This window comes from Shewanella sp. NKUCC05_KAH, from assembly GCF_019345585.1.
GTDB lineage: Bacteria > Pseudomonadota > Gammaproteobacteria > Enterobacterales > Shewanellaceae > Shewanella > Shewanella oncorhynchi.
This window is the reverse complement of the sequence record NZ_JAHKQZ010000001.1, coordinates 1-57,671: the sequence shown is the minus strand read 5'-3', so window position 1 is coordinate 57,671 and position 57,671 is coordinate 1. Positions and strand designations below refer to the sequence as shown.

Here is a 57,671-nt window from a genome sequence, read left to right as displayed (position 1 = left end):
TGACCTGCAACCACTGCTTTGGCTTGATCAATCGTGCAATAAAGGAACTGGACGCCGATGCAGTCGTAACAGCAGATCTCTCCAGCCGTAGTATCAATGTACAAAGCAGCCAATCGCAAGACGAAATACTCGACGCTCTGGAGGAAATTGGATATCCGGCCAAACCTGAGTCAACCTGTTGCAGTGTAGATAGAAGCAGCAAGTCGCAAAATACCGCCAATTGACAGTGCACCTTAGTGGAGGCTTGAGCTGTGTGCAGTGAAAGTTGCATGTACGGTTCTTAGGAGAGCAGCACCTAAGTAACAGAGGTGCTGTTTATCCGACCAAAACGAGTTATAAATGGAAATAATTTAAGGACAGAGTAATTGAATTTGTTTCCAAAAATGTAATATCACCGCCAATATAATGGTCAGACTCTGTATACCACTGCACCTGCTCCGGTCTAATTTTATTTCAGCACTTAATTTTGAGACAGTATGGTCAATAAATTAATAGGTCTATTTATATGAGTCTGAATAAATCACATAAGAGTTATCTGCAGGTTGAAGCTGTCTAAATGGTGCTAGAGCAAGGTTATAGCGTTGTTGATGCGGCAATGTCCCTAGGCGTTAGTACTAGTCTGCTTTACAACTGGAAGGAAAAATATCAAGCCCTGCAACAAGGTATCACCTTAGCAGAGTCTGAACGTAATGATCTGAAGTTATTGTGTAGATAAAACAAATGATTACGCATCATCAAACAGCAATCTAACCTATTCCCTATAGCACTGTTATACCGAGTAATGGTGTGAGTAAGTCAGGCGATTACTATGGACATAAACGCCCAGCAAGCGTGATAAGTCTTGAAACACTGAAGCAATATCGCCTTGTTCGACAACTATTAAAGCAAAGTCGTGGCGGCATAGGAAATCGTGAAATGGTGAAATGGTGAAGAAATTGCGTAAAGAAGGCTACTAGGTTGGTCGCTATCTCGTTCGTAAAATAATGTACCACCTTCGACTCAAAGCAACCTAGCGACGAGATTACAAGGTGACGACATAGCGAAAACACGCTGATGCTGTGGCTAATAACTTGTTAAATATTAACTTTAACCCAAAATTCGCTAATTAGATTTGGGCAGGTGACATGCCCTATTTAAAGACAGGTGAGGGCTGGGTGACCGATGCTAACTGTATACCAGCAAGTAATTCGGTAGCTTGCTATCGAGCTATGATATCCGAGTCAGTATGGGGGATGTAGGTGCGTGTTGGGATAATGCCTTCGTTTAGCGTTTCTTTGGTAGCTTTACACTATTGGATTTTTAACATTGCTCAACCAACAAGGGAGTTTTTTAAGCTAGATGTGACTGTTTAAATGAAATATTAGAGCTTGGAGTGACGTCATTCTGCTAATGGTGATCTGTCACCTGTAGAGTTCAAAAATTCTCAATTAAAATTGTCTAATATGGGTTGAACAGTACAGTGATCGCTCACAGACAGAAGTAAATCTAATGCAATTAAGCCAATGGCACTCATGCGCTAGCCCTGATCAAACACCTGAGTGATCACCACGAATTTAATCATAGTATCAGCTCTTCTTCATTTTGATTACTGCTCAGTCTGACACTTAAGACCAGAACATCATTTCCTTATTTCAGCCTGTATCTGCTTAGTTCTAAGCTCTAAGTTTGCGAGCTTACATTCCTCATACCCAAGTAGTCGAACGGTAAAACTCGCCAGTGTTTAATGCTGTTTGTTTGGAACTGCATTCAGGCCATTTCTGCTGTCAGCCCTAACATGAATGCAACCCGTCGGCTAAAGCTGCCAGCAGTAACAACACTTCCAATCGCTCTCATTTGTAAGTGCAGTGGTCGTAGCAGTCAAGGCCCCCTTACTAATCAAAAAAACACTTGACCTTCTAAGCGTAGTAAGCCGGATAAATACAGTAGGAGCTACCTCGGCTCAGCAAAACTAACTGTCGACTGCTATCGAGAAAGGAAAAAATGATGAAGGTCAAACGCATAACCATAACCACTGTGGCGCTAAGCGTTGCACTCGCTATCGCAGGATGCAAGGAGGCTATTCCCTCTGTCAGTCCCGCAAAGCCACCAAGCGTTCCGGTGGCCGAAGTGATCGTTCGTCCGGTGACGCCATTTGTCGAACTCACAGGTTCGCTGACCGCGGTCAAGCGGGTTGAGCTGCGCCCGAGGGTTGCTGGCTATATTCAGAACGTAAGCCTGCCCGAGGGACGCTTCGTCGAAAAGGGCAGCGAGCTCTTTCTCATTGATCCTCGGGTGTTCCAAGCCGCGCTGAACGCCGCGACGGCGCACCTGCGCCAGGCTGAAGCGGCATCGATACTTGCCCAAACGGAATATGCACGAGCCGAACAGCTATTTGCCCAAAAGATCGTTGCTCGTGATCGCTTCGACATCGCAACCGCCTCTATGAATGCAAGCAAAGCACAGGTCGATGCCGCAAAGGCAGCGGTGGATGCCGCACAATTGGATCTGAGTTTCGCACGTGTCACGGCGCCGATCAGTGGACGTGTCGGCCAAGCCCTCGTTACAGAAGGCAACTACGTCTTCAGCGGCGAGACGCCACTCACGACTATTGTTTCTATCGATCCCATCCACGTCTATTTCGATGTAGACGAACGCACTTATTTGCGATCGCTCGCCGCAGGCCGAGACCACACTACCACGCATGGTCCACAGGCGGAAAAGGTCATGGTGGCACTGCTCACCGACAAGACGTATTCGAGGCCAGGCCGTGTCGACTTCCTCTCCAACACCAGCGATCGTGGGACGGGAACAGTGCGTATCCGCGCCGTTGTCAAAAACCCAGATGGGCATTTGACACCCGGTCTTTTTGCCAAGGTCAAACTAGAAACCGGGGCGCCGCAAGCGAGGGTTCTGGTTTCCGATCATTCGATTGGTACCGATCAAGGTAGCCACTATGTGCTCGTTGTCGGCAAAGACGACAAGACGGAATACCGGCCCGTCGAGCTGGGTCCTGTGGTCGAGGGTTTGCGCGTGATCGAACAAGGTCTACAGCCCGGCGAGCACATCGTCGTCAAGGGGCTGGTAGGCCCTGGCATGCAGGTCACGCCACAGTCCGCTGCGATTGACGGTACACCTATTGCGGTGTCACAAACCTCGGGAGCCGTACAATGACATTCCCACGTTTCTTCATCGATCGCCCGATTTTTGCCATCGTCCTTTCAGTTTTGATGGTGCTCGCTGGCATCGTTGCTTTCTTCCAATTGCCGCTCAGCGAGTATCCGACCGTGACGCCGCCGACGGTTCAGGTGACCGCTTCCTACCCGGGCGCCAATCCCAAGGTGATTGCTGAAACGGTAGCCGCGCCACTCGAGCAGGCGATCACCGGGGTCGAGGGCATGCTATACATGTCGTCGCAATCAGCCACTGACGGCCGAATGATCCTGACCGTCACGTTTGCGCAAGGGACGAATGCCGATATGGCACAGATCCAGGTACAAAACCGCGTCTCGCGCGCTCTGCCGCGTTTGCCGGAGGAGGTGCAGCGCCAAGGCGTCGTCACGCAGAAGACTTCGCCGGACATCCTGATGGTGGTTCACCTGTTATCGCCAGACAAACGCTACGACCCTCTCTATATTTCGAACTACGCTTACCTCCAGGTGCGCGATGATCTGTCCCGTATCCCGGGAATCAGCGACGTTCTGGTTTGGGGAGCTGGTGAATATAGTATGCGGCTCTGGCTCGATCCGAGCCTGATCGCCGCACGAAGGCTGACAGCGGGGGATGTGATTGCCGCTGTGCGCGAGCAGAACGTACAGGTAGCAGCTGGCTCCGTCGGTCAGGCTCCCAATTCCAGTGCCGCGTTCCAAGTGACAGTGAACACGCTCGGGCGGTTAACTGATGAGGAGCAGTTCGGCGACATCATCATTCGTACAGGCGGCGACGGCCAGGTGACGCGCTTGCGCGATGTCGCCCGCATTGAGATGGGGGCCGATACCTACGCATTGCGCAGTCTGCTTGACGGTGAACCTGCCGTCGCGCTGCAAATCATCCAGAGTCCGGGCGCTAACGCACTCGACGTTGCGCAGGCGGTGCGTACAACCATGCAGCGGCTTGAAGGCAACTTTCCGGAAGGACTCAGCTCGCGCATCGCGTATGACCCGACGGTGTTTGTCCGTGCCTCGCTGGAGTCGGTGGTAACCACCTTGTTGGAGGCGATTCTTCTTGTCGTTATCGTGGTGGTGCTGTTCCTGCGCAACTGGCGTGCTTCGCTCATACCCCTTATAGCGGTGCCGGTGTCGCTGATCGGCACCTTTGCCGTCATGCATCTGATGGGCTTCTCACTGAACACGTTGTCGTTGTTTGGCCTGGTGCTTTCAATCGGGATCGTCGTCGATGACGCGATCGTAGTGGTCGAGAATGTCGAACGTCACATCGAAAATGGTGAGGAACCCATTCAGGCCGCACGGCTTGCCATGGACGAAGTCACCGGTCCTATTATCGCGATCACCTCGGTGCTAGCCGCCGTTTTCATTCCGACCGCTTTTCTAAGCGGCTTGCAGGGTGAGTTCTATCGACAGTTTGCGCTCACGATTGCGATTTCAACCATTCTGTCAGCAGTTAATTCACTCACGCTCAGCCCTGCGCTCGCAGGACTCTTGTTGCGCCCGCGCCAGGCGGCAATAGTGCGAGTTCCGCGCAGTTTGCGTGGCCGCGCCGATCAGTTGTTTCGGACACTAGGCCAGCCGTTCCAGCATGCACCTGACGCTTATGGCAACACGGTGCGCAAGGTCGTGCGGATTAGCGGCGTGGCGCTTCTGGTTTACGCCGGACTCCTTGTATTGACCTTCTTCGGATTCAAGGCCGTCCCGCCCGGCTTCGTGCCCATGCAGGACAAATATTATCTTGTCGCAATCGCCCAACTGCCAAACGCCTCGTCACTGGACCGCACCGACGCAGTCGTCAAACAGATGTCGAAGATCGCGCTGACCGAATCAGGTGTCGAAAGCGTCGTTGCGTTTCCCGGCCTTTCTATCAATGGTTTCGTCAACGTGCCAAATGCCGCGGTCATATTCATCATGCTAGACCCGTTTAAAGATCGCACGACACCTGATCTCAGCGCGATGGCGATTGCGGGGCGCTTGCAAGCCCAATTTGCCAGCATCCCCGATGGTTTCCTCGGCGTGTTCCCGCCACCACCGGTACCTGGCCTTGGTGCGACGGGCGGATTTAAGATGCAGGTCGAGGACCGCAGCGGTGCTGGGCTCGCAGCTCTGGTGCAGCAGACCCAGATCCTGATGACAAAAGCTACCGAGTCGGGCGAGGTGGCTGGGCTCATGACCAGTCTTGACATCAATGCGCCGCAGTTAGATGTCACCATCGATCGCACTCAGGTCATGAGTCAGGGGGTTCGTCTGGCGGATGTGTTCGAGTCGCTTCAGGTCTATCTCGGCTCTCTATATATCAACGACTTCAACCGCTTCGGTCGAACCTATAAGGTGACGGCCCAAGCCGATGCAGACCACCGCATGCAAGCCGAATCTATCGGCCGCCTGCAGGTGCGCAACGCGGCCGGAGATATGCTGCCGTTGTCCTCCTTTGTCACTGTGACGCCAAGTGCCGGCCCAGACCGCGTGATGCACTACAACGGTTACCCTACGGCCGACATCTCGGGCGGTGCGATGGCTGGCGTCAGCTCGGGGCAGGCTGTTGCGGTCATGGAACGATTAGCCAAGGAGGTTTTGCCTGAAGGCATGAGCTTCGAATGGACTGATCTTACCTACCAGCAAAAACTGGCTGGCGATTCTGCGCTGTTCATTTTCCCATTGTGCGTGCTGCTCGCTTATCTCATCCTCGCCGCGCAATACAACAGCTGGCTGCTGCCTCTGGCGGTTCTGCTGATCGTGCCGATGTGTCTTTTGAGCGCGATTACCGGTGTCTGGCTGGCTGGGGGCGACAACAACGTCTTTGTTCAGATTGGGCTTATCGTGCTCGTCGGTTTGGCGGCCAAAAACGCAATTTTGATCGTCGAGTTTGCACGCAGCCTCGAAGCTGCAGGAACAAGTGCGCTGGAGGCGGTCGTTGAGGCTTGTCGATTGCGGTTGCGGCCTATTGTGATGACCTCATTGGCATTTATTGCTGGCGTCGTACCGTTGATATTGGCAAGCGGTGCTGGGGCCGAAATGCGTCAGGCTATGGGGATTGCGGTCTTCGCAGGTATGCTCGGCGTGACATTGTTCGGATTATTCCTGACGCCGGTTTTTTATGTAGTGATACGTGGCTTGGAGGCTCGCTTCGAGCGGCACAGTTCAAGTGCTAAGCCGCACATTGAGGAGAGCATGTCATGAGAAATCCATACCAAGCAGTTCTGTTACCCCTGAGTGCGCTAATCTTGACTGGATGCGCGGCGGTGGGCCCAAACTACTCACTACCTTCATCGCAGTTTCCGGCCAGTTTCAGTGAGCCTCCCGCCGGTTTTGGAACAGGGGCCGTTGAGGTGAAGTGGTGGGGCACCTTCGACGATCCAACTCTGAACATCATGATCCAGCGGGCGCTCGCGGCGAACCATGACATAGGTATCGCTGTCGTTCGGCTCGAAGAGGCAAAGGCCATGTTAGGTGAGAGCCGTCAGGGCTTCCGGCCGAGCGGTGGCGCTGAGCTTGGTTATGAGAACCGTCGCCGGAGTGAGGTCGAGACGCCCCATAGTCAGTCGCGTCAGATAGAAATCTATCGCGGCGCGGTCGACGCTTCCTGGGAAATCGATCTTTTTGGCCGTGTGCGGCGATCGGTGGAGGCCGCTCAGGCGCAAGCAGGCTCCCGCGAGGCTCTGCTGCGTGGTGTGCAGGCGGGGATCGCTGCTGCGGTGGCTGCCACTTGGTTCGAGCTACGCGGTATCGAGGCCGAACTAGCTGTAGCCGCCGACATCAGCCAAAGCCAGCGCGAAAGCCTGAGCCTGATCGAACGTCTCGTGCACGCCGGTTCTGCCAGCGAATTCGACCAGCTCCGTGCCGAGGCCTTGTTGCACCATGTCGAGGTGGCCGTGCCCGAATTGGAGCGCCGCCGTGCGGCTTCCAGCAATGCACTGGCCATCCTTCTTGGCGAAACGCCCCAGACGTTTAGACCACCCGCTGTAACGCCTGCGCGTGAAACGCTTGCTGTTCGAACAATCGCCGTGGGCGATCCCGCAGCACTCCTTTCTCGGCGTGCTGATATTGCGGCGGCTGAACGGACTCTTGCTGCGGCGACCGCTCGGATTGGGTTCGAGACGGCTGGTCTCTACCCCGAGATCCAAGTGCATGGTTCAATCGGGCTCGTTGCTGGAAGTCTCGATGAAGTAAATGGCTCCGGAGTGCTGTCCAGCTTCCTCGGCCCGGTCATTCGCTGGTCTCTTTTCGATACTGGGCGCGTGCGTGCCCGCATCGCCGCCAGCGAGGCACGTACCCAAGAGGCGTTGATCGTCTACGACCAGACCGTGTTGCGCGCACTGCAGGAAACCGAGGATGCCTTCAAAGCCTATGGCGCCGCGGGTAGCACGCTTGAGCTGCGTCTGCTTGAGTCAGCCGCAAATCGCGAGGCGGCTCGTCTTGCCCGTGTGCGGTTCTCAGCAGGTGAAGGCATCTACCTTGATGTGCTCGAAGCCGAACGGTCCGACTTTGCAAGCCGGCGTGCGCTGGCAATCGCTCGCACCCACCAACAGCTTGCCGTTGTCAGCATCTACAAGGCGCTGGGTGGCGGCTGGGAGATCTGCGCGCAGGCGGATCAGGACTGCAGTGGCGCCGACGGCATTTCGAACGGACGCGTCGTGAAATAAATCACACATAGGACTTGACCTTCCCATGGTTGGAAGCATTAAGCTTTTTTTAACTCAACATTTAAGGAGTAGTTCAATGGCTTCTGTTTCCTTGCCACAAAACGCCAATCAATCCGTGTCCGCAGGCACTCGTCTGAGCCTGCCTGTCGAAGGCATGACGTGTGCATCATGTGTCGGCCGTGTCGAGCGAGCGTTGAAAGCGGTCCCCGGGGTGCAGACGGCCGTGGTCAATCTCGCTACCGAACGCGCCGACATTACTTTCCCCGGCGTAGCCAATCCGCAGGCGGCTGTTCACGCCATTCAGAGCGCTGGCTACACCATTCGCGAAGAGACCATCGAGTTGGCGATTGAGGACATGACCTGCGCATCATGTGTGGGCCGGGTAGAGAAAGCGCTCGTAAAAATTCCGGGCGTGCTCGAAGCCACTGTAAATCTGGCGACCGAGCGCGCGAGGGTGCGCCATTTTGCAGGGGTCGTCTCCACGGCAGATCTTGAAGCCGCTGTCGAACAGGCGGGCTACAAGTCCCGTCGCTTGTCCGCCGAAACGGCGAATGCTAGCGATCAGGACACTGAGCGTCGTGAGAGCGAGGCGCGGGCACTGCGACGTTCTTTCATCACTGCAGCCATCCTCACCTTGCCCGTATTCATCCTTGAGATGGGCTCTCACCTTATTCCCGCCATGCATCATTGGGTGATGGGGGTTCTGGGGCAACAGACCAACTGGTATGTGCAGTTCGTGCTCGCCACCCTGGTCCTGTTCGGTCCTGGTCTGCGCTTCTTCCTAAAAGGGGTACCGGCGTTGCTGCGCGGTGCTCCTGACATGAACTCACTGGTCTCGGTCGGCACCGCGGCGGCTTATGGCTATTCGATCGTCGCAACCTTTGCCCCTGAAGCGCTGCCGCAAGGCACTGCCAACGTCTATTTTGAAGCTGCTGCGGTCATCGTTACCTTGATCCTGCTCGGACGCATGCTGGAGGCGCGCGCCAAGGGGCGAACCTCACAAGCGATCAAGCGGCTCGTCGGACTTCAGGCTAAGACCGCGCGCGTCCAGCGCAACGGCGAAACGTTTGAAATACCGCTCGATCAGGTGATGACTAGTGACATAGTGCTCGTTCGTCCGGGCGAGAAGATTCCGGTCGACGGCGAAGTCGTCGAAGGTGCCTCTTATGTTGACGAGAGCATGATCACCGGCGAGCCGGTGCCCGTATCTAAAGGGGTGGGAGCCGAAGTTGTCGGCGGCACTATCAACAAGACGGGCGCTTTCAGTTTTTGCGTCACCAAGGTCGGCGCGAATACGGTGCTCGCGCAGATCATTCGTCTGGTCGAGCAAGCGCAGGGGTCAAAGCTGCCGATCCAGGCGCTGGTCGACAAAGTGACCATGTGGTTCGTCCCAGCGGTGATGGCAGCTGCCACGCTGACCTTCCTCGTCTGGCTAATCTTCGGCCCGTCCCCAGCGCTGACCTTTGCGCTAGTTAATGCGGTCGCGGTTCTTATTATCGCTTGTCCGTGCGCTATGGGACTGGCCACGCCGACCTCAATCATGGTTGGCACCGGCCGTGCGGCCGAGCTCGGCGTACTCTTTCGTAAGGGCGAAGCTTTGCAGGCGTTGCGCGATGTGAGCGTTATCGCGCTCGACAAAACCGGCACGCTGACCAAAGGACGCCCCGAGCTGACCGATCTCGTGCCTGCCGAGGGATTTGAATACAACGAAGTTCTTGCTCTTGTTGCGGCCGTCGAGACCCGCTCCGAGCACCCGATTGCCGAATCGATCGTCACAGCCGCAAAGCAGTTGAACCTCACCCTTGCACCTATTGAGAGCTTCGACGCAACACCGGGCTTCGGCGTGTCGGCCAAGGTCGCAGGTCGTACCGTCGCCGTCGGTGCGGATCGGTTTATGACGCAGCTCGGTCTGGATGTGTCGAGCTTGCAGTCCACCGCCCTGCGTCTTGGTGAGCAAGGCAAGAGCCCACTTTATGCCGCGATCGACGGCCGCTTGGCAGCGGTGATTGCAGTCGCAGATCCAATTAAAGAAACAACGCCTGAAGCAATCAAGGCGCTGCACGCGCTCGGACTGAAAGTAGCGATGATCACTGGCGACAATGCGGCGACCGCTGCGGCGATTGCCGAGCAGCTTGGCATCGATGAAGTCTTAGCCGAGGTTCTCCCCGATGGTAAAGTCGAGGCGCTGAAGAAGTTCCGGAACAATGGCGCGCGAGTAGCCTTCGTGGGAGACGGTATCAACGACGCGCCAGCACTCGCCGAAGCTGATGTTGGGCTCGCTATCGGCACGGGAACCGATGTAGCGATAGAAGCTGCTGACGTGGTGCTAATGTCGGGCGACTTGCGTGGCGTGACGAATGCGATCGCGCTTAGTCAGGCCACGATCCGTAACATTAAGCAGAACCTTTTCTGGGCCTTCGCCTACAACGCCGTGTTGATCCCGGTTGCGGCGGGTGCGCTCTACCCGTTGAATGGCACCTTGCTTTCGCCAATTTTCGCAGCGGCCGCAATGGCACTTTCCAGTATATTTGTGCTCGGCAACGCGCTCCGACTCAAGCGTTTCAGGGCTCCGATGATGGTTTAAACCCACACCAAGTCATTGGCTTTTGGGGTGGTAGCGCAAAAGTCACGCTTGGTAGACGAATATTGTTGAAGGAGTAACACAACATGTTTTCACCAAATACGCCCTTGGATCACCTCAAGGACGATTATAGCGACGCCCGAGAACATCTCTTTGCCACTGCAAGAGTCGTCACACCTGAGGTGTGGCGGGACTATATGCATTTGATCACCACATTAGCTCTGAGCAATCTTCAGATGGAATATAGACAACATGAATGCGATCTGAATACCTGTATGCCGACGTGTTCTTTACGCCCAGAGAAATATCTGTGCGTAGGTAAACCTCAGTTTTTGAGCGTATTTGATTAATTTACTAGAAGGAGAGAATGATGAATATTGGTCAAGCAGCCAAGTTGTCCGGCATCTCGGCGAAGATGATTCGCTACTACGAACAGATTGGCTTGATACCCAAAGCGAATCGTTCTGATGCTGGCTACCGAAATTACAGCTCGGCAGACGCGCAAAGCTTTCGCTTCATCCGTCGCGCACGCGACCTTGGCTTTTCTGTCGAACAAATCTCGGAGCTCCTGCTCTTGTGGTGCAATCGAGATCGCGCGAGCGCCGACGTTAAGGCGTTGGCGCTCTCCCATGCCGACGGACTGAAGGCGAAGATCGTTGAACTACAAGCTATGGTGCAAACGCTCGAGCAGCTAGCCGAAAATTGCCATGGCGATGGCCGCCCGGATTGCCCGATCCTTGCGGATTTGGCTGAGCCAACCGCCGCGAAAGAACGTTCGCAAGTTCCACATAGAACACCTCGATTTGGGAGTGACACACCCGCCTCGTCACGCCATCGTCCGCCACGGTGACTAACTCGTGAGCTTCTTCGATGGCGGCGTTTTCCAAGTTAGTTGCCACTATTGACTTACGCATCGAAGAAGCCCAAAAAGCACAATCATCAAGTTCTGTACAAGAACCAATACTAATCAAAATCAGCTCCAGAGGATGACCTATATGATGAATGTTCAATAAAATTACGCTAAGCACGATACTCATTTTTTGTTTTTCAGCCCAGGTATAAAGCCACCGCCAGCAATATAATTTGCATTAATTATGTGGCCTAATTGATATTCGCTTTTTAATCATAAAAAATATGAATAATCCGAACATCGCAGCCTTAGTAAATCGGAGAAAAGTGCACGCAAACGTAGGCACTATTTAGGCTTACTCCATTTCAGCGAAGGTCATTCTCGTACCGCTCTCGCAAGTATGCTGGTCAGTAGAATCAGTGTGAATCGATGGATATCAGTGTTATGGGAAACAGGTTAGATTGCTGTTTGATGAAACTAAATTTTACTTCATTTCTCTCGCAAAGAAGGCGCTGGCCTCGGTGTGCCCCTTGGGTATTTTTATAATTTATTTATCCATGCATAATCATTTGTTTTATCTGCGAAATTTATTAAACTCATTTCATTCAGACTATTCAAGGTAAGGCCTTGCTGCAAGGCTTCGTGTTTTTCCTTCCAGTTGTAAAGCAGACTAGTGCTAACTCCAAGAGGCTTTTTCGCATCGGCAACGCTATAACCTTGCTCCAGCACCATCAAGACGGCTTCATCCTTAAATGCCTGCGGATAACTCTTATGTGATTTGTTCAGACTCATATTGACCTCTTAATTTATTGACCATACTGTCTCAAAGTTAAGTGTCCAATGGGATTAGACCAGAACACGCTATCAGGGGCAGTGTTATGGACATCAATCCCATTTAAAAGTCATCGTATTAATAACTAACCGTAACTGTTCAACATTAAGCTACTCAGAAGTTATGGAGGTTAAGCCGCTTAAGCAGGCGTTATCCATAGAAATTTTAATTCTAAATTCACTAATTCGAGCTAAAAGTCTAACTTGAAAATGTCCAGAAATGAGCTGGGTGGGGTCGAGTTGAGATTGTCCGATTAAGTCTAGCTATTTAATCAACACTGTCAGTTCATATATGAGCTAGTACACATAATGATTTTTGTCCAAAAGTAGGTTAGGGCGCTTCACTCGATATCTATAAAAACTCCTGAAAATGACATATTTATGTCCATGGCGGCTCAAAATCGGCAACATCTTAGTATTTCATTGTGATTTTTTGGACAAGTATAAGCGCGTTGCTAGGTGTTTCTGGCTAGTTTGCGAGTCCAATATACCAAAGCATTCACGTAGCGACGATTAAATTGTTTAAGATACCGTCAGGTGAAACTGGTGATGTGTTCGAGCGACTCCGATGTTGATAAATCACGTCATCAACATTACAACAAATTAATAGGTAAGATTAAGCAGTGGAAATATAGCTACGAACCAATTTCAATTAAGCTTGGTAAACCGATGAATTATTGTAAGTAATCATTCTAATGGAGCGACATGATTTGATTGGGACATTGTTTCATAAAATTCATTTCTAACACGTCATCTATACTTCAAAAGAGTTCGCATAGCTGCGTGTGAGGTGCACTTTGTCAAAAAGCAGCAAACACAAAATTTAATGCGCTCTGGATGAACAGCTTTGCACCATAATAGAGCAAAGCTGTTGGCGGAGTGAATTATAGCCTTGATATATAATAACAAAATTCAGACTCACGAAATGACACAAAACTCATTTGGAATGACAAGCCACAAAAAAAGAGCTGCGATGGGAACCGTATAGAGAGCATTTAACATAATATACATTGTGCGCAGCTTTGTATCTAATCACTCTATGCCTTTCAAATGGTCGATTGGTTTGTTGAATGCACTTTCATGACGTTCAATTTGGCTTGTGTGCAAATATTGCGATGTAGTGTCGATACTTTCGTGGCCAGCGTCGGCTTGTACATGGGATAACGGTCTGCGGTTGATATTGATATCGTGCGTAATACCAGTGTGACGAATATTGTGGGCAGTAAGTTTGCGCATCTGCGCCGCATCTTGTGTAAAGCCATCGATTTCTATACGTTCTGCAGCCAGATTAATTATTTTTTGAATTTCGTCGCGAACATGACGAATGCCTAGATTGGCATTGAGGATACCAACATCTCGGCCGCGTCCAGCAGCTTTATGCCGTACAAACAAAGGATGATTTTCGTTTGGTCCTGGATAATCCGTTAATCCTAAAAACTGACGATATTTGACTAACGCATCGAGCAAAGCTTTTGAAATCGCAACACTGCGTCTTTTACCACCTTTACTCAACGGAATATGAAAACTCCAGATGCCCGTTTGCTGGTTACGTTTAAACTGGTTCATCACTGGCGAATAACCCGCACGTGCAGACACATCTGAAATGCGTAAATAACAGCAATAAATCAATGTAATGAGGAATAAACTTCTTTGATGTAACTCAGGAAATTCTTCTGCTAGTCCAGTAACGGTCGCCATAATATATGACCACTGTAATTCAGTGAATGCGAGACTATTTTCATCTTCATGACTTTGACACTGATATTGCCTGTTTGCTGCAAATCGACTGTGATTAAGCCAGATTTGGGCAGGATTCCGCTCACAATATTCTTCACTTGTCAGATACGAATAAAACGAAGACAAAATGGCCATTTTCGTTTTTAACGCATTATCGCTTAACACATAAGGCTGGATTTGCCCGAGTTGTTTTTTGCCGACAAATGGTCGCCATTGCGAGTTTGGAACCCGTTCATCATGCAGTTTATCGTATTTAAACTGTGGCACATTAAAATAACCGATCAGTGCTATCGGCGGTGCTTGGCAATAATCAACGTAACGACTCATGTCTTTGCGCGTAACTTGAATGGGAGACATTGAAACCACATCAAAACACCAATGCAGAAACGTAGTGAGTTCACTGCGATAAGCTTTATAGTTGTTTTCGTTATGCTTTTGCTCAAATAGCCAATCACTGGCATGCTCGATGACTAAGCCCGCATCAACCACCTTTTTCATGCTAATTTGGGTGATATATTGGTTAACAATACTATTGCCAACTTGTATGAATTCAAATGAGTCAAATAACGGGATTACTGGAGGAAGTTGCATATTACATCTGAATTATAAGAGTTTCTTGTATGATAATACTTAAATGCAAATGCCGATAATGTTATTTATCGGCATCAAGATATGTCAGATTTTTAGTGCAACTTGAAAATGAACATTGCTGACAAGTAATACGCTTTTTGCAACAGATCAAGCATAGCTGCCACACTTGCTGTTTCGATTGGCTATCTAAGCACGTGAAGTCAGATGCGCAGATGTGTCCATCATGTATTAGCTGTGCCAATTTATGCGCTGAAATTGATAAGTTAATTCGATTAGTCATGCCCTTTCCCTCCCTATCATTGTTTGATAGTAACAGAATACACAAATGAGAATTGTTATCAACAATGTAATTTAAGGATTGCCACTCACCTCGCTATTTTATGCAAGATTTTGCACCGCTTTGAAATGTGTCTACTACACTGATTATGTGATCATTATTTTTACTTGAATGAGGTATCGGATGCTGATTGATCTTGCAAAGAAAAACCCTCTTTTTTCCGGTAAAAAGTCTACCGAGACAACAGAGTCTGGTATTCCTTGGAAGGTATTAGTGGTCGATGATGAACCTGATGTTCATACCGTCACTAAGCTTGCCCTCTCCCGCTTTAAACTTGATGGCCGTGCCCTCACCTTTATCAATGCTTATAGTGCCGAACAAGCAAAAGAATTACTCAATCAAGAACATGACATCGCCATTGCCTTTATTGATGTTGTCATGGAAAGTGACCATGCAGGGTTAGAACTAGTAAAGTGGATCCGTGAAGAATTACTGAATAAAACCACTCGATTGATCTTACGTACAGGCCAGCCAGGGCAAGCACCTGAAGAAGACGTTATCGTCAATTACGATATTAATGATTACAAAGCAAAAGCTGAACTCGATTCCCGTAAGCTGATGACCAGCGTCTACTCAGCCCTTCGCTCTTATCGCGATATCATGGAAATCGAGCAAGCAAGGCGCACCCAAATAAATCACCGTAAGGGCTTAGAAAGAGTACTAGAAGCCACCTCAGGATTATTTGAACTGCGCACCCTACATAAATTCGCCGATGGGCTACTGACTCAAGTGGCCACTCTACTTAATCTCGATTCAGAAACGCTACTGCTGACTTGTAATGCGATTGATGCAATTAGTGGTCATGTTGAACCTGTCAATATAGAAATCCTTGCAGGTACTGGCCAATTTGCGAATAAATCCCACATTACGCAACTACCTGAACATATTGATCGTCTACTGCGCAGTGCGCTCACCCAACAGCGGTGCCTTTATGAAGACAATTGTTTTATCGGTTACTTTCCCACCAAAGGCGGTTTAATCAATCTACTTTATATGGATGGTATTGATAGAATTGATGATCTTGATAAGAAACTCATTGATATTTTTGCCATCAACGTGGGCATAGCCTTTGAAAATTTGCTGCTCAATCAGGAGGTGGAAGATACACAATCAGAGCTTATTTTACGTTTAGGTGATGTTGTTGAAAGCCGCTCGAAAGAAGCTGCCAATCATGTGAAACGTATGGCGGAGTATTGTTCTCAATTAGCATTACTAGCCGGTTTAAGTGAATACGAAGCCGATTTACTGCGCCGTGCCTCACCAATGCATGACATAGGTAAAATTGCGATCCCCGATGCTGTCCTACTTAAACCCGGCAAATTAGATGACGAAGAATGGAAAGTTATGCGTCAGCACCCTATGATTGGCCATCAAATTCTTGCAAATTCTGAGCGACCAATACTAAAGGCCGCATCAATTATTGCACTGCAACATCATGAAAAATATGATGGTTCTGGTTATCCTGCAAATCTAAAACAAGACGAAATTCACATTTTCTCGCGGATTGTGGCAATCGCAGATGTGTTTGATGCCCTTTCCCATGCCCGCTGCTATAAAACAGCTTGGCCTTTAGAAGAGGTTTTAGCTGAAATGCGTAAAGGGGCGGGAACACACTTTGATCCTCACTTATTACAGCTCTTTATTGAAAATGTAGACATTTTTGTCAAAGTAAAAGAAAACTGGAAGGATCACTAATCTGTATAGTTGATTGTCTTGATATTTAGAAAGCCTATCAGGCACTTTCAAAGATATATCTAACCATTGTCATCTGCGAGAAAATCAAAAAAAGCCGATTTAGTTTCACCATTAACGCTAAAACTCACAAAGCCACGCCAAACCATGTAGCCACTACTACAAGAACCGTAGACTAACTGACCGATATAAGTCATTTTGTCAGTTTGCTTCACATTTACAGGAATAACACCCATAAACATGTCTCTTCCTTCTAAGCGGATTTGCACATTAGAAATTGGCATGGAAGATAACAACTGTAATGTCAATGGCTTTTCGCTTGGTGCACTCCCTGGTGACAAGCGAAAAGTGAGCTCAACATCCCCAACTTTTTTAACACAATCCCCCTTAGAAAATTGGCAAAGTGAAGGATCAAGACTGCTTTTAAGTGTGACTTGCTTTGCATCTTCCTTACAAGCTGTGAGATTGAAGCTAAATAATGCAATAAATAAATAGGGACTCAGACGAGTTAGCACAAAGATTAACCTTATGATGCAATATGTTAACATTCTATGGCGTAGGTTGATCTAGATCAACTTTCCACACCCCTTCTTTGGTATCTTTTTTGATATGGCTCAAGTATCATTGCGAAACCTCATATTTGAGCAAAAATATGCAGGGTAACGCATTGACATCACTCAGCAACCTTAATAGGGAAGCTGAGTTTTATGTCATTTATAACAGGTAAAGCTTGTCTTTACTAAAAGTAAAAGTAATAAGCAGTGGAAGCATTATGATGAACCATTCCCAGCCAACAGGCGCTGATTACAATTACGCCATTGTCCGCCAATTTGCCTTAACCACAGTTTTGTGGGGTATTGTTGGTATGTCAGTCGGCGTATTAATTGCGGCTCAGTTAATCTGGCCTCAGCTGAACTTTGACACTCCTTGGTTAACGTATAGTCGCTTGCGACCATTACACACCAATGCGGTGATCTTCGCGTTCGGTACATCAGCCCTTTTTGCAACATCCTATTATGTCGTACAACGCACCTGTCAAACCCGACTATTTGCACCTAAGTTAGCCGCATTTACGTTTTGGGGATGGCAAGCCATCATTCTGTCAGCAGCTATCTCTTTACCAATGGGTTTCACCCAAGGAAAAGAATACGCTGAATTAGAATGGCCTATCGATATCGCAATTACTATCGTTTGGGTGTCTTACGCTATCGTGTTCTTCGGTACTATTATCAAACGAACAACTTCGCATATTTATGTGGCGAACTGGTTCTTTGGTGCCTTTATTATTACCGTTGCCGTACTACACATAGTTAACTCTATGGCAGTACCAGTCAGTCTGTTCAAGTCATACTCTCTGTATAGCGGCGCTGTCGATGCTATGGTGCAGTGGTGGTATGGTCACAACGCTGTAGGTTTCTTATTAACCGCAGGCTTCTTGGGGATGATGTATTACTTCGTACCTAAGCAAGCAGGTCGTCCTGTGTACTCTTACCGTCTTTCTATTGTCCACTTTTGGGCACTGATCGCACTGTATATCTGGGCTGGTCCTCACCACTTACATTACACAGCTTTACCTGACTGGACTCAGTCTTTAGGTATGGTGATGTCACTGATCCTATTCGCACCTTCTTGGGGCGGTATGATTAACGGTATCATGACCTTGTCTGGTGCTTGGCATAAACTGCGTACTGACCCTGTGTTACGTTTCTTAGTTGTTTCTCTGTCTTTCTACGGTATGTCTACCTTCGAAGGCCCTATGATGGCAATTAAGACAGTTAACGCATTATCACACTATACAGATTGGACTATCGGTCACGTTCACTCCGGCGCGCTAGGCTGGGTTGCAATGGTGTCAATCGGTTCTCTGTATCACTTGATTCCTGTATTGTTCGGTCACGGCCGTATGTACAGCATCAAGTTAATTAACGTCCATTTCTGGTTAGCGACTATTGGTACTGTACTTTACATCGTCTCTATGTGGATTTCAGGTGTAATGCAAGGTCTGATGTGGCGCGCAGTGAATGCTGACGGTACTTTGACTTATAGCTTTGTTGAAAGTCTGGAAGCTTCTTATCCTTTCTACTTCGTACGTTTCCTTGGCGGTTGTTTCTTCCTGACCGGTATGCTGATCATGGCATATAACGTGATCCGTACTGTGAAAGCCTCTAAAGATTCATTGCCAGCATTGGCTGAACCAACAGCGGCTTAAAGGAGCAAACTCGATGAAATTTAATCATGAGATAGTTGAAAAAAACATCGGTTTGTTAGCGATTTTTACCGTTATCGCTATCAGCTTCGGTAGTCTCGTTGAAATCACACCGTTGATTTTTCAAAAAGATACGACTGAGCCAGTTGAAGGTTTAAAGCCATACACTGCCCTGCAAATTGAAGGTCGTGACATCTATGTTCGTGAAGGTTGTTATAACTGTCACAGCCAGATGATCCGTCCCTTACGTGCAGAAACTGAACGTTATGGTCACTACTCTGTCGCGGGCGAATCAGTTTGGGATCATCCATTCCAATGGGGTTCTAAGCGTACGGGTCCTGATCTTGCACGTGTTGGCGGTCGTTATAGCGATAAATGGCATGAAGTTCACTTAATCGATCCTCGTGCTGTAGTTCCTCAATCGAATATGCCAGGGTTCCCATGGTTAGCCGAAAACAAGTTAGACGGCAAACTAACGGGTGACAAGATGACTATCCTACGTAACCTGCATAAAGGCGGTTACAAAGGTAATGATCTTTATACCGATGAAGAAATCGCAGGCGCACAGCAAGCTGTTGCAGGTAAGACAGAAATGGACGCCTTGATTGCATATCTTCAGTCTTTGGGTCACGCACTCAAATAAGGAGGCAATATATGGATTACGGCACATTACAAGGCATTTTAACCATCATTGTGATGCTGACCTTCGTCGGTATATTTGCTTGGGCATATAGCTCGCGTCGTCAAAAATCATTTGATGAAGCAGCTAACCTTGTGTTTTCCGATGAGGAAGTCAACAAGGTATCGAAGGACTCAGGAGAGAATAAGTGATGAGTAGCTTCTGGAGTGTTTGGATTACTGTACTCTCGTTAGTCGTGATCGCGGGTTGTTTTCTATTACTGCGTGTGTGTTCTAAGAACACCACTGACGTAAAAGAAGGCGAATCCATGGGTCACAGTTTCGACGGTATTGAAGAACTCAATAACCCACTGCCAAAATGGTGGAGTTATATGTTCTATATCACTATCGTGTTTGGCTTGATCTATTTGGCCTTATTTCCTGGTTTAGGTAACTATAAAGGCCTATTAGGCTGGACCAGTTCTAACCAGAGTATCGGTACAGAGCATGGCATTAAAGCCGATTCTGCCGCAGCGATTGAGCTAGCAGCAAAAGAAGGCCTTTATGTTCAGTATGATCAAGAAGTAAAACACGCTGATGAAAAATATGGCCCAATCTTCGCGGCTTACTTGGCAACACCACTAGAAGAATTAGTGAAAAACCAAGAAGCGTTGAAAGTGGGTGGCCGTTTGTTTCTGCAAAACTGTGCTCAGTGCCATGGTTCTGATGCACGTGGTAGCAAAGGTTTCCCTAATCTTACCGATGGTGACTGGTTATATGGTGGTGAATTAGCCACGATTAAGACCACTATCATGGCAGGTCGTCATGGCATGATGCCACCGAAAGGTGGCTTGCCAATCGAAGATAGCGAGATTACTGGTTTAGCTGAATACGTTGTTAAATTGTCTGGTCGTGAGCATGACGAGAAACTCGCTGCTCAAGGTCAAGGCTCATTCATGAAAGGTTGTTTTGCGTGTCATGGTATGGACGCTAAAGGCAACAAGTTTATGGGTGCTCCTAACTTAACTGACGATGTTTGGTTATATGGCGGTAGCCGTGGCATGATCGAAGAGACCATTAAACATGGTCGCGCAGGTGTGATGCCAGCGTGGAAAGACGTTCTCGGTGAAGAGAAAGTTCACGTCATTACAGCTTATGTTTATAGCTTGTCAAACAAGTAATTAGGTATAAGTAACACTAAGGCCTCGAAGACTTCGAGGCCTTTTTTTTAAAGTGCTAAAACCGTCTTTTAACGGTAAAATGGCGCAAATTTTTTGAATGGGTATCTGACATGAGCGAACAACAAGCCTGGTATAAGCAGTTCTGGCCTTGGTTTTTAATTATTCTTCCTTTATGTGCCGTCGTCGCAAGTTTTACCACGCTAAAAATTGCCCTTACGAACTCGGACTCTTTAGTCGCCGAAGATTACTACAAAGATGGCAAAGCCATTAATATGGACTTAAGTAAAGTGAAGTATGCCAAACAAATAGGCATGAATTTTTCACTCGATCAAGCCAATAATGAGATTTTACTGACGCAGCAAGGGGGACCTGCATATCAAGCCGCCTTGAAAGTCGAGTTCTATCATCCAACCATTGCCGACAGAGATATGAAACTCACTGCGACGGCCGATGCCAGTAATGTGTATCGCATTAGCATTCCTACTACCCTAACCGGTCCTTGGGAAGTTCGCCTCGAAAGTTACGACGGTAAATGGCGAATTCACCAACGCGTTGAATTAAAAGATCACGTCCAACTTTGGCTGAATTGATTGTGGTTAAATAAGTAGCGCTATGACGTATCCAAGTTGTTTTCACTGCCAAGAGCCCGTTCTGACGGGCCAGCAGTTTGTGACTCGCATTAATGATCGTGATGAACTGATGTGTTGCCCTGGCTGTCAGGCGGTTTCTCAAGCGATTGTCGATGCGGGATTACTCAGTTATTACAAGTTCCGCACTGAGCCTGGCAATAAACAGAATGCCCTGGTCCCCGAAGCATTAACACAATTTAGCGCCTATGACTTGCCCGAAGTGCAGCAAGACTTTGTGCATTCTGAGGACAATGTCGAATCAGTGTCACTCTCCATCGATGGTATCACCTGTGCCGCCTGTGCTTGGTTAATTGAACACAAAGTCAAACAACTTGCTGGCGTGAGCCAAGTGCTAGTCAACTCAACCACCCAACGCGCCATGATCAGTTGGGATAAACGCAAGGTAAAACTTAGCGATATTCTCGGACAAATTAGTCGTATCGGCTATCAAGCCGCGCCCTACCAAGTTGACGAACAAGAGCTCAACAATAAACTCAATAGCCGCAAGTTTTTACTGCGTTTAGGCTTAGCTGGCTTTGCGACTATGCAAGTCATGATGTTCGCCCTCGCCCTTTATACTGGCTACTTCACTGATTTAGACGTGCAGTATCGGGACTATTTCCGCTGGGTCAGCATGATTTTTGCCACGCCTGTGGTGCTTTATTCGGCGCAGCCCTTCTATTTTAGTGCCATTCGTACCCTGCTCAGCGGCAAACTCAATATGGATGTGTCTGTTTCGATTGCCATTGGTGGTGCCTATACCGCAAGCTGTTTTGCCACAGTGAATGGCACAGGCGAAGTGTATTTTGAATCCGTATCCATGTTTACATTCTTTTTGTTACTCGGGCGTTACTTCGAGCAAAAGGCAAGACAAAAGGCCTCGGTCAGCTCCAGTAATTTACATAAATTGGTGCCGCTCACTGCACACTTAGTCACCGAAAATGGTCAAGAAGAAATTCCGGCCAAAAAGTTACGCCTCAATGATGTGATCCTTGTGAAACCAGGGGAAATGGTTGCGGCCGATGGTGTGGTGATTGAAGGCCACACAAACATCAATGAAGCTATGCTCACTGGTGAGCAAATGCCCATTGAAAAACAGCAAGATCAGCAAGTGTACGCTGGTACTATCAACGTCGACCAACCGATAAAAGTTAAAGTTACCGCATTGGGGCAAGACCAACTCGTGGCTGAAATTATTCGACTGCAGGAGCTGGCATCCAATACAAAACCTGCGATAGCCCTATTAGCCGATAAATTATCCCGCTATTTCTCGGGTACGATTCTAACAATCGCGACGATCACCTATTTGGTTTGGCAACAGATTTCCCCAGAGGATGCCTTTTGGGTAACGCTATCGGTTCTGGTCGCAACTTGTCCTTGTGCCTTAGCGCTAGCGACACCGACCGCCGTCACCTGTGCAACCGCCATTTTTACCCGTCTTGGGATCATTACCCGCAAAGCCGGTGTCTTTGAAAAACTGCCGCAGATTAAACATGTGGTCTTTGATAAAACTGGCACCCTTACCTGTGGTACGCTCTCTATCGGGCAAACGCAGTGCATGGCCGATTTAACCAAGACGCAGGCCTTAGCCATTGCAGCTGCGCTGGAAACGGGCTCTCGCCATCCGATTGCGGCTGCATTTGCCCTATTTGCCGATAATACCTTGGTCGCGGAGCAAGTTCACCATGAAGTCGGCTTTGGTGTTCGAGGCCGTATCGAGGGGACTGACTATTTAATTGGTAATGCTGTATTTACTGGCGCACGTATCGATACTCAGGACCCAACCCAAAAGATTTGGTTAGCACGCTCAGCCAATGAGCAGCTTGAAGTGCTTGCCAGCTTTGAGATCCAAGACAATATTCGTCAAGACAGTAAGGCCACGATTGAGATATTAAAGCAACAAGGTTGCCGCATTAGTATCGCCAGCGGCGATAGCTCGGGACATGTGCATCAACTGGCCAAAGAGCTGGGAATTGAAGATGTGCACAGCGGATTAACGCCCGCGGGTAAACTTGCCCTAGTAACGAAATTACAACAGCATACTCGCGTGGCGATGTTTGGCGATGGCATCAATGATGCGCCAGTACTTGCGGGGGCTGATTTGTCGGTCGCCATGGGCAGTGGCAGTGCGATTGCCAAAAACAGTGCCGATTTGATTTTACTGGGCGATCATCTATCCCGTTTCACCCAAGCTGTCGCGGTCGCTAAACTGACCACGCAAATTATTAAACAAAATTTAGCGTGGGCGCTGGGTTACAACGCCCTTATCTTGCCTTTAGCTGTCACTGGTCATGTGGCACCTTATATTGCCGCGATTGGCATGTCGGCGAGTTCTTTGATTGTGGTCGGTAATAGCCTGAGATTATTACGGGTAAAAGTGTGATCATAATAAAACGTTTAACCAGATAGTAAGAGGTCATTATGGAAATTATTTATGTGCTTATCCCCATTGCCATGATCTTCGTCGCCATTGCGGTAATGGTATTTTTCTGGGCAGTGAAATCTGAGCAATTTGACGATCTTGACCGTCAAAGTGTTTCTATATTGTTTGATGAAAATACTGATAAACCTGGCCATCTGCCCACCTCTGCCATTCAGTCAACAGCAGAACATGATGACATCGCAGCGCAGCAAGCGATAAAAAATCAGCAAAAAGGCATGCCTTTGTGATTGAGTACAATGTCACCGGTGCCTTTCTCGTCGGCTTGATGGGAGCTGCGCATTGTTTTGGTATGTGTGGCGGTTTAGTGGGCGCGTTTTCCGCCCAAATCCCTCATCCTAAAATAGGTAACCAGCTGGCCCATCAGCTTAAATATTTACTGAGTTACAATTTAGGCCGTATTTTAAGTTACACCTTAGCGGGCGGCTTAGTGGGCGCATCGTCGGCAGGTCTTGGTCACTTATTTGAGCTGGATATTTATCTGATTGTCCTGCGCATGATTGCCGGACTGACGATGATCGCAACAGGACTTTACATCGCTAAAATTTGGGTTGGAATAGTGCAAATTGAGCGTGTAGGTCAATGGCTATGGCAATATTTAAAACCGCTAGCGCAGCGTCTTGTTCCAATCAAAAATCCGAGCCAAGCAGTCATGGCGGGATTCATTTGGGGCTGGCTCCCCTGCGGCCTCGTCTATAGCACCTTAACTTGGTCGGTTGCATCTGGCTCTGCCAGTCAAGGCGCCTTGATTATGTTAGCCTTTGGCTTGGGTACTTTACCCGCCCTATTAAGCGCTGGCGTGGCGGCAAAACGCCTTGCTGCATGGGTACAAAAGAAAACCGTTAGACTATTGAGCGGCTTACTGTTAATTGCCTTTGGTGGTCAAACTTTATATATCGCACTCGCGCAGCTAAACTAGCCCAAGTGAGTGAATTGGTTTAACATGGTTGCAGTGGATAAACTTGAGAATCAACATGACAATTGAACAAAATAAGAATCGTCGTCCTGCCGCTAGCGGATGCACAATCCATTGTCACGATTGCAGTATGGGTACCCTTTGTATTCCTTTTACCCTCAATGCAAGTGAGCTAGATCAGCTCGATGATATTATTGAGCGTAAAAAGCCAATCCAGAAAGGCGAGCAAATTTTTAAGTCAGGTGATGCATTGAAATCCCTGTTTGCGATCCGCTCTGGCACCATCAAAAGTTACACTATTACCGAGCAAGGTGATGAGCAGATAACTGGCTTCCATCTAGCGGGTGATGTGATTGGTTTTGATGGTATTCACGCTCAGTTGCACCAGAGTTTTGCACAGGCCCTCGAGACCTCTATGGTTTGTGAAATCCCCTTTAATATCCTCGATGAACTTTCGGGCACTATGCCTAAGTTACGTCAGCAGATCATGCGTCTAATGAGTAATGAGATCATGAGCGATCAAGAAATGATCCTGCTGCTCAGTAAGAAAAATGCCGAAGAACGTCTAGCAGCGTTTATCAGCAATTTAGCAAATCGTTTCGGCAGTCGTGGTTTCTCACCTAAAGAATTCCGTTTAACCATGACCCGCGGTGACATTGGCAATTATCTCGGTTTAACCGTTGAGACCATCAGCCGCTTACTTGGACGCTTCCAAAAGTCAGGCTTGATTGAAGTTAAGGGTAAGTACATCACTATCCTCGACTCGCAAGAGCTAAATCTGTTAGCGGGTAATTCTCGCATCGCGAGATAGTCAATCGCAAGAGCATTAACCGTGAGAGGTCAAGCCTAAATAATTGTCGCCAATAGCATAACAGTTTAATGGTAAAAGCTGTGCTTGCTAGACATGTCATGCAGATTAAGGCATGATTTTTAAGCGAGTTTTAATCAATTTCAAATGAGTTTGATCTAGAACAATACAGCTCACTGCCAAAGGCTCATGATGATATTGAGCCTATGACTAAAGGAACCAAACATGAAGGATTATCAAAAAATACTGGTTGTGGTTGACCCTACCACTGAAAATCAAGTTGCCCTTGCACGAGCGGTCGCCTTGGCCAGTAAATGCAACGCTCAAGTCACTGTGTTTCTTTCTATCTTCGACTTCTCTTACGAAATGACTTCGATTCTGTCGAATCAAGAACGCGAAGCCATGCGTCAAGGTGTCATAGATCAACGGCTCGCTTGGATCCAAGACTTACTCGCCGCTTATACTCATCTGCAACTCAATATCGATACTCAAGTCATTTGGCATAATCGCCCCTTTGAAAGCATTATTAATCATGCTATTTCAGGGCAATACGATTTGATTGTTAAAGGCACCCATGCCCACGACAAACTCAAGGCGGTGATCTTCACTCCAACTGATTGGCATTTAATGCGTAAAGCCCCTGTGCCAGTGTTGATGGTGAAAGCCCATGACTGGCCAGCCGCGGGCAAAATCCTCTGTGCTGTGAATGTGGCAACCGAAGATACCGATCATCAAATGCTTAACGGCAAAATTATTGAACATGCAAAAGATTTGGCGAAAAAGTTCTCTGCTGAAGTACATTTAGTCAATGGTTATCCCGGTACGCCAGTTAACCTAGCCATTGAGCTTCCTGACTTTGATGCCCAGTCATACAACGAAACCATTCGCATGCAGCATGAGCAGCGCGTGAGTTATCTTGCGGGCGCTTATGATATTAATCCAAGTCATTGCCATGTAAAAGAAGGTTTACCAGAGGATGTGATCCCTGAACTGGCTGAAAAACTTGATGCTGAATTGGTGATCCTAGGGACTGTCGGTCGTACCGGATTTTCAGCAGCACTGATAGGTAATACCGCTGAACATGTTATCGATAGCATCAACTGCGATTTATTGGCTATAAAGCCCGACGGTTATAAATCACCGTTAGAAGAAGCCTAAGCAATACGCGGCTCTTTACCCCGCCAAAGATAGCTGGAATAATACGCGCCCTGAAACTGTGTTACTGGGCGCTTTTTTATGCTTGAAGCTATATCTGAAGTTACGGTAAATCCTATGCCGGAAGAATTATCAAAAAAACAAACTACCCGTCTGAATAAATTACAGAAGCGGCTTCGTCGTGAAGTGGGCAGCGCGATTGCCGATTACAATATGATTGAAGATGGCGATAAGATCATGTGCTGCCTCAGTGGCGGTAAAGACAGCTACGCCATGCTCGATATTTTGATGAATCTGCAGCAACGTGCGCCCATTCAGTTTGAAATCATTGCGGTTAATTTAGATCAGAAGCAACCGGGCTTCCCTGAGCATGTATTGCCCGCCTATCTCGATAAGCTCAATGTGCCTTATCACATCCTCGAGAAAGATACTTACTCGATAGTGAAAGACAAAATCCCTGAAGGTAAAACCACCTGCTCCTTGTGCTCTCGCCTGCGCCGCGGCACGCTTTATGGCTTTGCTCAGCGTATCGGCGCCACTAAAATCGCCCTAGGCCATCACAGGGATGACATTATCGAGACCTTGTTCTTAAATATGTTCTTTGGCGGTAAGATGAAAGCAATGCCGCCAAAGCTGCTGTCGGATGATGGCGCTAATATCGTCATACGTCCCCTAGCCTATTGTCGCGAGAAAGATCTCGAAGAATATGCCAGCTTAAAAGAATTTCCAATCATTCCATGCAACTTGTGTGGCTCACAGGAAAACTTAAAGCGCGCCGCAGTCAAAGACATGCTGAATCAGTGGGATAAACAATACCCCGGACGCATTGAAACGATTTTCACCGCCATGCAAAACACCGCACCATCACAGGGTGTTGACCGTGAGCAGTTCGACTTTGTGTCTCTAACACGTGACCCAGATGCGCCTATGCGTGGTGATGTTGCTGAAGCCAATCTACCTGCATTCGATTTTCTTGATATCGCCAATAGCGGTCGTATCGATTTGGATGCAGCAAAACGCATTGATATTGTTAACACTTACGAAGTCTAACTTAGACTGAATTTAGCGCCTAGTCAGTAAGAGAAGTTAACGAACCGAAAGTAAGCAAGATAAATTAGCACAACAAAATGCCCACTTAATGTGGGCATTTTTATGGCTACAGAATAAGTTTATCTTTGAGCCAGCGCTTCTGAATCGCTTATCTCAAGACGCCTATTCAAAGATACAAAGATGATTACTTCACCCAAGGACTCAGCACTAATGGCTGGGCACTGAAGCTTAGCGTGGTGATGCTTTCAAGCTCATTAGCGGCTAATTTATAACTGCCTTTTATCGCTTCTTCACGGCCATTAAGGCGTACATAGACTTCTTGTTCAGATGAGAATTCAAAGTTTAAGCCAGTAATGGATTCCCTAAAATAACGCATCGGGAAGCCTTGCATAGCACCGAGCAGCGTGTCCATCTCAGTCATGATTTGTTGTAGGCGCGTTTTATCGTACTCGGCTAATGTCTGTTTTGCTCTAACTTGCATTGCAATACCACATCCCTCAGCGCTGCCAGCGAAATGCAGATTTACCAAGGCTCGCTGATCTTTTAAATCATCATCTAAGGGAATGAATAACCGCTGAGCATCAGTATACGTCAGTGGCGTTGAGGTTTTTTCACTGGAAATAGAACCACTTTGGATCAAACAATTCTTTTGCATTGGAACACTAAAAGCCACTTCCACGAGTTGATAACCGCCTTTATTGACTTGTTTTAACCTATCATAAAAGCCTTTATATTCAAGGGATACAGTTTCTGCGGCGGCGCTAGTTGCCAACAAAAACAGGCTACTAAACAACAGTTTTTTATACATCGACATTCACCAAATATTTTTCATTATGACGTAACATATCAAGCAGCTCATCAATATAAGCTTCTTGTCTTTCAGAATAATTCACTAAACCGTAAATCAATTGATCCGCTGTTGGCTCTAGCTCCTGTGAACGTAAATCTGCTCGAATAGAGCGAAATAACGCATAGGCAGTATTAGAATTTAAATTACGCATATAGGATGAAACCGATTCATCGACCGATGAAAACACTTTCACCTCATGACTTTTACCCGAACCACGTGAGGACGGCACTATGCCGCAGCCAGAAGTAAAACACCATTCACCAAAAAAGTTAAAACCTTCTCTGGCAAAACGTGAACTCCCCCAACCCGATTCATTCGCGGCTTGAATTAACACCATAGATTCCGGCACGATATCGACACGTTTAAGTAAGCTTGCTAATGACTTAGCATCTACGTTGCGCGCCGCATATTGGTATTTATCGAATAACGCATTGATCTGCGTTAATTCGGTATCAGATAAACTCTTACCATTATCGACTAAGGCAAGCATCTCATTGATAAAGCCACGCTCCATCAAGATAATGGCATTCTGTTGCTGAACAATCGGCCGCAGGAAATCAAAAAAAGCTTTCTTCTTTTCGGTAATGTCGCTGATCGCTGAAAAGTCAGGGACTTGCGTAACAGGATTGACATCGCTAACGAATTGGGGCGCAATAGCGGATGAGTCACTCGAGTGAGGAATGATCCAAACTCGTAATGCAAAAATCGCCACTATGACCATGGCTAATGCCAATGTAAACGAACCGATTCTACCTGTTTTCAATCATTCACCTTAGGTATAACGCCCTTATTGGGCAAATAAAGGCCGGATTATAAGCTATTTGTCAGATTTCACGAAATTTGCCCATCATCATGATCACGAACTCAGGTACAATATTACGCCTGAGGCACCATTATCGAGTCGAGCTTGCTATTACGCCGTCATTTATAGATGCAAGCATTTGACTGAGTATTTATACTAAGGTTCCTTAGCGTTATCACCATTGCACAACGGCTCATGAGCCATCCCGCTTATAGCGACAATGGATGGCTATGACATTAAATTTTCGGGTATTCAGGAAGGAAAAACCCAGATGCAGCATTTGATGTTAAATCAATTTGAACGTGTCGTCGCCATTGGCGGAGGCCATGGTTTAGGCCGAGTATTATCCTCGCTCGATTTTTTAGGCAACCGCCTTACAGGGATTGTCGCCACCACTGATAATGGCGGTTCTACTGGTCGACTGAGAGCCGAGCAAGACTGTATTGCTTGGGGTGATTTACGTAACTGCTTATCCCATTTAGCTAATCGTCCTTCCGTTGGCTCGCAATTGTTCGAATACCGTTTTCAAGGTGCCACTGAACTCAGTGGCCATAATTTAGGTAATTTAATTTTACTGGCTCTTGATCAACTCTGCGTTCGTCCATTAGAAGCGGTTAATCTCATCCGTAACTTACTTAAGATAGAAACCCAACTTATTCCCATGTCAGAGCAGCCCACTCACTTAGTGGCCCTGCAAGCCTGTGGTAGTAAAGTCTTTGGGGAGATTAATGTTGACAGTATGAATGAGGCTCCTATTGCACTCTGCCTTGAACCACAGGTCGATGCCACCTTTGAAGCTTGTGAAGCTGTTCGTCAGGCGGACTTGGTCATCTTAGGCCCTGGGAGTTTCTTAACCAGTATCATGCCGCCGCTGCTGTTACCTAAGTTTGCGAAAAGCCTCGCTGCAACTAAAGCGCAGGTGATCTTTATCGATAACCTTGCCGAAGAGGCCTCACCCGCGGGTCGGTTTAGCATTGAGCAACGTATCGCTTGGTGTCACCAAGTGATTGGCAAGCCCATTATTCACAAAGTACTTCGCCACGGTGAACAAACGCGTTTAGGGCCACTGGTTAACTATTTTCCGTTGAAGAATCGCCATAATCCCAATCTACATGATCAAGCGAACTTATTAGATGCATTAAGCGCCCTGCTGCGGATCAATGATCTCACTCAACAACCGCTTGCCTGCTAGCTCTTACCTGTTAATAATTCAATCGAAATAATAAAGGACAGCAAGTGCTGTCCTTTATATTGTAAAGCGAAAAGGAATGTCCCTTTAGTCTGTCTATAAGGCTGCTATAACCATTACAACACTTGTGCTATGGCTTTACAGATAACAGGCATATTCGTCTTAGTCATGCCTGCAACGCTAATGCGTCCAGAGCCGACGATATAGACACCAAACTCGTCTTTCAAACGTGCCACTTGGGCTTTGCTTAAACCTGAGAAACTGAACATGCCATTTTGGCGAGAAATAAAACTGAAGTCCTGAGTCACGCCCTCAGCCTTTAAGCTATCAACAAACAGAGTACGCATTTCGGCGATACGTTCACGCATCTCTTTGACTTCCTGCACCCACATGGCTTTCAGAGCTGCATCATTTAATATCGTGCTGACGATCAGTGCGCCATGGGCTGGCGGATTAGAATAGTTGGCGCGTATGGTACGTTTCACTTGGCTAAAAGCACGTACGGCAGCATCAGCATCTTCAGCCACCACAGTCACGGCGCCAATACGCTCGTTGTATAAACCAAAGTTTTTAGAGAAAGAGTTAGCGACCAGCAACTCAGACACTTTAGACGCGACTAAACGCAGACCTGCCGCATCTTCTTCAATGCCAGCACCAAAACCCTGATAAGCAAAGTCAAACAGTGGTACGAGTTTCTTATCAGCACACAATTGAGCAACAAGTTCCCATTGCGCCAACGTTAAATCGATACCCGTTGGGTTATGGCAGCAACCGTGTAGCAGCACGACATCACCCGCATTGGCGTGAGACAAGTCAGTCATCATGGTATCGAAATCGATGTCATGGGCTTCTGCTTTGTAATAACCGTACTCTTTAACCGTTAAACCCGCCGTTTCAAAAATATTTTGATGGTTGGCCCACGTTGGATTGCTCACCCAAATAGTGTGCGAATCGGTATTACGCAGTAAAAACTCAGCAGCAATACGCAGTGCTCCTGTACCACCAGGAGCTTGCGCTGTGGCAGCACGGCCAGAAGAAATTAATGCACTGCCTTCGCCGAACAACAAGGTTTGTACTACACTGTTATAAGCTTGAACGCCTTCAATGCCTAAGTAGTTTTTGGTCTTCTCTTGCTCAAGTAAAATGGCCTCGGCTTTTTTCACTGAAGCCAGAACGGGAGTCTGTCCTGCCTCATCCTTATAAATGCCAACACCAAGATTAACTTTATCCTGACGCGGATCAGCTTTAAAGGTATCGGTTAAACCAAGAATTGGATCAGCGGGTGCGAGTAATACTTGAGAGAAAATCATGACTACGTATCCTAATATGCGCGTGTAGGGGAAATTTCGGCTTATTTATACCACTGTCTTTAAGGGGGTAATAGCGACTTAAGTCCCTTCTTAGGGAAATTATTACACTATTGTCGATTCAACAATAAAAAGTACATTTTATTACGCAATTACTAGCCAAATAGTGACATTATTTAAATAAAGCGATTTACAACATCTAGATCACAAAATCACTCAGTTTTGTATTGTAGAGAAGAAACAGGTCAGAAGTCGCAATACTGAATGAGTAAAATAGTGGGCTTGGGCCTAACCAATCTATAGCTGTAGTTATACTAGATTAAGAATCATAAAATGTGGATGTAGAAGTTACAAAGCAAAAAAGCCCTGACATCAGTCAGGGCTTTTCTGTTTTTTGGTACCCGAGGCCAGACTTGAACTGGCACGCTGTTACCAGCGAGGGATTTTAAATCCCTTGTGTCTACCGATTCCACCACTCGGGCAAACTCTTTATATTAACAACTGGAATCGTGTCATTAATACTTTAATCTATGGAGGCGCGACCCGGAGTCGAACCGAGATCGACGGATTTGCAATCCGCAGCATAGCCATTCTGCCATCGCGCCCAAACTGCCAAATTTATTAAAATTTGGAGCGACATATCGGGTTCGAACCGATGACCTATACCTTGGCAAGGTATCGCTCTACCAACTGAGCTAATGTCGCCTATCATTGCGCTTAATCATTTGAACTCATGCTCGGCATGCTTTCCCTTGACTGCGGATTGGCATTCTACCGATTTAGACCTCAGAGTCAATCAACAATTTTTAAAAAATGATCTAAGCCGCATCGTTTGCCCAATAAACCGCCACACCTCAGTAAAGTTGATGTTTCATTCATCAATTTAGGCTTTTTTCCGATACTGATGCCGATGCTACCGCTAATTAAATGCGGCAGATAAACAGGGGATCATGGTGAGCTATGGAGTCGAGTCCAATAAAATTGTAGAAGTATAGAAAAACAAAAGCGCCCTATTGGGCGCTTTATTCAAAGGTTAGGCAAAGTCATTAATCACTCGAGCAAAACCTACGTGGGCAATTTACGCAGGTAGAGATAGCGTCGTTAAACCTAACATAGTTTGCATTACGCCAACCACTTGGCAACTGTAACCAAATTCGTTGTCATACCATACATAAAGAATGGCACGCTTGCCTTCTGCAATAGTCGCTTGTGAATCAACCACACCCGCGTAGCGAGAACCCACTAAATCGCTCGATACAATCTCAGTAGAGTCTGTGTAATCAATTTGATTTTGCAGTGGTGATTGTAACGCCGTATCTTTCAGATACTCGTTAAGCTCATCTTTACTGGTTTCAGCATTCAGGTTCATGCTGATGATCGCCATAGAGACGTTAGGCGTCGGCACACGAATCGCGTTACCAGTTAACTTACCAGCTAATGCAGGCAAAGCTTTAGCAACCGCTTTTGCTGCACCCGTTTCAGTGATCACCATGTTTAATGGTGCACTACGGCCACGACGGTCAGCGGTATGATAGTTATCAATCAGGTTTTGATCGTTGGTATAAGAATGAATCGTTTCAACGTGACCATTCTCGATACCATATTTATCATTCACAGCTTTCAGTACTGGCGTAATAGCATTGGTGGTACAACTCGCCGCTGAAACGATAATGTCTTCAGGGGTAATATCGCCTTCGTTTACACCGTAAACGATATTCTTAATCGCGCCTTTTGCAGGAGCCGTCAGTAATACTTTGCTGGCACCAGGGCTCTTAAGGTGTAAACCAAGACCCGCTTCATCTTTCCAAATACCCGTGTTATCAACAATCAATGCATCATTGATGTCGTATTTAGTGTAATCCACTTCGTCGGGTGAATTAGCATAGATCACTTGGATATAAGTGCCGTTGGCTATGATGGCGTTGTTCTCTTCGTCAACTTCAACAGAACCATTGAAAGGACCATGAACTGAGTCACGACGCAGTAAACTCGCGCGTTTTTCTAAATCGCCTTTCTTACCGCCACGTAAAACGATAGCGCGTAACCTTAACTTATTGCTGCGACCTGTGCGTTCAATCAGCAAGCGTGCCAATAAGCGACCGATACGGCCAAAACCATAAAGCACGACGTCACGCGGCGCGACATCATCGGCATGGTCGATAGCATCGGCCAATTCTTTTGCCATATAGCTTTCAATTTCGCTGACATCAGTATGGTCGCGCCAGTAATTGACAGCGAGTTTACCAATATCCACTTTACATTGTTTAACTGCGAGTTTGCTCAAAGCTTGAACGAAGGGGAAACTCTCGCGTAAACGTAATTTTTCACCGACATGACGACGAACTAAACGGTGCGCTTTAATGATTTCAATCGTAGAAGCATTGAGTAACGGCTTGCCATAGACCACGACTTCAACGCCTTGGTTACGGTACAACTTGCCTAACAAAGGCTGCATCGCCTCTGCCATTTCAAAACGTTCTTGCCAACTTTGTAGGTGTTTATCAGCGCTCATTTACAGATCCTTTATCTCACTTTTCAATAAAATGTACTGAAAGGTTTGAGTAACATGACGAAAAGACCAATAATCTAATGCGGGTTTTAGGGAAAACCCTGTTTTGGTCGGCGCCATTGTAATGAAAGTCGCGCTTTGTTGCCAGTAAGATATTTTCTGTAAATCTGTAATTTTATTAGAAAAATTATCGTTTGGAGAGTGTTTTGAGACAAAATCTAGTAATAATTACATCATTTACCTTAGGGATGAGCTTTTTCGGTCTTTTCGGTTGTGATAATGACCGAAATATCTCAGCAATTTGTAAAAATAATCCTGAAATTTGTGCCGATTTGCATAAGGACAGCTGGTGTTTGACTGAAAAGACCAAGCTTATCCAAAACCGCTACATGTTAAAAGACAACGAAAACCTCACAGGTAAGCAGCTCTACTCACAATTAACCTACCTTGAGGATTACAGCCGTTGCATTGAACTCGCCTCTGGCGTTCAGCATATCATCCACACCAATCGCACAGCAGATAGAGCCAGAGCCTTTAGACTAAGCACTCAAAATTTAAGTTTACTACAAGATCAAACCCGTGAACGGCAAGACCCTTTTATGTCCTATTACCAATGGACTCGCTTTGGCGATACCGCTGCGTTAAATAGATTATTAGAACAGGAAAACGCCGGCGAAGTGACTGACCCCTTTCTACTTGCCCAAGTCGCAACCTATTACAGCAATCGAAATGCCATCAAAGCGCAACAACTCTATCTTAAAGTCTTTGCGGAGATCCATTACGATGATTTCGACGTTAACTGGTTACTTGGGCTCGCATCTGCCTATCGCCAGCAACAAGTTTTAGATAAATCCTATATGCTGACGAAAGCAAATTTACTACTTACGCAGCAGAAGTATTCTGAGGAAAAAATGCTAGCCTTGCTCGGTGGCAATAAGACGTTGGCAACTGAACTCGATTTAAAAGCCCAAGCCCTTATCGATGCGCTAAAAAAGGGCACTTATTCTATGAGTCCAGTAAGACAATGGCTTGATCCTCAAGCGGTTGCCCAAGCGCCAACTGTAGCTGAGGTAGTGCCGCCTGCGCCTGTCGAAAAAGTAAACTAAGCAATCGATGGCAAAATGTTTGCCATCTTGTAATTTTTTACCCAATTAACGCGTAAAAAATGGCGATTTCGCGACCGATGTAAAAAAAATACCTAATTTGTTAATCAAGACAGCGGTAAAATGCCGATTTAACTTGACGATAGCTGTCAGTTTGGTAATTTTACTACCAGTTGAATTTTATAATCACCAGAGGGATATGAGATGACTATCCGTGTAGCAATAAATGGCTATGGCCGTATCGGTAGAAACGTATTACGCGCCTTGTACGAAAGCGAAAAAGCTTATCCAATCAAGATTGTCGCTATTAATGATTTAGGCGACGCTTCAATCAACGCTCACCTGACAAAATACGATTCTGTTCATGGTCGTTTCAATGCCAAGGTTGACCATGATGCCGAAGCGATTTATGTGAATGGCGATAAGATCCTCACTTTCCAAGAACGTGATCCTGCAAAACTGCCATGGGCAGAGCTACAGGTTGACGTGGTGTTCGAATGTACCGGTATCTTCACTTCTAAAGAAACCGTTCAACCACATTTAACCGCTGGCGCGAAGAAAGTGATTATTTCTGCTCCAGGTAAAAATGTGGATGCCACAGTTGTTTACGGTGTGAACAACAACGTGCTGACCTCAGACATGACAGTGATTTCAAATGCTTCTTGTACAACAAACTGTTTAGCCCCTTTTGCTAAGCCGTTAAATGACGAGATTGGTATCGAATCAGGCCTGATGACCACCATTCACGCTTATACCAACGATCAACGTTTATCTGACGTGTACCACACAGATTTACGTCGTGCCCGTGCTGCGGCACTGTCAATGATCCCAACTAAAACTGGCGCAGCAGCTGCTGTAGGTTTGGTTGTACCTGAATTACAAGGTAAATTCGACGGTTTAGCGGTTCGTGTACCTACAGTTAACGTATCACTCGTGGATTTATCTTTCATCGCTGCCCGTGATACGACAGTTGAAGAAGTGAATGCCATTATCGAACGCGCTGCCAGCGTTGCGCCATTGAGCGAAGTGTTAGCGGTAAACAAAGAGCCATTGGTGTCTATCGACTTTAACCACAATGCGTTTTCTTCAAACTTTGACGCCACTCAAACCCGTGTAAACGGTCGTTTAGTGAAAGTGATGTCTTGGTATGATAACGAGTGGGGATTCAGTAACCGTATGTTAGATAACGCGGTTGCACTGATGAACGCCAAGTAAGCGTAAAGTAATCTAGTCATTAGATCCCGCGTTACTCAATCAAGCCTCGCATTTGCGAGGCTTTTTATTGCCTTAGTTTTAATAAAAACAACAGACATAAAAAATCCCCACGCTATGGTAGGGATTTTTATTAGGCTGAAGAAAAGCTAAATAATGGGCTTAGGCATTACCCTTCACTTTCATATTCAGTGTCTTGGCAAAATCCAGCATACGCGTCAGCGGAATAAGCGCCTTAACTCTTAAGTCTTCATCCACAAAAATCTCATGGGTGGTTTTATCGCTGTCGGCGAGTGACGCTTCAATGGCCTGCAAACCGTTCATCGCCATCCAAGGACAGTGGGCACAGCTCTTACAGGTTGCGCCATTTCCGCCCGTTGGCGCTTCAATTAAAATTTTACCTGGCGCCGCCTGCTGCATTTTATAAAAAATGCCGCGATCGGTTGCCACGATAAAACGCTCATTTGGCATTGTCTGCGCCGCTTTGATCAGCTGACTGGTTGAGCCAACCGCATCGGCCATTGCCACCACACTGGCTGGCGACTCAGGGTGCACAAGAATCGCCGCATCTGGGTAAACGCTTTTCATATCGCGCAACGCGTTCGATTTAAACTCGTCGTGAACGATACAATCGCCCTGCCACATCAACATGTCGGCGCCCGTCTGCTTGGCAATATAGCTGCCTAAATGACGATCGGGTCCCCAAATGATCTTTTTGCCTTCGCTGTCTAAGTGCTCAACGATTTCAAGGGCAATGCTCGATGTCACCACCCAATCGGCGCGCGCTTTAACCGCAGCCGAAGTATTGGCGTAAACCACCACAGTATGATCTGGGTGCGCGTCGCAAAAAGCGCTGAACTTATCGATTGGGCAACCTAAGTCCAATGAACAAGTGGCTTCTAAGGTCGGCATTAAAATGGTTTTTTCTGGGCTTAAAATCTTGGCGGTTTCGCCCATAAACTTGACCCCAGCAACGATTAAGGTTTTTGCTGGGTGATCGCGGCCAAAGCGCGCCATTTCTAAAGAGTCTGAAACGCAGCCGCCAGTCTCTTCGGCAAGGGCTTGGATTTCAGGATCGGTATAATAGTGGGCAACCAGAACGGCATCTTTTTCAATGAGCAGTTGTTTGATACGCGCCTTGTAATCGGCTTTTTGCGCATCGGACAAAGGCACTGGTTTAGGCGGAAACGGGTAATCAATGGTTTCTATTGTTGGAGCAAATGGGCTGGGGGCTAACTGACTCATAACACATCCATCAGGATAACTACGTTCGGGAATTATACGTAATCGGGATCAAAAGATTAACCCATTTGTGCAAAGCAAATAAAAAAGGACGCTTTTAGCGTCCTTTTAGTGTCAGTTATTCGTGCCTGCGGCTTAGCGCATCGCTAATAACATCTCTTGAGGCTGCTCAAGATACTGTTTCCACAGATTACAGAAGCGAGCAATCGTACCGCCATCGATCACTCTATGGTCACCTGACCAGCTCACTTGCATGATTTGGCGAGCTTCGACTTCCCCTTTCGCGTTAAAGCGCGGTAGGATTTGCAACTTACCTAAGGCCACAATCGCCACCTCAGGTTTGTTGATAATAGGCGTCGCCACTGTGCCACCTAAGGCGCCAATGTTAGAGATGGAAATCGTGCCGTCTTTCAGATCCGCTGGCGCCACGCGGCCGCTGCGGGCTGCTTGGGTCAGGCGGGTGATTTCTGCCGCCACTTCTAAAATGCTCTTGTCCTGAACATCTTTGATGTTGGGCACCAAGAGACCGACTTTAGAATCCACCGCCATGCCGATATTGTGACGTGCCTTGTAAGTTAGTTCAGTGCAATCCGCATTCACTTGACTGTTCATCACAGGGAACTGACTTAACGCGAGCGACATCGACTTCATGAAGAAAGGCATCATGGTCAGCTTCACTTCATCTGACGAATACTTAACCTTCATGCTTTCACGCAGTGCTACTAAGTCTGTTAAATCAAACTCTTCACAATAGGTAAAGTGCGGAATGCTCGACACAGACTCCACCATCATGCGTGCCATCACAGCTTTTACGCCGCGAATCGGCTCAACCGCGTCAGCGCGTTGAGTCACTGTAGATGTTGGAACTTGGGTTTGAGATGTTTGAGTCGCTTGAACTGGCGCCTCTTTTACCTGAGCCACACTTGGAGCAGAAACATTGCTCGCGCCTTGTTGGAAGCGGGTGATATCTTCCTTATACACACGGCCATGCTTTCCTGTACCAGGTACTTGGCTCAAATCGATATCTAACGACCGCGCCATGCGACGAACTGCGGGGCTGGCTAAGGCTTTACCTTGGCGAGCAGGCTCTGCATTCACAATCTGCGCTGCAGGTGCCGCATTGACCACAGTATCTGTGTTTGTTGTTGCCGCAGGTGCAGAAGCCGTCTGTTCAACTTCAATGGCAAATAAAGGCGCATGTACTTTAGCTAGCTGACCTTTGCGATAATGCAGTTTGGCAATTTTACCCGCTTTAATGGCAGGAATTTGCACCAGTGCTTTATCTGTCATCACGTCGGCAATCGGTTGATCTTCCTCAACCCAATCACCTTCACTCACCAACCATTCAACTAGCTCACATTCAACAATGCCTTCGCCGATATCAGGTAGTAAGAATTCTTCAATGCTGACAGATGAACTGGATGACGTGGTCGCGTTTGTTACTGCCACTGGCTCAGTCACTTTTGCAGTCGTCGCAGCAGGTTCAGCCGTAACAGATTCGCCTGCGATTTCAACGGCATCTTCAATTTTTACGGCATAGAGCGGCGCATGCACTTTCGCAATATCGCCCTTGGCGTAATACAGCTTAGTGACTACGCCCGCAAAAGGCGCTGGGATTTGAACAAGTGCTTTGTCTGTCATCACATCGGCAATAGGTTGGTCTTCAACGACTGTGTCGCCTTCTTTGACCAGCCATTCAACCAACTCACACTCCACAACACCTTCGCCAATATCCGGCAAAATAAAATCTTTAATCATACCGGACTCCTAGAAGGTCACTGATGCTTTGATGGCTTCAAACGTTTTGAAAGCATCTGGCATGTATTCTTTTTCATGAATGAGTGGGTACGGGGTATCTAAACCACAAACGCGGCTGATGGGCGACTCTAGATACAAGAAGCATTCTTGCTGAATCGTCGCCGCGATCTCACCAGCAAAGCCACCGGTTAATGGCGCTTCATGGTTAACCAGTAAACGTCCGGTCTTTTTGACTGAATCGGCAACAGTATCGATATCCCAGGGTGACAAGGTGCGTAAATCGATAACTTCACAGGAGATCCCTTCTTTAGCGGCCATGTCGGCGGCTTTTTCAAGAATTTCCATTTGCGCGCCCCACGCCACTAAGGTGATGTCTTTACCTTCGCGAACCACTTCAGCCTTACCCAGTTCAATTTCATAATCGCCCGCGGGCACTTCGCCAACCGATGCACGATATAAACGCTTAGGCTCAAAGAAGATCACCGGATTTTTGTCACGGATTGACGCCAACAGCAGTCCTTTGGCTTGCTCAGGGTTGCGTGGCACCACCACTTTTAACCCCGGCGTCTGGGTAAAATAGGCTTCAGGTGATTGCGAGTGATAATGGCCGCCCGCGATACCGCCGCCATAGGGCGTACGGAACACTAATCCACCGACATCGAACTCATTACCGCTACGGTAACGGAACTTAGCCGACTCGTTGACGATTTGATCAAACGCCGGAAAGATATAATCGGCGAATTGAATTTCAGCCACGGCGGTCATGCCATTTGAGGCTAAACCATTGGCAAAACCGGCAATACCTTGTTCTGTCAGCGGCGTATTAAAGCAGCGAGCGCGACCGAATTTTTCTTGAAGACCGGAGGTAGCGCGAAATACCCCGCCAAAGTGGCCCACATCTTCACCAAAAACCACCATGCGTTCATCGGCTTGCATGGCAATCGACAAGGCCTCATTGACGGCCTGTAACATATTCATTTCAGCCACGGCTTATAGTCTCCCTGCACTTTTTGGATAGGCTTGCGGATATTTCTTGATATGTTCTTTAAGATCGGCGAGTTGCTTTTTCAGCACTGGCGTCGGCTTGTCGTACACATCTTCAATAATTTCATCTAGCATAGGCACAGGAATTTTTTCAGCCACTTTTACCGCAGCCAATACTTCTTCACGATATTTCTCATGCAGTTTTACATCATCCGCTTCAGCCAACCAACCTTTGTTGATAAGCCATAATTTGAAGCGTTTAACCGGATCGTGTTGCTGCCACTTGGCTTCTTCATCTTTCGAGCGATAACCAGAGGGATCGTCTGAAGAAGAGTGTGCGCCGAGACGGTAAGTCATGGCTTCAATCAGCACAGGCGAATTATGCTCAATCGCATAGGCGCGGGCTTGCTGAGTTGCGGCTAACACGGCCAACATGTCATTGCCGTCTACACGAATGGTGTGCATGCCATAACCCACACCGCGGCTGGCAATACCGTTTCCAGCAAACTGCTCTTCAGTGGGGGTAGAAATCGCGTAGCCATTGTTACGACAGAAGAAAATCACTGGGCATTTCAGTACCGCGGCCATGTTTAGGCCAGCATGAAAATCCCCTTCCGATGCAGCGCCTTCGCCAAAATAACAAACCGCGACTTTGCGCTTACCTTGCATTTTTAAGCTGTAGCCCACACCAGTCGCCTGCGGGATTTGCGTGGCTAACGGTGACGAAATCGTTTGATAATGCAATGCCGCACTGCCGTAATGGATTGGCATTTGGCGACCTTTACCAAGATCTTTCTCGTTACTGAACATCTGATTCATAAACTGTTCAGTGGTAAAGCCGCGATAACGCAGCGCCGCATGCTCACGATATTGTGCGAGGATCACATCTTCTTGATCGAGTGCGGCCACACTGCCGACAATCGCCGCTTCTTCACCCGTACAGGTCATGTAGAAGCTGATGCGTCCTTGACGCTGGGCGCCAAGCATACGTTCATCAAGTACCCGAGTGAATACACAGGTATCGTAAATTTTAGTGGCTAAGGTTTCATCTATCACAGGCAAAACCGCGGTTTCATAAGTGGTGCCGTCGGCTTGTAGAATTCGAAGGATAGGAATGTGTAGCGATGCCTTATCCAAGAAGCCGACACGGTGCACTGTATCAGTGTTGAGTGTTGCTTTGCTCATATTGTGCTCTTGTTATCTCATTACGCATCAAAGCGTTTGATGCGTCTGTTTATACGAATATGCCCGACGAACATTACGTTAACGTAAACTACCTATCAACCATTGGCATAGCTCAAACCACAAGTTATCCCTGCCACGCATGTATATATTGCTTTACAAGCCTAACGCACGTCCGCATTCACCGCAGGGATCAGGCAAATCACAGTGCGATTGCCAATAGGCACTTTGGCATTAGGGAACACGACAGACTCAAACTCATGTTCCACTTTAATTTCTTGCCCACCTTCCCGCGCTAAAACAAAGCCCTTCGGGAAAGATCTGAAGTTTTCGACATCAGTTGCGAAGGTAAATTCAAAATCATCGAAATGTTTATTGATGACGCGGCACACTTGGTACAAGTTAACCTTATCGGCATCAAATGCATCCAGCTCCAACGGCTTAGCGGTGATCAAGCGCATGAACATTTCATGGGTGGCGATAAAACGCGTCATGTCGTTCTGCCCCATGGGATACACTTTGCCAAGTTCAATGGTAAAGGCATCGGCGTCGTAGCGTTCAGAGGAAAAATAGCTGAAGGTTGTGGTCGGTTCATGGTGGAAAAGTACTGTATCGACGCCGCTTGCGGCTAAAAACATAATTTGCTCGCCGCTAAAGGCGCGCCCTGGACGATAGGGATAGATAGCGAACTTTTCATGCTTCGAGGCGCGCATCGCCGTGTGCAGATCATAATGGATGCGCTGACGTCCATCGGCAACCGTAGTATAAAAACGGTCGACATAGGCTTCGAGTTTTTTTGCGCGTACTCGCTCAGGGTTCACTAACCCTGGTGGATTGGAATGCTCACCACTAAATAGACGATTCATGTTTTCGTCAATAATCCGCGTGCCGTTATTAATCGCTAATGGGTTACCAATGAGAAATAAAGTGCGCTGCTTTGCGATGATCTTTTGCTGTAGAAGTTGTTTAATTAAGCTATTGCAGAGTTCAATGGGCGCGGTCTCGTTACCGTGAACACCGCAGGAAAGCACAATATCTTTTCCTTCATTCTGTATTGGTTCGAAAACAATAACACCGGTATCCCACACTTCCACTTGAGTATGATCGCCTAAGTTAAATGAAAATTCGCCATCGAACTGTTCAGGATGGGCTAAGGTGAGCGCTAAAAAATCCTTTGAATCTAACAGAGCTTGTAACACAGAATTCTCCTTATAATGATGTGTAACAGTATTGGCGCAATAGCATAAGTACAGGCAGTAATAACCACTTAAGCATTTATCTCACCGCGGTTAATCTCACTCGCACCTAAAAAACGGCTTCAATACTAACACATGTTTTTAGTGCTGTTCTCAGACATTTATTGCCGTAGGACCCAGTTTTAAGCGGAATGACATTCAACTAAGCTGATTGTTAAATTCTCAGGACATTCCCTAAGAATTTCCCATGATAAATATTCCAACTTGAGGCTTGCTTTTGCACTCAAGTTTTATCACAATCCTTAGCCATCTAGACTTCTATTGGATTTAATTATGGCGTTAGCAACCTTTGGTGCCGGCTGTTTCTGGGGCGTAGAGTATTTTTTTAGACAAGTGAACGGCGTATCGAATGCCACCTGCGGCTATATGGGCGGCAATAATGCGGCGACAACCTATGAAGAAGTCAAAAAAGGCAAAACGGGCCATGCCGAAGTGGTGCAAGTGGAATTCGATCCCGCCCTTGTCAGTTATGAAGACTTGCTCGATGTATTTTGGAAAAACCACAATCCAACGAGTCTGAACATGCAAGGCGGAGATATTGGCACTCAATATCGCAGTACCATTTTCTTCCACGACCGTGAGCAAAAAGCGGCCGCAGAAGCCTCAAAGTTAGCTTTTGCCCGCTCGGGGCGTTGGGGATTACGCCATATCGTCACAGAAATAGTGCCACTGCAACAGTTCCATGTGGCTGAGGAATATCACCAAAATTACATCGATAAGAATAACTTACCGAGTTGTCATATCGAGTACTAAATACGGTCAAATCAGTATTAGATCAACTACTCACAGCTGAATTAGACACAAACAAAAACGCACTCAAATCTGAGTGCGTTTTTTATTTTGAGACGTTAGCTAAACCTACTGCTGCATTAAGCGTTTAGCGCCTTATCAATTAATGCCTGCGCATCTTTGATGATCTCAGCCAAATGCTGCTCACTGATAAAACTTTCGCCGTAGATTTTAAATAACGCTTCAGTGCCCGATGGACGCGCCGCAAACCACCCATTAGCTGTGGTAACTTTGATGCCGCCAATCGCCGCATTATTGCCTGGCGCATGGGTTAACACGTTTTCGATTGTCTCACCTGCAAGCACAGTGGCATTTAAGGTATCGGCATTGAGCAAAGCAAACTTGGCTTTGTTTTCAAGACTGATTGGGCTATCGATACGCTTATAGAAACTTTGGCCAAATTGTTTTACTAACTCTTGGTGACGCTGACCTGGGGTTTTACCTGTCACCGCAAGAATTTCTGCGGCAAGTAACCCTAAAATGAAGCCGTCTTTATCTGTGCACCATGTACTGCCATCACGGCGTAAAAATGCCGCGCCAGCACTCTCTTCACCGCCAAAGGCGATTGTGGCTTCGGCTAAACCGTCGACAAACCACTTAAAGCCCACTGGCACTTCGAGTAACGTTTTGCCGTGGAAAGCACAGATTTTATCGATAAGCGCACTCGATACTAAGGTTTTACCTATGGCTAAGGTATCGCTCCAATCTGGTCTGTGTGTCAGTAAATAATCGATAGCGACTGCAAGATAATGATTCGGATCCATCAAACCCGTACCAGGGCAAACGATGCCGTGACGGTCATAATCGGGATCATTACCAAGGCATAAATCAAAGGATTCTTTATGGGCGAGTAACCCGGCCATCGCGTAGGGAGATGAGCAATCCATGCGGATTTTGCCGTCTTTATCCAGCGGCATAAAGCTAAAGCTTGGATCAACCTTATCATTAACTAACGTGATATCGAGCCCATAACGCGCGGCAATCGGTGCCCAATAGAAAATCCCTGAACCACCGAGCGGGTCAACGCCGATACGCAGCTTAGCGTTGGCAATCGCCTGCATGTCGATAACATTATCTAAATCAGCCACATAGGGTGTAATCAAGTCAATGGCTTGCACATAACCCGAAGTCAGCGCATCGGCATAGGCTGATTTTTGCACGCTAACTAATGCTTGGCGCAGGTAATCATTGGCCCGCGATTCAATCCAAGCCGTGATATTACCTTCAGCTGGTCCGCCATGGGGTGGATTGTACTTGATGCCACCATCCTGAGGAGGATTATGGGAAGGCGTAATGATCAAACCATCGGACAATGCCGCACCCGTAATATTGGCTTCGCGATTGGCGCAAATCACCCCATGGGACACCACTGGCGTTGGCGTAAATCCGTCGTTCTGCTGGATGTGCACTGTGACTTTATTTGCCGCCAGCACTTCAATTGCCGACAAATAGGCCGCATAGGATAACGCATGGGTATCAATCCCAAGGATCAGCGGCCCATCGATATTTGCCGATTGACGGTAGTCCACCACAGCTTGGGTAATCGCCCAAATGTGTTGTTGGTTAAAACTGCCATTGAAGGCGCAGCCTCTGTGCCCAGAAGTGCCAAAGGTGACGCGTTGTTGTACGTCATCCATATTTGGCGTGATGCTGTAATAATGGCTCATCAGTTTTGGAATATTGACCAGATCCGTCTGATTAGCGATTTGTCCTGCCCTTTGATGTATTGCCACCTATGGCTCTCCTGCACTCAATTACAATTAGAAAAAGTAGAAAAATGTCGTACTAACTTGGCTCATCCGCGGATTAAACGCGCTCGGCGATGCCCGCTGCTACTGTCGCATCACAACCAAATTGCACTAAAACTTCCGATAAAATAGTGCGTTTCTTGGCGGTATTGTTGTTACTCGTTACCCAGAAACCACTTGCACCAATTTCTTTTGGGTTAGCCGAAGCACTCGCTTCGAGCAGTTGCTCCTTAGAGCGAGCAAAATACAAACGATCGCGCCCTTGGATCTGCAAAATTTGTGAGAATTGCTCTGGGGCTAATTGATACAAACTTTCGAGCAAAAACAGAAAACGACCTACTGCGCCTTTTTGCTGCGATAACTGATGTTCATCGACTAAGCGACTAAAATCATTCACTGCTGGCACTGTTTGCGCCGCGATGGGCTGAATAGGTTCAGCTTCAAGGCTCGGTTGGCTAATCGCCAAAGGCTGGGGTTGTTCGACCGCATCGACGGACAGGCCGAGTAATCGACGAAGAATGTCAGAGGCGCTCTCACCAATTCGTTCTGTTTTGCTGGCAATATGACGATAGAGCTCTTCATCTACTTCGATATATTTCATAACCTTAATTATCCTTTGTTATTCGACAGGCTTAACCGAAAAAAGTGTACCACAGCGATCGGGGCAGATCATTGCGATCTGTTACCAGTGTATCTATCTCTATCAATCTGATAAAGCGCCATTATTCTAAAAGTGCGGGAAATAGCACAGCAAACTAGCAGTTAATCGACAATTGCCGAAAAAGCACACAAGTTACTGGCCGCCCCCACTATAGAAATGGCAACTGACTTGTCAAGCCAACGGCATTAAGGGCACAATTCGCGCCACGTTAAGCTAAACATATCCAACAGGAATCACCATGAACTTTGTTTCTACAGGCCAAGGACCCGCTGTACTCTTGATCCACGGCTTGTTCGGCAACCTAGATAACCTCAAAGGCCTAGGACAAGTATTAGAAAGCCAGTATCAGGTTATTCGTGTCGATGTGCCCAATCATGGTTTAAGTGAGCATTGGGATGAGATGGATTACCCTCGCCTCGCCACGGCCATGGTTGCATTACTCGACGAACTGGCTATTGAACGCGCCCATATTGTGGGTCACTCCATGGGCGGTAAAATCGCCATGGCGACAGCGTTAGCTCATCCAGAGCGCATTATCAGCATGGTGGCAGCAGATATTGCCCCCGTCGCCTATGAGCCAAGACACGATACAGTGTTTGCCGCATTAGCAAGTCTGCCCTTAGAAGGTCATACCGACAGACGGTTTGCCCTAAACCACTTGATTGACAATGGTATTGACGAAGCAACCGCACAATTTTTACTCAAAAATCTACAACGCACTGATACTGGCTTTCGTTGGAAGCTGAACTTAATTGGGCTAAAGGCTTGTTATCCCAATATTATTGGTTGGCACAATCAGGCGCCAAATCCAGTACAAAGCTATAGCGGCCCGAGTCTATTTATTCGTGGTGGTGACTCAAATTATGTCACTGGTGAGCACAGAAGCGCTATCATGGCGCAATTCCCTGCGGCGCAGGCGAAAACCCTCGAAGGCTGTGGTCATTGGTTACATGCACAGAAACCCGCCATCTTTAACCGGATTGTGTCTGAATTTATTGACAAACAAGCAATGTAAATCAGCAGCAAACTCGACCTAAAGCATATGGCAGCCGCCATCTTGATGTGATATATTCGCGCCTCTTTTGGCCTTAGAACACTCTCGAGGACTAAGAAAGTATGTTATCTCAGTACATGGAACAAATTGAAGCCATCGGCCTGAACCTGTTTTTTGCCTCGATATTTTTCTTTATCGGCATGGCCATCCACGATGTGCTTAAACAAGGTAACGTGCCGAAATTTGGTCGATTTATTGTTTGGTTAGTGTTATTTCTCGGCTGCGCCGGGTTTATTGTAAAAGGTATTATCCAGATCACTTGGGAAGGCTCAGGGATCGGTTAACAATAAGAACATGGCAAAAGAAGCGACAGACAGAACCACCATTGACCTTTTTGCCAATGAAAAGCGCCGGGGCCGCCCACGAAGTAATCCTTTGTCCCGTAGCCAGCAGCTTAAGGTCAACAAACGCAATCAAATCCAGCGCGATAAAGCCAACGGATTAAAGCGAATAGAGTTAAAGGTGTCACAAGATTTGTATGACGCCTTGAATGAGCAGGCATTGGCCAGTAACATCAGCCGTAGCCAGTTAATCGAATTAATTCTTCAGCAACAAGTTGAGTGCTGAACGAGTACCAGCAAGATTAACGTAATAAGTGAACTAGACATTAAAGGATAGACAATGGCAACTGTAGGTCTTTTTTTCGGTAGCGACACAGGTAACACCGAAGCCGTAGCCAAGATGATCCAGAAAAAACTGGGTAAAAAAATGGTTGAGGTGAAAGATATCGCCAAAAGTACCAAAGAACAGATTGCAGAGTATGACTTGCTGCTGTTCGGCATCCCGACCTGGTATTACGGCGAAGCTCAATGTGACTGGGATGATTTCTTCCCTGAACTAGAGCAAATTGATTTTACTGACAAACTTGTCGCTATTTTTGGTTGTGGTGATCAAGAAGACTACGCTGAGTATTTCCTTGATGCCATGGGCATGGTTGGCGATATTGTTCAGGCCCGTGGTGGTATCATCATTGGCCATTGGCCAACTGCAAGCTACAATTTTGAAGCCTCTAAGGGTCAAGTCGATGACGACCACTTTATTGGTTTAGGTATCGATGAAGATCGCCAGCCAGAGCTGACTGAAGAACGTGTTGATGCTTGGGTTAAGCAAATTTACGAAGAAATGTGTTTAGCTGAATTAGAAGATTAATTCTGTTAACCATTTGATTAAAGCGGCTTAACGCCGCTTTTTTTATGCATATATTTCTGACTTGTTGCAACTATCTACTTTTTGTAACTAAGAATAACGACATACCACACTCATGACCAACACAGCCCGCTCTAATCACTGGGATATTTTTTGCACCGTCGTTGATAACTACGGCGATATTGGCGTCACTTGGCGTTTAGCAAAACAAATAGCCAATGAGTATCAGATCCCTGTTAATCTGTGGGTCGACGACCTCGCAAGCTTCTCCCATATTTTACCGACACTCGAACCACTAAAAGCCACTCAAACCTTCAATGGTGTGAATATTATTCATTGGAAAGAGCCTTTGCCTGTAGCGTTTGTCGCAGGAGCTGTGCTCATCGAAGCCTTTGCCTGTGAACTCCCTGAACAGGTAAAAGCGCAGCTGGCTTATTTACATCAGAACGCCCCAAAATCTGTACCTGTTTGGCTGAATTTAGAGTATTTAAGCGCAGAGAATTGGGTTGAAGGCTGCCATGGTTTGCCATCGTTACAAGCCAATGGTTTGAAAAAGTATTTCTACTTTCCCGGTTTTAGCGCCAAAACGGGTGGACTCATTTGCGAGCAAAATTTGTTTGCAGAGCGTGATGCTTGGCAAGCTGATACTGCCAATAAATTGCAGCTTTTTACTGATCTAGGTCTTAAGGACATTCAGGCACAAGACACTGTTATTAGCGTTTTTAGCTATGAGACCGAGGCGCTACCCGCATTATGTGAGTTATGGCAGCAATCGGTAGAAAAAATCCATGCGCTGATCCCCAAGGGGCGTAGCTTAAACAGTCTGACACATTTACTGCCCTGTGAAATTGCCGCTCTAGTGCCGGGTCAACAGATAAATCATGGCAATTTAACCCTGCACATTTTACCTATGACAGACCAACAGGGGTTTGATCGCCTGCTCTGGAGCAGTGATTTTAATATCGTGCGCGGTGAAGATTCCTTTTTACGTGCCCAATGGGCCGCAAAACCCTTCATTTGGCACATTTATCCCCAAGAAGATGATTATCACCTCGTAAAATTAGAAGCTTTTCTCAAACTTTACTGCGATAATCTGCCACCTAAAATTGCTTGTTATTGGTCTGAATTGAATCTCGCGTTCAACCAAGCACAGCAATCAGCCGTGAGCCTTCACTGGCAAAACCTTAATCCTGTTAATTTGCCCTTGTTGCATCACCATGCTAAACAATGGCCAATTAATGCATTAAATGCTGCAGATCTCGCTACTCGACTAGTTCAGTTCGTTAAAAACAGCTAAGATACTGCGCGAAAACAGAAAAATCTAAATATAGGAAATAGTGTAATGAAAACTGCTCATGAAATCCGTCCTGGTAACGTGATCATGTTAGATGGCAGCCCATGGGTTGTGCAGAAAACTGAAACAACTCGTTCTGGCCGTAACGCTGCTATCGTTAAGTTAAAGTTGAAAAACTTACTGCTTAACTCTGGAACTGAAACGACTTTCAAAGGTGAAGATAAGTTAGAAGACATCATCTTAGATCGTCTTGACTGCACATATTCTTACTTTGCAGATCCTATGTTTGTATTCATGGATGCAGAATACAACCAATACGACGTAGAAGCTGAAAACCTAGGTGATGCAGCGGCTTATATCGTTGACGGTATGGAAGAAACTTGCCAAGTGACTTTCTATGATGGCAAAGCTATCTCTGTTGAAATGCCAACCACTATCGTACGTGAAGTGATCTACACTGAGCCTTCAGCTCGTGGCGACACTTCAGGTAAAGTGATGAAGCCAGCGACTATCACTGGCGGTGGCACAGTAAGTGTTGCTGACTTCGTGAAAGTAGGCGACAAAATTGAAATCGACACTCGTACTGGTGAATTCAAGAAGCGCGTTTAATCGCCCTTCTCGTTTCCAGACGAAGAAAAGCCAGTGCTTGCACTGGCTTTTTTGTCGCTATTTTTTAGTCACTCATTTTTAAGACTCTTGAGTCATTGAAGGGGTTAAAACTTTTATAAGTAATAATTCCCTTATTCATAAAAGCGTTAGCATTGCGGCCCTAAGAAACGTCGCTCCCAAGCCCCTATCTCACTCAAATAACTTTGGAATTCAATTTCCTTCACCGATACAAAGCCAGTGACAAAATCGTCCCCGAGTAAGCGTCGTGCCGAATCACTTTGGCGCATTTGCGTTAACGCAGCTAAAAATGTCTGCGCGAGGTCATGGCTGCTCTCATAAGCGCTCCCAGTTTCTGGTGCACTTGGCGATAATTTTTCTTCCATTCCGGCAAGGCCCGCTGCCAAAGATGCGGCAATCATCAGGTACGGATTAGCATCGGCGCCCGCAATGCGATTCTCTACCCGTCTCGCTACTGGAGCACTTAATGGCACACGTAAGCCAGTGGTGCGATTATCAACGCCCCAACTTAAATTAATCGGTGCTTGACTGCCGGAAATGTAACGTCTAAATGAATTGATATTGGGTGCGAATAACAACATTAAATCAGGTAGATACTTTTGTAATCCGCCGATATAGTGGTGAAAACGGTCAGTGTCGCTACCATCAGCATGGCTGAAAATATTATTACCTTTATCATCGACGACACTTTGATGTAAATGCATAGAACTGCCGGGTTGACCCGCTATGGGTTTCGCCATAAAAATTGCATTCAAGCCATGTTTAATGGCGATTTCTTTCGCCGCGTATTTAAACATAAAGGCTTGATCCGCTAAGGCCAGCGGATCGCCATGCACTAAGTTAATTTCATATTGCGATAGTCCCATTTCATGGATCCAAGTATCACCTTTAATCCCAATCGCATCGATGGCGGCATTAAACTCATCCCAAAATGGCGCGAGTTCATTGAGCATATTCATGCTAAACGCAGATTGACCATTTTCAGCTCGGCCACTTTTTGAAATGGGTGCCTGATACGGCACACTCGGATCGGTATTGGCTTCAGTCAGATAAAACTCAATCTCAGGGGCCACCACGGGCGTTAACCCAAGGGCTTGGTAACGGGCCAACACATTTTTTAACATAGAGCGCGGCGCAAATGGACATAAATTGCCATCCAGTAATACGCAGTCATGGATGGCAAATGCGCGCGGCACTGTGCTCCATGGGATCATCTTGAGGGTGCTGTAATCGGGGACGAGTAAAAGATCAGGATCAGCATCAGGGAAAACTGGATCGTAGGAATACTCACCGGTAATCGCTTGCATCGAAATCGCTTGGGCAATACGTAATTCAGCACCCTGAGCAAAACTTCGGGCTGGCATAAGCTTTCCCCTTGGATAGCCTGAAATATCAGGGAATAAACACTCGACATCACGTATTGTGCCGTGCTCGAAAAACGCAGTAAGAAGAGTTGAGTCCATTTGATTCGTTTGCCACTAATGTTGAAAATAATGCCCTGAAGGATGCAAAGTATAATCAGGCTTTGATTTGAAAAGCTACATGGCGACGATGAAATATGTAAAATATAAATGACAATTCCGTAAAATATAATTTGACATCAGTTGAAAATATTCATTTAACAGTGTAATCGTGTTTATCCTAGTTCAAGCCTCCTCACTCTTTACTCACCTTTTACTCATTCTAGCCGCCTAACCCCATTACGGCAGACATAAAAAAACCAGCCGTAGCTGGTTTCTTATATTAATCGTGACAGAAGTTATGCAATCACAATAAAGCCGATAAATGCTATTACTGCTGCGATAAGTGCATAAGGTAACTGAGTCACAGCATGGCTCACTAAGTTACAACCTGAGCCTTGGGCGGCCAATACGGTTGAATCTGAGTAGAAGCACGCTTGGCTACCAAATGATGATGCAGACAATAAGGCCCCAATGACTAATGGGATGTCCGCCCCAACCGCTTGCGCTAATGGCATCACGATAGGAATCGTCACGGCAAATATACCCCAGCTCGAACCTGTGGCAAATGCGAGTATAGCCATAGATAAGAACACTACCGCAGGCAGCAATTTAGGTGTCATAAATGGGCTTAATGATTCAATGACGTACTGCGGCAGTAACAACTGATCGCACACATCCTTAAATACAAACGCCGCAATCACAGTGCTAATGGCCGGTAGCATGCTTTTAAAGCCATCGATCATTTGGTCCATCATCTCTGAAAATGGCATCAAGCGCTGCACTGCATAATAAGGAATCGTGATAACTAAGGTCGCCAGCAAGCCTTTCCACACGTCGATATCAAAGTACACGGTAAAGGCAACTAATAAACCAATGGGCACTAAAAAGTTATGCAGTTTGCCCTGATTATCGGCGTGCTTAAATTCCTCTTCTATGGCTTTAACCGCATATTCATCCGAAGTTTGAACTTGGTCGAAATCCACTTGCGCTTCAGCGGGTTCACCTTGGGCAGCGCGCAGCTGCGCAGTCTTCATTGGACCAATGGCGGGCACAATACCTAATGCGACAAGTAGCACCATAGCCACAGCTAACCAAGCATAAAGCATGTAAGGAATAGCTTGCATATAAACTGCAATGCCTTGACCTTCGGCTGCCACACCGTTATCCACCAGTAATCCACCAAAAAATACCGCCCAAGTCGATAATGGCACTAACACACACACGGGCGCGGCGGTGGAGTCCACGACATAGGCGAGCATTTCACGGGACACTTTAAATTTATCCGTTACACGCTTCATGGTTTCACCCACGGTCAACGCATTGAGATAGTCATCGATAAAAATCACGATCCCAAGGATAAAAGTCATTAATAGGGAAGATTTAGGTCCTTTCGCCAATTTAAGTGCATTGCGCCCAAACGCTAATGCGCCGCCAGTTCGTACTAAAAGTGCGATGAGCGCGCCAAAACCACCACACACCAGAATCAACCAACCTATGGTTTCATCGGCCATAACCTTCAATGACACACTAGCAAAATTGTTTAAGACTTGACTGGGTTCGAGTAACAGGAAACCGGTTACCGCACCTATGATCAAAGATAAAATAGGACGGCGTAACCAAATAGCTAACACCAATACCACCAAAGGTGGAATGAGACTTAACGCTGTCGGTTCAGACATGCACTTAGGTCCTCTAAATAAATCGCCTAAAAGGCAAATGGTTTTAGAATAACGCCTGAAATCAACACGATTCAGAACGTCAACACAGCTGCTTCATGATGACTAACCCTGGAGATAAAACCCGCGAATTGCTTGCTATCTAAGGTGCCTTGCCAAAAACATCGCGCAGAAAATAAAGCGCATCGAATATTGAGTCAACTATAAATTTAACTTGATAGAAAATAAATTTAATTCCCGCGAGACAATTTTACATAACCATATAATCTAGAAGACTTTTAACGCCATTGTAACTTAAACATTTATGATCTTCTTAGCTTAATAAGCATTCAATAAATATGCCTAATTATCACAAAATAAAATGCCGCTTGCATAAGTTTACCTTATCAAAAATCTGTGATTAAAAATCAACCATTAAGTATCAGCTAAAATACATTTTCTTCTGTCACGATTGATATGGCTAATATAGAGAAATTAAATATGGGTCAGCTAATGAAAACGCATTTTCATCTTTCGAAATGAAAAAACATAAACAAGATTCCCCTACCAACCCAATAGATAAACAATCTTAAAATCATGCCAATATCAGAACATAAAACTTGTGCAGATTTCTTTAATCGACTGTTAAAGCATATTTAACTGAGGGATATTTATAAAAAAAGCGCAATTCTGTGCTTACCCCCCCTTTCATCTGCAATGAAATTTCGTTATGGTGCGCTAACTTAAGCCAAAACTTTATGCATGTTCCGAGGTGTAAATGCGCCCTATCATCAAATCCAACAAGCTGGATACCGTTTGCTATGACATCCGCGGCCCAGTGCACAAGGAAGCCAGACGTTTAGAAGACGAGGGGCATCGAATCCTCAAACTCAACATTGGTAATCCGGCCCCCTTCGGTTTCGAAGCGCCTGAAGAAATTGTGCGCGATGTGATCCTCAATTTACCCAGTGCCCAAGGCTACTGTGAGTCAAAAGGATTATTCTCTGCCCGTAAGGCCATAGTGCAGCATTATCAAGCCCAAGGGATTTTTGGTGTCGATATCGAAGATATCTATATAGGTAACGGCGTTTCAGAACTCATTATGATGGCAATGCAAGGCCTGCTGAATACCGATGATGAGATCTTAATCCCCTCACCAGACTATCCCCTGTGGACAGCAGCGGCGAATCTCGCGGGCGGCAAGGCTGTGCATTATCGCTGCGATGAAGAAGCGGACTGGTTCCCCGATCTCAACGACATTAAAAGTAAAATTTCATCACGTACTCGCGGCATAGTGCTGATTAACCCGAACAACCCAACCGGAGCGGTATACAGCAGAGAATTACTGCTGCAAGTGGTTGAACTGTGTCGTCAACATGATCTGATCCTTTTTGCCGATGAAATTTACGATAAAATTTTATACGACGAAGCCAAGCATATTCCTGCTGCGGGTCTATCAGACGATATTTTAACTGTTACTTTTAACGGCTTATCAAAGGCTTATCGTGCAGCAGGATTTCGTGTTGGTTGGATGATGTTATCTGGCAATCTTAAGGCTGCTAAAAGTTACATCGAAGGCTTAGAAATGCTGTCCTCGATGCGCCTCTGTGCAAACGTGCCCAATCAACATGCAATTCAAACCGCGCTCGGCGGTTATCAGAGTATTAACGAGCTTATTTTGCCTAATGGCCGCCTCACAGTCCAAAGGGATGCCTGTTACGAATTGCTTAACCAAATTCCAGGTGTGAGCGTTAAAAAACCAAAGGGCGCACTCTATGCCTTCCCTAAACTGGATATGAAGAAATTCAACCTAAGGGATGATGAGCGTTTAGTGCTGGATTTACTCAGAGAAAAGAAAATCCTGTTAGTGCACGGCACGGCCTTTAACTGGCCTGAGCCTGACCATTTACGAGTGGTTTTCTTGCCCTATAAAGAAGATCTGAAGAAAGCATTTACCGAGTTTGGCGCCTTCCTCGAAAACTATCGGCAGTAAGTTTATCCTCAGTTAACAGTTTGAGTCATAAAGCGATCCTAGTGGTCGCTTTATTTTTAGCTATTTCTTTAAATCCTCCACGCTCATGCTCACGTGTCATCCAAGGCTGTGATAATCTAAGACTTCACTAGCGTCAATACTGCCTATTCACTCGTATCATGTCTTCCATTGCAGCTTGTCGCCTACCGATTTCACTCTTTAGCAGGAAAACTATGAGTCACTTATTTGCGCATTTAGCTCGCATGAAACTTATCCAACGCTGGCCTTTGATGTACAACGTTCGCACTGAAAATGTTCAAGAACACTCGCTGCAAGTTGCCATGGTGGCCCATGCACTGGTGATCATCAGTAATAAGAAATTCGGCACGACGCTCGATCCCCATCAAGCCACGAGTCTGGCGATTTTTCACGATGCCAGTGAAATTCTCACGGGTGACTTACCGACGCCGGTAAAATACTTCAATAAAGAAATTGAAGCCGAGTATAAAAAGATTGAGGCGATTGCCGAGCAGCGCATGTTAGATATGGTACCAGAGGAATTTAAAGAAGATTATCGCAGTCTGTTCATCAGCGATTACGCCGATCCTGTTTACAAGACCATAGTGAAATCGGCTGATACTCTGTGTGCCTATCTTAAATGCCTTGAGGAAAATCGCGCTGGCAACAGTGAATTTAATACCGCCCGCAAGCGACTTGAAGACATGCTGGCGACGAATCCCGATCCCGCAGTACAGTATTTTATGAACTGCTTTGTGCCCAGTTTCACCTTGAATTTAGACGAAATTAACAAGATGCTTTGATTTTCCACTCTCGCTAGGAATGCATATGACTTCAAGTGTTTGGCAAGAACGCCGTCATGGTGAAGATAAACAACGGCGCTTTGATCACCGCAGCCCCTACCAAAGAGACAGGGCGCGTATTCTCCACTCGGCCGCCTTTCGCCGCCTTCAGGCCAAGACCCAAGTGCTCGGCGTTGGCATGAATGACTTCTATCGCACCCGATTAACCCACTCACTCGAAGTCTCGCAAATTGGCACCGGCATAGCCGCGCAGCTCAGACGTAAATATCCACAACATAAACAGCTGCTTTGCTCTATGAGCTTATTAGAGTCCCTGTGCTTGGCCCACGATATTGGTCATCCTCCCTTCGGCCACGGTGGCGAAGTCGCATTAAATTACATGATGCGCGACCACGGCGGTTTTGAAGGCAATGGCCAAACCTTTCGTATTTTATCGAAACTTGAGCCTTACACATTAGATTTCGGGATGAACTTATGTCGGCGTACCATGCTCGGGATTTTGAAATACCCTGCGCCGCACTCGAAGCTATTTGTCGCGGGTGAACATAATGAAATCACCAACCACAGACAGTTAAAACCGTCACAATGGCCGCCGGTTAAGGGCATTTTCGACGATGATAACGACATCTTCGCTTGGGTGCTTGAGCCTTTGTCTGAGGCGGATAGCCGTCGTTTTACATCAACTCAGCAAGGTTCACACCCCGCCCTGCACCACTATCCACATCTGCGAACCCAGTTTAAATCCTTCGATTGCTCGATTATGGAACTGGCAGATGACATCGCCTATGCGGTGCACGATCTCGAAGATGCGATTGTGATGGGCATAGTCACAGCGTCCCAGTGGCATCAAGATGTGGCGCCGACACTGACCAACAGCAGCGATGCGTGGATAAAACAAGAGCTGGCAGATATTGGCAACAAGCTGTTTTCCCATGAGCATCACCTACGTAAAGATGCCATAGGCACACTCGTTAATGGCTTTGTCACCGCTATTGTTATCTCAGAAGATGACGTGTTCGAAGAGCCATTATTACGCTTTAATGCGACGTTAGAGCCAGAATTTGCCATTGCGCTCAATGTGCTCAAGCAACTGGTTTATAAATACGTGATCCGTAAACCTGAGATCCAAATGCTCGAATATAAGGGCCAGCAGATTGTGATGGGATTATTCGAAGCCTTCGCTTCCGATCCCGAGCGTTTACTGCCACTGAACACCCAAGAGCGCTGGCGCGAAAGTGAGCAACAAGGCTTAAACAGTCACAGAGTGTTGGCGGACTATATTTCAGGGATGACAGATGAGTTTGCGGGGCGACTGTATCAACAGCTATTTAGCCCCAAAGCGGGCTCAAATGTGGAACTGAGCAAGGAAATGTAGGTAAGCAGACATTGCGCGGCCCGACTTGCTATAAAGCCAGACCGTTTGTAAATGTACGAGTTTCTATAAAAGCTAGACTTTCTACAGAGTCAGCGATCACAGCCGTTCTTTATCAAAATGCGAAAGATAAAAGACAAAAAACCACCTTACGGTTAATGCCGTTCACTTAAGAGTGAACGGCATTTTTCTTGGTCTAACCGGGAACTTGTTTTTGCTCATTTTAAGAACTCGTGGATATGCCCTTTCCCGTTTACCATCCAGCTT

Annotated in this window: 48 protein-coding genes, 3 tRNA genes and 3 pseudogenes (1 of these 54 running past the window's edge); 34 read left to right on the top strand and 20 right to left on the bottom strand. The window is 46.7% G+C overall.

All coding sequences use genetic code 11. From position 1 onward, the window contains the following. The 9 genes and pseudogenes from KO533_RS00265 to KO533_RS00225 form a co-directional block, all read left to right on the top strand. On the top strand, positions 1–224 hold the 3' portion of the coding sequence (locus KO533_RS00265; protein ID WP_173247046.1) for a heavy-metal-associated domain-containing protein. The gene continues 25 nt to the left of window position 1, outside the view; only the last 224 of its 249 coding nucleotides appear in the window; its start codon lies off the left edge, out of view; the stop codon is at positions 222–224. A gap of 332 nt (positions 225–556) precedes the next feature. Continuing rightward, positions 557–1,451 (top strand): annotated as a pseudogene (locus KO533_RS00260) (transposase). 529 nt (positions 1,452–1,980) lie between these two features. Continuing rightward, complete coding sequence (locus KO533_RS00255; RefSeq protein ID WP_275956774.1) at positions 1,981–3,150, top strand: efflux RND transporter periplasmic adaptor subunit; 1,170 nt, start codon at positions 1,981–1,983, stop codon at positions 3,148–3,150. Continuing rightward, positions 3,147–6,323, top strand: a complete 3,177-nt coding sequence (locus KO533_RS00250; RefSeq protein WP_219252337.1) for an efflux RND transporter permease subunit — start codon at positions 3,147–3,149, stop codon at positions 6,321–6,323. The genes KO533_RS00255 and KO533_RS00250 overlap by 4 nt, the downstream gene beginning before the upstream one ends. After that, complete coding sequence (locus KO533_RS00245) at positions 6,320–7,786, top strand: TolC family protein (protein ID WP_219252336.1); 1,467 nt, start codon at positions 6,320–6,322, stop codon at positions 7,784–7,786. The genes KO533_RS00250 and KO533_RS00245 overlap by 4 nt, the downstream gene beginning before the upstream one ends. Before the next feature lie 76 nt (positions 7,787–7,862). After that, a complete protein-coding gene (locus KO533_RS00240; RefSeq protein WP_219252335.1) occupies positions 7,863–10,370 on the top strand; it encodes a heavy metal translocating P-type ATPase in 2,508 nt (835 codons plus the stop codon). A gap of 83 nt (positions 10,371–10,453) precedes the next feature. Beyond that, complete coding sequence (locus KO533_RS00235) at positions 10,454–10,717, top strand: hypothetical protein (RefSeq protein ID WP_219252333.1); 264 nt, start codon at positions 10,454–10,456, stop codon at positions 10,715–10,717. Between the two features lie 17 nt (positions 10,718–10,734). Continuing rightward, on the top strand, positions 10,735–11,217 hold the full coding sequence (gene cueR / locus KO533_RS00230) for a Cu(I)-responsive transcriptional regulator (RefSeq protein WP_317629912.1): 483 nt from the start codon (positions 10,735–10,737) through the stop codon (positions 11,215–11,217). A 284-nt stretch (positions 11,218–11,501) separates the two neighbouring features. Next, positions 11,502–11,656 (top strand): annotated as a pseudogene (locus KO533_RS00225) (IS630 family transposase); the annotation flags it as partial. Here KO533_RS00225 and KO533_RS00220 read toward each other — a convergent pair. The 3 genes and pseudogenes from KO533_RS00220 to KO533_RS22585 all read right to left on the bottom strand — a co-directional run. Further along, positions 11,652–12,009 (bottom strand): annotated as a pseudogene (locus KO533_RS00220) (transposase); the annotation flags it as partial. The pseudogenes KO533_RS00225 and KO533_RS00220 overlap by 5 nt on opposite strands. Positions 12,010–13,080: 1,071 nt before the next feature. After that, positions 13,081–14,376 carry a site-specific integrase gene (locus KO533_RS00215; protein WP_212601532.1) on the bottom strand — a complete coding sequence of 432 codons (1,296 nt, stop codon included), beginning with the start codon at positions 14,374–14,376 and terminating at the stop codon, positions 13,081–13,083. 61 nt (positions 14,377–14,437) lie between these two features. Then, positions 14,438–14,656, bottom strand: a complete 219-nt coding sequence (locus tag KO533_RS22585; RefSeq protein WP_081729032.1) for a hypothetical protein — start codon at positions 14,654–14,656, stop codon at positions 14,438–14,440. 180 nt (positions 14,657–14,836) lie between these two features. Between KO533_RS22585 and KO533_RS00210 the strand changes: the two genes are divergently transcribed. Then, positions 14,837–16,408 carry a DUF3369 domain-containing protein gene (locus tag KO533_RS00210; protein ID WP_131524191.1) on the top strand — a complete coding sequence of 524 codons (1,572 nt, stop codon included), beginning with the start codon at positions 14,837–14,839 and terminating at the stop codon, positions 16,406–16,408. A 59-nt stretch (positions 16,409–16,467) separates the two neighbouring features. On the opposite strand, the gene KO533_RS00205 is transcribed toward KO533_RS00210, so the two are convergent. Further along, positions 16,468–16,920: a hypothetical protein gene (locus tag KO533_RS00205; protein WP_219252331.1), complete on the bottom strand. Its 453-nt coding sequence runs from the start codon at positions 16,918–16,920 to the stop codon at positions 16,468–16,470. A 257-nt stretch (positions 16,921–17,177) separates the two neighbouring features. Here KO533_RS00205 and ccoN point away from each other — a divergent pair, with 257 nt between their 5' ends. From ccoN to ttcA, 11 genes are all read left to right on the top strand, one after another. After that, the gene (gene ccoN, locus KO533_RS00200) at positions 17,178–18,614 is read left to right on the top strand and encodes a cytochrome-c oxidase, cbb3-type subunit I (protein ID WP_028759964.1); all 1,437 of its coding nucleotides are present in this window, start codon (positions 17,178–17,180) and stop codon (positions 18,612–18,614) included. Between the two features lie 13 nt (positions 18,615–18,627). Further along, positions 18,628–19,254, top strand: coding sequence for a cytochrome-c oxidase, cbb3-type subunit II (gene ccoO, locus KO533_RS00195; protein WP_028759965.1), 627 nt, complete (start codon positions 18,628–18,630; stop codon positions 19,252–19,254). Positions 19,255–19,265: 11 nt separating this feature from the next. Next, on the top strand, positions 19,266–19,442 hold the full coding sequence (locus tag KO533_RS00190) for a CcoQ/FixQ family Cbb3-type cytochrome c oxidase assembly chaperone (RefSeq protein WP_028759966.1): 177 nt from the start codon (positions 19,266–19,268) through the stop codon (positions 19,440–19,442). Next, the gene (gene ccoP / locus KO533_RS00185; protein WP_219252329.1) at positions 19,442–20,410 is read left to right on the top strand and encodes a cytochrome-c oxidase, cbb3-type subunit III; all 969 of its coding nucleotides are present in this window, start codon (positions 19,442–19,444) and stop codon (positions 20,408–20,410) included. Before KO533_RS00190 ends, ccoP begins: the two co-directional genes overlap by 1 nt. 110 nt (positions 20,411–20,520) lie before the next feature. Continuing rightward, entirely contained in the window at positions 20,521–21,000 is a 480-nt protein-coding gene (locus KO533_RS00180; protein WP_105252481.1) for a FixH family protein, read from the top strand. A gap of 22 nt (positions 21,001–21,022) precedes the next feature. After that, positions 21,023–23,422: a heavy metal translocating P-type ATPase metal-binding domain-containing protein gene (locus KO533_RS00175; RefSeq protein ID WP_219252327.1), complete on the top strand. Its 2,400-nt coding sequence runs from the start codon at positions 21,023–21,025 to the stop codon at positions 23,420–23,422. A gap of 38 nt (positions 23,423–23,460) precedes the next feature. Beyond that, the gene (gene ccoS / locus KO533_RS00170) at positions 23,461–23,709 is read left to right on the top strand and encodes a cbb3-type cytochrome oxidase assembly protein CcoS (RefSeq protein ID WP_131524187.1); all 249 of its coding nucleotides are present in this window, start codon (positions 23,461–23,463) and stop codon (positions 23,707–23,709) included. Then, positions 23,706–24,398 carry a sulfite exporter TauE/SafE family protein gene (locus tag KO533_RS00165; RefSeq protein WP_219252325.1) on the top strand — a complete coding sequence of 231 codons (693 nt, stop codon included), beginning with the start codon at positions 23,706–23,708 and terminating at the stop codon, positions 24,396–24,398. Before ccoS ends, KO533_RS00165 begins: the two co-directional genes overlap by 4 nt. A gap of 55 nt (positions 24,399–24,453) precedes the next feature. Beyond that, entirely contained in the window at positions 24,454–25,206 is a 753-nt protein-coding gene (gene etrA / locus KO533_RS00160) for an electron transport transcriptional regulator EtrA (protein WP_006081599.1), read from the top strand. 222 nt (positions 25,207–25,428) lie between these two features. Next, complete coding sequence (uspE, locus tag KO533_RS00155) at positions 25,429–26,361, top strand: universal stress protein UspE (protein ID WP_105252478.1); 933 nt, start codon at positions 25,429–25,431, stop codon at positions 26,359–26,361. Between the two features lie 78 nt (positions 26,362–26,439). Continuing rightward, complete coding sequence (gene ttcA / locus KO533_RS00150) at positions 26,440–27,408, top strand: tRNA 2-thiocytidine(32) synthetase TtcA (protein WP_173244915.1); 969 nt, start codon at positions 26,440–26,442, stop codon at positions 27,406–27,408. A 184-nt stretch (positions 27,409–27,592) separates the two neighbouring features. On the opposite strand, the gene KO533_RS00145 is transcribed toward ttcA, so the two are convergent. Both KO533_RS00145 and KO533_RS00140 read right to left on the bottom strand, forming a co-directional pair. Beyond that, positions 27,593–28,216, bottom strand: a complete 624-nt coding sequence (locus KO533_RS00145) for a DUF2987 domain-containing protein (RefSeq protein ID WP_219252324.1) — start codon at positions 28,214–28,216, stop codon at positions 27,593–27,595. Then, entirely contained in the window at positions 28,209–29,021 is an 813-nt protein-coding gene (locus KO533_RS00140; protein WP_219252322.1) for a glucosaminidase domain-containing protein, read from the bottom strand. The genes KO533_RS00145 and KO533_RS00140 overlap by 8 nt, the downstream gene beginning before the upstream one ends. 310 nt (positions 29,022–29,331) lie before the next feature. Between KO533_RS00140 and KO533_RS00135 the strand changes: the two genes are divergently transcribed. Beyond that, complete coding sequence (locus KO533_RS00135) at positions 29,332–30,252, top strand: YvcK family protein (RefSeq protein ID WP_219252321.1); 921 nt, start codon at positions 29,332–29,334, stop codon at positions 30,250–30,252. A 113-nt stretch (positions 30,253–30,365) separates the two neighbouring features. Here the strand turns inward: KO533_RS00135 and KO533_RS00130 are convergent, their stop codons facing one another. The 5 genes from KO533_RS00130 to KO533_RS00110 all read right to left on the bottom strand — a co-directional run bounded on the left by KO533_RS00130 (position 30,366) and on the right by KO533_RS00110 (position 34,068). Beyond that, positions 30,366–31,559 (bottom strand): amino acid aminotransferase, encoded by a 1,194-nt coding sequence (locus KO533_RS00130; RefSeq protein WP_212601539.1) that lies wholly within the window; start codon positions 31,557–31,559, stop codon positions 30,366–30,368. A 392-nt stretch (positions 31,560–31,951) separates the two neighbouring features. Continuing rightward, positions 31,952–32,038 (bottom strand) — tRNA-Leu (locus tag KO533_RS00125). 49 nt (positions 32,039–32,087) lie between these two features. Next, positions 32,088–32,161: transfer RNA gene (locus KO533_RS00120), tRNA-Cys, on the bottom strand. A gap of 24 nt (positions 32,162–32,185) precedes the next feature. Next, positions 32,186–32,261, bottom strand: a tRNA-Gly gene (locus tag KO533_RS00115). A 373-nt stretch (positions 32,262–32,634) separates the two neighbouring features. Then, on the bottom strand, positions 32,635–34,068 hold the full coding sequence (locus tag KO533_RS00110; RefSeq protein ID WP_028759978.1) for a glyceraldehyde-3-phosphate dehydrogenase: 1,434 nt from the start codon (positions 34,066–34,068) through the stop codon (positions 32,635–32,637). Between the two features lie 203 nt (positions 34,069–34,271). On the opposite strand from KO533_RS00110, the gene KO533_RS00105 reads away from it, so the two are divergent. Both KO533_RS00105 and gap read left to right on the top strand, forming a co-directional pair. After that, positions 34,272–35,171, top strand: coding sequence for a DUF2989 domain-containing protein (locus KO533_RS00105; protein ID WP_219252319.1), 900 nt, complete (start codon positions 34,272–34,274; stop codon positions 35,169–35,171). A 201-nt stretch (positions 35,172–35,372) separates the two neighbouring features. Further along, the gene (gene gap, locus KO533_RS00100; RefSeq protein WP_006081590.1) at positions 35,373–36,383 is read left to right on the top strand and encodes a type I glyceraldehyde-3-phosphate dehydrogenase; all 1,011 of its coding nucleotides are present in this window, start codon (positions 35,373–35,375) and stop codon (positions 36,381–36,383) included. Positions 36,384–36,542: 159 nt separating this feature from the next. Here gap and nadA read toward each other — a convergent pair whose 3' ends face one another. From nadA to astE, 5 genes are all read right to left on the bottom strand, one after another. After that, entirely contained in the window at positions 36,543–37,625 is a 1,083-nt protein-coding gene (nadA, locus tag KO533_RS00095) for a quinolinate synthase NadA (RefSeq protein ID WP_028759980.1), read from the bottom strand. A gap of 132 nt (positions 37,626–37,757) precedes the next feature. Next, positions 37,758–39,380, bottom strand: a complete 1,623-nt coding sequence (locus KO533_RS00090) for a dihydrolipoyllysine-residue acetyltransferase (RefSeq protein ID WP_105252473.1) — start codon at positions 39,378–39,380, stop codon at positions 37,758–37,760. A gap of 9 nt (positions 39,381–39,389) precedes the next feature. Then, positions 39,390–40,367 (bottom strand): alpha-ketoacid dehydrogenase subunit beta, encoded by a 978-nt coding sequence (locus tag KO533_RS00085; RefSeq protein WP_028759982.1) that lies wholly within the window; start codon positions 40,365–40,367, stop codon positions 39,390–39,392. A 3-nt stretch (positions 40,368–40,370) separates the two neighbouring features. Then, positions 40,371–41,549 carry a thiamine pyrophosphate-dependent dehydrogenase E1 component subunit alpha gene (locus KO533_RS00080; protein ID WP_105252472.1) on the bottom strand — a complete coding sequence of 393 codons (1,179 nt, stop codon included), beginning with the start codon at positions 41,547–41,549 and terminating at the stop codon, positions 40,371–40,373. 161 nt (positions 41,550–41,710) lie between these two features. Continuing rightward, positions 41,711–42,745 carry a succinylglutamate desuccinylase gene (gene astE, locus KO533_RS00075; RefSeq protein ID WP_219252317.1) on the bottom strand — a complete coding sequence of 345 codons (1,035 nt, stop codon included), beginning with the start codon at positions 42,743–42,745 and terminating at the stop codon, positions 41,711–41,713. A gap of 330 nt (positions 42,746–43,075) precedes the next feature. Here astE and msrA point away from each other — a divergent pair, with 330 nt between their 5' ends. Then, positions 43,076–43,555 carry a peptide-methionine (S)-S-oxide reductase MsrA gene (msrA, locus tag KO533_RS00070; RefSeq protein ID WP_028759985.1) on the top strand — a complete coding sequence of 160 codons (480 nt, stop codon included), beginning with the start codon at positions 43,076–43,078 and terminating at the stop codon, positions 43,553–43,555. Positions 43,556–43,671: 116 nt separating this feature from the next. On the opposite strand, the gene pgm is transcribed toward msrA, so the two are convergent. Then, positions 43,672–45,324, bottom strand: coding sequence for a phosphoglucomutase (alpha-D-glucose-1,6-bisphosphate-dependent) (pgm, locus tag KO533_RS00065; protein ID WP_219252316.1), 1,653 nt, complete (start codon positions 45,322–45,324; stop codon positions 43,672–43,674). Positions 45,325–45,397: 73 nt separating this feature from the next. Continuing rightward, positions 45,398–45,940, bottom strand: coding sequence for a replication initiation negative regulator SeqA (gene seqA / locus KO533_RS00060; protein ID WP_198573466.1), 543 nt, complete (start codon positions 45,938–45,940; stop codon positions 45,398–45,400). A gap of 298 nt (positions 45,941–46,238) precedes the next feature. On the opposite strand from seqA, the gene KO533_RS00055 reads away from it, so the two are divergent. The 6 genes from KO533_RS00055 to efp all read left to right on the top strand — a co-directional run bounded on the left by KO533_RS00055 (position 46,239) and on the right by efp (position 50,103). Continuing rightward, the gene (locus KO533_RS00055; RefSeq protein ID WP_219252315.1) at positions 46,239–47,015 is read left to right on the top strand and encodes an alpha/beta fold hydrolase; all 777 of its coding nucleotides are present in this window, start codon (positions 46,239–46,241) and stop codon (positions 47,013–47,015) included. A 101-nt stretch (positions 47,016–47,116) separates the two neighbouring features. Further along, positions 47,117–47,338: a DUF2788 domain-containing protein gene (locus KO533_RS00050; RefSeq protein ID WP_219252314.1), complete on the top strand. Its 222-nt coding sequence runs from the start codon at positions 47,117–47,119 to the stop codon at positions 47,336–47,338. Between the two features lie 10 nt (positions 47,339–47,348). Next, complete coding sequence (gene ybfE, locus KO533_RS00045; protein WP_006081577.1) at positions 47,349–47,621, top strand: LexA regulated protein; 273 nt, start codon at positions 47,349–47,351, stop codon at positions 47,619–47,621. 54 nt (positions 47,622–47,675) lie between these two features. Beyond that, on the top strand, positions 47,676–48,203 hold the full coding sequence (gene fldA, locus KO533_RS00040) for a flavodoxin FldA (protein ID WP_006081576.1): 528 nt from the start codon (positions 47,676–47,678) through the stop codon (positions 48,201–48,203). A gap of 112 nt (positions 48,204–48,315) precedes the next feature. Continuing rightward, the gene (gene earP, locus KO533_RS00035; RefSeq protein ID WP_219252312.1) at positions 48,316–49,497 is read left to right on the top strand and encodes an elongation factor P maturation arginine rhamnosyltransferase EarP; all 1,182 of its coding nucleotides are present in this window, start codon (positions 48,316–48,318) and stop codon (positions 49,495–49,497) included. Between the two features lie 45 nt (positions 49,498–49,542). After that, positions 49,543–50,103, top strand: coding sequence for an elongation factor P (gene efp, locus KO533_RS00030; RefSeq protein ID WP_105252465.1), 561 nt, complete (start codon positions 49,543–49,545; stop codon positions 50,101–50,103). 146 nt (positions 50,104–50,249) lie between these two features. On the opposite strand, the gene KO533_RS00025 is transcribed toward efp, so the two are convergent. Both KO533_RS00025 and KO533_RS00020 read right to left on the bottom strand, forming a co-directional pair. Then, the gene (locus KO533_RS00025; protein ID WP_168825244.1) at positions 50,250–51,584 is read right to left on the bottom strand and encodes a glutamine synthetase family protein; all 1,335 of its coding nucleotides are present in this window, start codon (positions 51,582–51,584) and stop codon (positions 50,250–50,252) included. Positions 51,585–51,880: 296 nt separating this feature from the next. Beyond that, positions 51,881–53,263 carry a Na+/H+ antiporter NhaC family protein gene (locus KO533_RS00020; RefSeq protein ID WP_219252310.1) on the bottom strand — a complete coding sequence of 461 codons (1,383 nt, stop codon included), beginning with the start codon at positions 53,261–53,263 and terminating at the stop codon, positions 51,881–51,883. Between the two features lie 754 nt (positions 53,264–54,017). On the opposite strand from KO533_RS00020, the gene KO533_RS00015 reads away from it, so the two are divergent. The 3 genes from KO533_RS00015 (at position 54,018) to KO533_RS00005 (ending at position 57,407) form a co-directional block, all read left to right on the top strand. Further along, the gene (locus KO533_RS00015; protein WP_105252462.1) at positions 54,018–55,232 is read left to right on the top strand and encodes a pyridoxal phosphate-dependent aminotransferase; all 1,215 of its coding nucleotides are present in this window, start codon (positions 54,018–54,020) and stop codon (positions 55,230–55,232) included. A gap of 212 nt (positions 55,233–55,444) precedes the next feature. Beyond that, positions 55,445–56,032 (top strand): 5'-deoxynucleotidase, encoded by a 588-nt coding sequence (yfbR, locus tag KO533_RS00010; protein ID WP_011839912.1) that lies wholly within the window; start codon positions 55,445–55,447, stop codon positions 56,030–56,032. A gap of 25 nt (positions 56,033–56,057) precedes the next feature. Further along, a complete protein-coding gene (locus tag KO533_RS00005) occupies positions 56,058–57,407 on the top strand; it encodes an anti-phage deoxyguanosine triphosphatase (protein WP_173244953.1) in 1,350 nt (449 codons plus the stop codon). The last annotated feature ends 264 nt before the right edge of the window (positions 57,408–57,671 follow it).

Bases quoted from the DNA above. Each gene is read 5' to 3' on its own strand.
- efp (WP_105252465.1), top strand. From the start codon at position 49,543: ATGAAAACTGCTCATGAAATCCGTCCTGGTAACGTGATCATGTTAGAT.
- KO533_RS00025 (WP_168825244.1), bottom strand. From the start codon at position 51,584: ATGGACTCAACTCTTCTTACTGCGTTTTTCGAGCACGGCACAATACGT.
- KO533_RS00145 (WP_219252324.1), bottom strand. From the start codon at position 28,216: ATGTATAAAAAACTGTTGTTTAGTAGCCTGTTTTTGTTGGCAACTAGC.
- KO533_RS00090 (WP_105252473.1), bottom strand. From the start codon at position 39,380: ATGATTAAAGATTTTATTTTGCCGGATATTGGCGAAGGTGTTGTGGAG.
- ccoS (WP_131524187.1), top strand. From the start codon at position 23,461: ATGGAAATTATTTATGTGCTTATCCCCATTGCCATGATCTTCGTCGCC.
- KO533_RS00130 (WP_212601539.1), bottom strand. From the start codon at position 31,559: ATGATTTTCTCTCAAGTATTACTCGCACCCGCTGATCCAATTCTTGGT.
- ccoP (WP_219252329.1), top strand. From the start codon at position 19,442: ATGAGTAGCTTCTGGAGTGTTTGGATTACTGTACTCTCGTTAGTCGTG.
- KO533_RS00055 (WP_219252315.1), top strand. From the start codon at position 46,239: ATGAACTTTGTTTCTACAGGCCAAGGACCCGCTGTACTCTTGATCCAC.
- KO533_RS00210 (WP_131524191.1), top strand. From the start codon at position 14,837: ATGCTGATTGATCTTGCAAAGAAAAACCCTCTTTTTTCCGGTAAAAAG.
- KO533_RS00005 (WP_173244953.1), top strand. From the start codon at position 56,058: ATGACTTCAAGTGTTTGGCAAGAACGCCGTCATGGTGAAGATAAACAA.
- KO533_RS00250 (WP_219252337.1), top strand. From the start codon at position 3,147: ATGACATTCCCACGTTTCTTCATCGATCGCCCGATTTTTGCCATCGTC.
- earP (WP_219252312.1), top strand. From the start codon at position 48,316: ATGACCAACACAGCCCGCTCTAATCACTGGGATATTTTTTGCACCGTC.
- gap (WP_006081590.1), top strand. From the start codon at position 35,373: ATGACTATCCGTGTAGCAATAAATGGCTATGGCCGTATCGGTAGAAAC.
- cueR (WP_317629912.1), top strand. From the start codon at position 10,735: ATGATGAATATTGGTCAAGCAGCCAAGTTGTCCGGCATCTCGGCGAAG.
- KO533_RS00110 (WP_028759978.1), bottom strand. From the start codon at position 34,068: ATGAGCGCTGATAAACACCTACAAAGTTGGCAAGAACGTTTTGAAATG.
- yfbR (WP_011839912.1), top strand. From the start codon at position 55,445: ATGAGTCACTTATTTGCGCATTTAGCTCGCATGAAACTTATCCAACGC.
- nadA (WP_028759980.1), bottom strand. From the start codon at position 37,625: ATGAGTCAGTTAGCCCCCAGCCCATTTGCTCCAACAATAGAAACCATT.
- KO533_RS00180 (WP_105252481.1), top strand. From the start codon at position 20,521: ATGAGCGAACAACAAGCCTGGTATAAGCAGTTCTGGCCTTGGTTTTTA.
- ccoN (WP_028759964.1), top strand. From the start codon at position 17,178: ATGATGAACCATTCCCAGCCAACAGGCGCTGATTACAATTACGCCATT.
- KO533_RS00240 (WP_219252335.1), top strand. From the start codon at position 7,863: ATGGCTTCTGTTTCCTTGCCACAAAACGCCAATCAATCCGTGTCCGCA.
- KO533_RS00235 (WP_219252333.1), top strand. From the start codon at position 10,454: ATGTTTTCACCAAATACGCCCTTGGATCACCTCAAGGACGATTATAGC.
- KO533_RS00215 (WP_212601532.1), bottom strand. From the start codon at position 14,376: ATGCAACTTCCTCCAGTAATCCCGTTATTTGACTCATTTGAATTCATA.
- seqA (WP_198573466.1), bottom strand. From the start codon at position 45,940: ATGAAATATATCGAAGTAGATGAAGAGCTCTATCGTCATATTGCCAGC.
- KO533_RS00135 (WP_219252321.1), top strand. From the start codon at position 29,332: ATGCAGCATTTGATGTTAAATCAATTTGAACGTGTCGTCGCCATTGGC.
- KO533_RS22585 (WP_081729032.1), bottom strand. From the start codon at position 14,656: ATGACTAATCGAATTAACTTATCAATTTCAGCGCATAAATTGGCACAG.
- ccoO (WP_028759965.1), top strand. From the start codon at position 18,628: ATGAAATTTAATCATGAGATAGTTGAAAAAAACATCGGTTTGTTAGCG.
- KO533_RS00245 (WP_219252336.1), top strand. From the start codon at position 6,320: ATGAGAAATCCATACCAAGCAGTTCTGTTACCCCTGAGTGCGCTAATC.
- uspE (WP_105252478.1), top strand. From the start codon at position 25,429: ATGAAGGATTATCAAAAAATACTGGTTGTGGTTGACCCTACCACTGAA.
- KO533_RS00190 (WP_028759966.1), top strand. From the start codon at position 19,266: ATGGATTACGGCACATTACAAGGCATTTTAACCATCATTGTGATGCTG.
- fldA (WP_006081576.1), top strand. From the start codon at position 47,676: ATGGCAACTGTAGGTCTTTTTTTCGGTAGCGACACAGGTAACACCGAA.
- KO533_RS00175 (WP_219252327.1), top strand. From the start codon at position 21,023: ATGACGTATCCAAGTTGTTTTCACTGCCAAGAGCCCGTTCTGACGGGC.
- ybfE (WP_006081577.1), top strand. From the start codon at position 47,349: ATGGCAAAAGAAGCGACAGACAGAACCACCATTGACCTTTTTGCCAAT.
- ttcA (WP_173244915.1), top strand. From the start codon at position 26,440: ATGCTTGAAGCTATATCTGAAGTTACGGTAAATCCTATGCCGGAAGAA.
- KO533_RS00255 (WP_275956774.1), top strand. From the start codon at position 1,981: ATGATGAAGGTCAAACGCATAACCATAACCACTGTGGCGCTAAGCGTT.
- msrA (WP_028759985.1), top strand. From the start codon at position 43,076: ATGGCGTTAGCAACCTTTGGTGCCGGCTGTTTCTGGGGCGTAGAGTAT.
- KO533_RS00015 (WP_105252462.1), top strand. From the start codon at position 54,018: ATGCGCCCTATCATCAAATCCAACAAGCTGGATACCGTTTGCTATGAC.
- KO533_RS00020 (WP_219252310.1), bottom strand. From the start codon at position 53,263: ATGTCTGAACCGACAGCGTTAAGTCTCATTCCACCTTTGGTGGTATTG.
- etrA (WP_006081599.1), top strand. From the start codon at position 24,454: ATGACAATTGAACAAAATAAGAATCGTCGTCCTGCCGCTAGCGGATGC.
- KO533_RS00050 (WP_219252314.1), top strand. From the start codon at position 47,117: ATGTTATCTCAGTACATGGAACAAATTGAAGCCATCGGCCTGAACCTG.
- KO533_RS00080 (WP_105252472.1), bottom strand. From the start codon at position 41,549: ATGAGCAAAGCAACACTCAACACTGATACAGTGCACCGTGTCGGCTTC.